This window comes from Fervidobacterium nodosum Rt17-B1 (assembly GCF_000017545.1).
Classification (GTDB): Bacteria; Thermotogota; Thermotogae; order Thermotogales; family Fervidobacteriaceae; genus Fervidobacterium; species Fervidobacterium nodosum.
In genome coordinates, this window is sequence record NC_009718.1 from 403,701 (window position 1) to 461,371 (window position 57,671).

The window sequence follows — 57,671 nt, forward strand, 5'->3', positions numbered from 1 at the left end:
CGGTAACTGAATGGAATGAGAAGCAACTTTGGCAAGGTGTAGTTGATACTGACCTTTCAAAGAAAGGTATTGAGCAGGCGAGAAAAATAGGTCATTTTTTTAAAATGAACGATATTAAAATAGACATTATTTATTCTAGTCCCATGAAAAGAGCCATTCAAACTGCCCAAGAGATAGCGTTGAAGATAGGTTACGATACTGAGAATATACTTGTTGATGAAAGGCTGAGAGAGTGCGAAATCGTTCTTTGGAACGGGAAAAATATAAAAGATGTTTTGAAAATTCATTATAAAGAATTTATCGAATGGCAAAATAATTTAGATTCTAAAATAGATAACGTGGAATCTCTTAAAAGTGTGCAGAAAAGAATGTATGAATTTTTGGAAGAAAAAAAGATTCAATTTCATGATAAAAATGTTATAATTGTTTCGCACGCAATTGCCTTAAGAATGTTAATAAGTAAGGTTTTAAACGTTTTTCCTCCGCACCATTTGAATTTTTCTTTAGATAATGCTTCTATATCTGGTTTAGAAGTTATGCCAAACAAAATTAGATTAAAGTTTTTAAATATAGTTCTATGATTATTTTTGTGATTAGTATAAATTTACAATCACGGAGGTGTTTACCCTGAAGGCATTACTCATAATCGTTGGTTTTTTGCTTCTTGTGTACATAGGAATTAAAATACTTCCATTGAAAATGAGATATTCTAATATTTTCTTTGTCCTTTCATTGGTTTTTCATTTGCTTGCATCTTTTTCCTTATCTTACGCTTTTTTAACTACTTCAATAGTTTTTATTGTAATATTCTTTTTAGTTATGCTCTACATGTTTGGATTGTAAGTTTTTATTGAGGCATTGATTTAAATTCTTTTAGGGAGTGACTAAAATTGCCTGGAAGTAGTGTTACCATATCTGGAGTTGAGAAGTTTTACGATGATTTTCACGTTTTAAAGAATATAAATCTTGAGATAAAGGAGAACGAATTCTTTTCCCTCCTTGGTCCATCAGGATGTGGTAAAACGACGCTTTTGAGAATAATCGCCGGTTTTGAGGATGTTGATAGTGGTGATGTACTTCTCGATGGTAAGAGTATAGTCGATATTCCACCAAATTTGAGACCTGTGAATACGATATTCCAAAGCTATGCATTATTTCCCCATTTGAATGTATACGAAAACATTGCCTTTTCTTTAAGATTAAAAAAACTTAGCGAAAATGAGATAAAGCAAAGAGTGGAATGGCTTTTAAACCTTGTAAGACTTGAAGAACATGCTAAAAAGAAACCATCTCAACTTTCCGGAGGCCAAAAGCAAAGAGTTTCGTTGGCTAGAGCTTTGGCTAACGAACCAAAAGTTTTGCTGTTAGATGAACCAGTTAGTGCACTTGATGCCAAATTAAGACAAGAACTACTTATCGAACTTGATAATCTGCACGACAAAGTTGGCATCACTTTTATATACGTAACTCATGATCAATCAGAAGCAATAAGTGTTTCAGATCATGTGGCTGTAATGAATAACGGTGTCATTGTTCAATACGGCACACCATATGAAATTTATGAAAGCCCAGCTGATCCATTTGTAGCGATGTTTATAGGTGAAAGTAATCTTATGAAAGGTATTGTAAAAAATATAATCTCAGAGAATTACGTGCTAATAGAATTTCCATCACTTGGTGAAATAATTTGCTATAGAGATAAACCGGTAAAAGAAGGAGATTCCGTACTCGTTACTTTAAGACCAGAAAAGATAAGGATAACCCACACTAAACCAACGTTGTCGGAAGATTCCTTTACGAATGTTATCCACGGAATTGTAGATGAAACGATATACATGGGATACCAAACAAAATACTTTGTTAAAACTGACAATGGCTTTATACTAAGAGTTTACAAACAACATGTAAGCTACCTTTTAGATGAAAAGATAATTCAATGGAAAGATGAAGTGTTTTTATATTGGAATCCGGATGACAGTTTCATAGTGGAGGTAGAAGAAGATTGAAAACAAGCAGGACTTTAAAAAAATTTCAGCAATATGGATATTTTTATTTTATGTGGCTTGTTTTGTTTTTTGTAATACCTGTCTTTGTAATACTCGCTTACAGTTTTTACACAAGGGATTTTCAAGGTGGTATTGTTCATAGATTCTCACTTCAAGGTTATAAAGATATATTGAATGTTAATTATTTAACAGTATTCTTTAGAACTGTTGGGATTTCTCTTATATCTTCTGCTGTTTCGATTATCTTAGCAGTACCAGTTGCTTATTACATAGCTTACAGCAAATTGAAAAATTTTCTATTACTTTTGGTTATAATACCATTTTGGACAAATTCACTTATAAGGATATACGCATGGATATTTATATTAGGAAATAACGGATTGATTAACCAAACCCTTTTAAAAATTGGCTTTATTTCAACGCCTATAAAATTCATGTACAATAATTTCGCAGTAATACTTGTTCTTGTTTACACTTATCTTCCTTTTGCTATACTTCCACTTTATTCTTCAATAGAAAGGCTCGATAAACAGATTTTTGAGGCAGCTATGGATCTTGGCTGTACAAAAAGACAAGTGTTTTTCAAAGTTTTATTGCCTAATATAAAGCAAGGTACAGTATCTGCTTTTGTCTTTGTTTTTATACCTTCACTTGGGACTTACGCTGTACCAGAATTGGTTGGAGGCAAAGATTCCAGAATGATTGGTAATGAAATAGCAAGGCAATTAACAACTGCCAAAAATTGGCCAGCCGCTGCTGCGATATCCTCTATACTTTTAGTAATAACTATAATTGCTGTGCTTTTCTTCATGTATGGAGGCGAAAAACGTGAAACCAGGTAATTTTGCTAGGTTAGTTCTTATTTTAATATTGCTTTTCTTCTATATTCCGATATTTATATTAGTTATTTTCTCATTCAACTCTTCCAAATCTCCAGAATGGACTGGATTTAGTTTAAAATGGTACTACCAATTATTCACATCTTCTAGACATATTTGGAGGACTTTTTTCAATTCGCTAATAGTAGGAATTTCAGCGAGTTTAATTTCTTCCATCATCGGTACGCTTGGAGCTATATCGATGTATCTCGGTTCGAAAAAATTCAAAAAAATTCTTTGGACAACCACTTATATACCATTTGTCATACCTGATATTATAATTGGTGTCTCACTTTTAGTATTTTTCAGCGCAATAAAGCTTCAGCTTAGTTTATTCACAATATTTTTAGCTCACGTGACGTTTTCGATTCCTTACACTATGATGATTATTTTGACAAGATTAGAAGATTTTGATAAAAGCGTTATAGAAGCTGCCTACGATCTTGGTGCAACAAGTTTTGTCGCGCTCAGAAAAGTTATAATACCCATAGCACTACCTGGTATTGTAGCTGCATTCTTTATGGCTTTTACTTTATCTATAGATGATTTCGTCATAACATTCTTTGTCGCCGGGCCAGGTTCAACGACATTACCATTACAAATCTTTTCCATGGTTAGATTTGGTATTTCCCCTGTTATAAATGCTATATCTACGTTACTTCTTGTTGGAACAATTTTTATAAGTATATTCTTAAGAAAATATGTAAGGTATATCATATAATTGATACGCAATAAGAACTTTTCATCAAATCTTAAAACAAACAAAGGAGGCAGGATGTATGGTTAATGAAGATGTCAAGCTTTACGTTGAAAGAGTAAAAAAAGCAGCTGATTACATTAAAAACAAGATTTCAGAATTGCCAGAAGTTTGTATTGTTCTTGGTTCAGGCTTACATGTTATCGCTGAAAGTGTTGAAAACCCTGTTAGAGTCTCTTACAAAGACATACCAGAATCTCCTATTTCAACAGCCCCTGGTCATAAAGGAGAGTTAATTTTTGGAAAGTTGAATGGTAAAAACGTAGTTCTAATGAATGGAAGATTCCATTATTACGAAGGTTATCATATGAGAGATGTAACGTTCGGGGTTCGAGTCATGCAACAATTGGGAGTTAAATACCTTTTCCTTACAAACGCTGCGGGTGGTTTGAATCCAGACTTTGAAGTTGGAAGACCTATGATTATTTCTGACCATATAAATATGATGGGAGATAATCCTCTTATTGGTCCAAATATCGAAGAATGGGGACCAAGATTCCCAGATATGTCAAACGCTTACGATAAATCACTCAGAGAAATTGCAAAGCAAGTTGCGAAAGAACTTGATATACCTGTTTATGAGGGAGTTTACGTTGCAGTTGCTGGACCTAACTTTGAAACTCCAGCAGAATTAAGAATGCTTAGATGGATGGGCGCAGATGCAGTTGGAATGTCAACAGTTCCTGAAGTTATCGCAGCAGCCCACTCTGGCACAAAAGTTTTAGCAATTTCGGCAATTACAGATAGAGCTGTGCCTGATGATTTAAAACCATTAACAGCTGAAGAAGTTCTTGAAGTAGCTAATAGAACCGGGAAAATGATAGCAAAGATACTTTCGGAAGTTGTTAAACGAATATAAGTAAAAGTAAGAACAAAAAGGGTGACGGAAAATGTCAATTAGAACTCGTCTTATTGTTTTGTCAATATTGTGGATACGTATACAAATGATTTGAAAGAATTAGATGAACTTTATGTGAGCTCTCAGGATAAATTTAAAAAACTCAATGAGGCAAAGAACGAATTTTCGACAAATTATTACACAATAATAGAAAAAATCCAAAATATTGGTTCTTTGAGTGCTCAATTAGGCGGTCAGATTAGCCAAAACACAGAAGCATTTAGAAGTATAGAAAGTATTATGAATGAAATATCTCAATCTGTGGTAAAATCTTCCCAAGAACTTATAAAGTTCAATAATGAATTTGAAAGTTTGACAAAATTATTTAGCGATTTGTCTAGTAGCTCTATTAAACTCAAGGAAATTTCATTGAAAATGCAGCAAATTGCGCAATGGTTTAAGTAATTTTTATGGATTTAATGATGGTCCTGGGAAAATAATCTTAACCTAGGACCATCTTTTTTATCGTGGAAAATTATGATATAATCTAAGATAAGAATTGTTTAATGAATATTTTGAGAGGTGATAATTTGAACAGAGATACTATAGTTGCACTTTCAACACCACCAGGAATCGGAGCTATAGCAATAATTAGAATAAGTGGCAATAAAAGTCTGGAATTAACTGAAAAAACAATAAAAAATAAAAAAATAAACATAAAAACATTGGAAGAAAGAAGAATTAATCATGGATATTTTTACGATGAAAATGGTGAAATTATAGATGAGATAATGTTCGTTTATTTTAAATCTCCAAGAAGTTACACAGGAGAAGACATGGTAGAGATATATTGTCACGGTGGAATACTTGTGACAAATAAAATTATAGATACACTATTAAAACTTGGCGCAAGACTTGCAGAAAACGGTGAATTTACTAGAAGAGCATTTCTTAATGGTAAAATTGATTTAATCAAAGCAGAATCTATACTCCAAATAATTGAAGCAAAGAGCGAAAAGAGTCTTAAACTCGCTCTTGATAATCTGAAAGGTAAACTTTCAAATGAAATTGAGTATTTACGCTCCAGCTTAATAAACGTTTTGTCAAAGATTGAAGTTTCAATTGATTATGGTGATGACATAGACGTTCCCAAAGAAGAGATACTTAACGATCTTATAAATGTTCAATCTTTTTTGAAAGAAAAGATTAAGCATGCCGATAAAGGTTTACATATTTCAACTGGTGTAACTATGGCAATAGTCGGAAAACCTAACGTCGGTAAAAGTACTTTATTAAACAGATTGTTAGTTGAAGATCGTGCCATAGTAACGGACATACCAGGTACAACACGTGATGTTATAAAAGGTGAATTGAAGATAAAAGGCGTCCATTTTATCATATCAGATACCGCTGGTATAAGAATGACCGAAGATAAAGTGGAGAAAATAGGTATTGAAAAAGCTCTAAATGAAGCAAAAAAATCAGATGTCATTTTGTTTTTGCTGGACGCGACAACAGGTTTTACTAATGAAGATGAATATATATACAATTTAATCAAAGATTGTAATTTCATACCTGTTTGGAATAAAATTGATATAGCTGAGAAAGTAGACAAAGACATAGTATTCTTGAGAAATAGTGTAGTGATAAGTGCTGAAACTGGTAGAGGAATGAGAGAGCTTGAAGAAAAGATACTTGAATCTGTTAAAGTTTTAGTAGAAGATGGCGAATTATCTCATGTCACATCGAAAAGGCAATTAGAATATCTTAAACGCGTCGAATACAATATTATAAAAGCCATAAATTCTCTGAAAAAAAATATGCCACTAGATATAATATCAATTGATATAAGAAATGGTTTAGAACAATTAGATGAACTAATGGGTAGAAATTTTACAGAGGACTTGCTGGACAATATCTTTTCAAATTTTTGTGTTGGAAAGTAATAAAAAAAGCGGGCTTTTTCTGCCCGCATAAAGCCGTGGGGGGTGTATCTCAAGGGGGATAGGGGGTTCTCTGGAATAATTTTATCACTTTTTTGTTAAATTATTAGCTCTTTAATTTATAATATCCAAATACAATTGTGTTAAGTTATTTTTAATGTAGTAAAAATTAGGTTTTTGTACATATTTTTAGTTTTTTCCCATCTTTCTATACATTTAGACAACGTATACATAAAAATCGTTCAAAAATTTTTTAGGTTTTTTAAGAGGTGATTTGATGAAGGCAGATATAGCTGTTGCATTGTTGATAGTTTCAATTATATTTTTAATGATTATTCCAATTCCAAATTTTTTACTTGATTTCTTTCAGCTTCTCAATATTTCAATATCTCTTGTGTTGCTTTTTTCTACAATGTACATTAAAAATACACTTGAACTTGCCTCTTTTCCAACGTTACTTTTAATAATAACAATTTTTAGACTAGCATTGAACGTCGCATCGACAAGGGCAATACTTCTTCAGGGACCAAAATTCGGTGGAAAAGTAATTCTCACATTTGGAAACTTTGTTGTCGGTGGTAATTATGTTGTAGGTATAGTAGTATTCTTGATTCTTGTAATTATCCAATTTATAGTCATAACAAGAGGTTCAGAACGTATTGCGGAAGTTGCAGCACGTTTTACATTAGATGCAATGCCTGGTAAACAGATGAGTGTTGACGCAGATTTGAATGCAGGACTTATTACAGAAGAAGAGGCACGAAGAAGAAGAGAACAAATAAGAAGGGAAGCAGACTTTTACGGTGCAATGGATGGTGCTTCAAAATTTGTTCGTGGAGATGCTATAGCAAGTATAATAATAACAATTGTCAACAGCCTTGGTGGTATAATAATAGGTATACTTATGCACAAAATGGGAATAGGAGATGCTGCTCAAAAGTTTTTACTTTACACCGTAGGTGATGGGCTTGTAAGTCAGTTGCCAGCTCTTATGGTCTCTACAGCAACTGGAATAATTGTTTCCAGAAGTGCAGCAGAAGACAACCTTGGAATGGAACTAATTAAAGAATTAGCAGGTGAAAAGAAGGTTATAATACTTACTGGAAGCGTTATAATGTTCCTTGGAGTAGTAACTCCGCTCCCAACATTAACAAGTTTACTAATCGGAGGTCTTTTTTTAGCCGTTGGTTTATTAATCAGAGGAAAAGAGTTAGAGCAGCCACAGATAGTTGGCGCTGGTACTGCTCCTGGTATGGTTCAGGGGCCTGCTCCTTCGGTACCAGCGGGACCTATTCTTTCAACACCAGAAGAAGTATCCGAAGTGATACAGTCAGATACTGTTGAAATAAATATTGGATACGGATTATTACCACTTGCTGATTTATCTCAAGGCGGCGATATGTTAGAAAGGCTTACAATGATACGAAGACAATTAGCTCAGGAACTTGGACTTGTTCTTTCACCTATAAGAGTCAGAGATAGCGTTATTTTAAAGCCTAATGAATATGCAATCTTTATAAGAGGAGCGGAAGTTTCAAGATACGAATTGGTGCCAAATCGTCTTCTTGCAATAAACCCGGGTTTTGTTACCGAAAGGATTGCTGGTATAGAGGTTAAAGAACCTGCATTTGGTTTGCAAGCTTTTTGGATAGACGAGAGTAAAAAAGATGAGGCAATACAAAAAGGCTTTACAGTAGTTGACGCTCCAACGGTTTTTGCAACACACGTAACAGAAATACTTAGAAAATACGCTCCTGAACTCCTTGGGAATAGAGAATTCCAATTACTTGTTGATGGATTAAGAAACAAGTTCGATAAACTTGTTGATGATGTTTTCAATGTTATAAAACCGTCAGCTGTGAAAAGAGTGCTTCAAGAATTGCTTAGAGAAGGGGTTTCCATAAGAAATTTACCTTACATATTTGAATTAATACTTGATAATGCTGACAAAGCAAGAGATGTTGAAACATTGGTTGAGTATGTTAGAAGGGGTTTAAAAAGGCAAATTGCTTCAAAGCTTCTTGCTATGGATAAACAAATTCACGCGATAGCTTTAGACAGTGAGTTAGAACAAACTCTAACAGAATCAATTTCGGAGAGTGAAGAAGGAAAATACATAAGCATAAACCCTCAGATTATGAGAGAGTTAATTGAAAAGATATCAATAGAGTTGGAGGCACTTATGAGAAAGGGGTATATTCCAATACTTGTTGTATCTGGTACAATTAGACCTTACATTTCTAGAATGGTTGTTCGGTTTATTCCTGGAGTAACAATCATTTCTTTCGAAGAAATTCCGGAAGATATTAACCTTTCAATTGAAGGTGTGGTGAGGTTATGATTGTAAAAAAATACGTGGTTACTGATATTAAAGAGGCGTTTGAAAAAATCAGAGTTGAACTTGGAAAAGATGCTGTGATACTCAGTACAAGGAAAATTAAAAAAGGTGGTTTTTTAGGAATAGGTGCAAAAACCTATATAGAAGTTACTGCAGCAACCTCAGATAAAAAAGAACAACAATCTGAGGAAAAAGGTCAAATTTACAAGCTCCAGGAAATACTATCAAAGAGTAAGACAAATAACCCTCAAAATGTTGAAGAAATAAGTGAAATTAAGAAAATGATGGTAGAGTTAAAATCAATGATTTCATCGCAGAGAACAAACGAACCTCAATGGGTTGAAAGTTTCAGGAAAGCACTTAAAAAACAAGATATCGATGATGAAATCTCAGATAAGCTTATCGAGTACTCAAAGATGAAATATCAAGAATTAGACTTTTCTAATGAAAATACAAGATTGATATTATCTGAAATGTTTTTACCTTTCATAAACACGTCTGTTCCTGACTTAAAAGGAAGAGTGTTATTCGCTGGTCCAACAGGTGTTGGTAAAACAACAACGCTTGCCAAGCTTGCTGCAAAATTGAAGCTTTCTGAAAAGAAAAGAGTAGCGGTTATAACATTAGATACTTACAGGATAGCAGCTGTTGATCAACTCAAGACTTATGCAATGCTTTTAGATGTTCCCATAAGAGTGGCATATACACCTAAAGAGGCAAAACTTGAAGTTGAAGCTCTTTCTGATTATGATGTTATTTTAATTGATACTGCTGGTAGGAGTCAAAAAAATGACCTACATATGTCAGAAATAAAGGCAATGTCTGAGATTGTAAGCCCCGATTTCACGTTTTTAGTAATTGGAATGCAGTATAGAAGTGAGGATGTTAAAGAAGTGCTTACAAAATTTTCGATGATTTCCCCAACGCATGTTATCCTTTCAAAAATGGACGAAACATCGGCATTAGGTCACTTTGTAAATGTTCCGAATTTTTTGAAAGCGCCTATTGCTTTTATTACGAATGGACAGAGGGTACCTGATGACATATTGGAAGCTAATAACAGAGAGCTTGCTGTCTTGCTTTCCCGAGAGGTGTTGAAATATGCAAAATCAAGCTAGCAGTTTGAAAAGTGGTCAAATTGTAGCTGTCATAAGCGGAAAAGGTGGTGTAGGAAAGACAATTTTAGCCACGAACCTTTCCGCAGTTTTTTTAGAATATGGTAAAAAAACTCTTCTTCTTGATGCTGATGTTGGATTTACAAACGCTGACATACTTTTAGGTAGTCATCCGAAGTACACATTGAAAGATTTTGTAAATCATAAATGTTCAATTGATGATTTAGTTACTCCAACAAAATATGGAATAGATTTTGTGTCATTAGGTGGGGATGTTGGGGATATAATAACAGCAAATGAGATAGTATTAAGAGACTTTGCTATAAATTTTCTTAAATTACTAGATAGCTATGATATTGTCATCATGGACATGCCACCGGGTTTTTCAGAATTTTACATGCCATTTTTATCACTTGTCCAAGATTTTGTAGTTTTAACAACTATCGAACCTACATCAGTTGTTAATACTTATACAATCATAAAGCTTTTAACTGTAAAAGGAGTTACAGGTGAAAATATACATGTTGTAGCAAACATGGTTCAGGATGTGAAAGATGCAACAAAACTTTTAGAAAGATTTATAGAAGTTACAGAAAAATTTATCAACAGTAAAATATCTTCGGTAACTATTGTAAAAGATCATCCGCTTGTTTTGAAGAGTGTATACGATAGAGAACTATTTGTAAAAAAGTACAGAAATATTCAACCAACTTTTTCTGTGATAAGAATAGCGTCGAATATATTAAAACTTTCACAAAATACTAGACAGCGCGAAAATTTATTTGATAAATTTATCAAATTGTTCAGAGGTGCTTGATATGACTATTGAAGAGTACGTGAACAATAATCTATCTGGTGCTGTGTTAAAAGGGTTCACCAAAGATGAGGAAGTGGCTTTAAGATTAAAAAAGTTGAATGGTCGACAATTTTACGTTTCGTTTATAAAATTCACGAATATACCAGAAGTTTTGCGTGTGGATATTCCGGTTGAGGGATATGTAATCACGTTTGTTGGAAAATTGTTAAATGTTGAGGAAAATACGTATGTGTATATTGCACTAGAAAAAGCTGGAATTTTGCAAAGAAGGACTAAACCAAGGTATGCATCCTTTGAAAAGTGTTCAATATACAATAATTTTAAAGGCGTAATAATAGATATATCTGAAAATGGATGCCAAATACTATCCGATTACAAACCAAATCTAAATGAGACTATTGAAATTATTATAAGCGACCACTCTGAGAATGGCAAAGTAATGTGGTTTGTCGAAGAAGAGGAAAATTATAGGTATGGTATTTGGATACCTGAACCTTCACTAAAGTGGAACGAATTATATCTAAGATACTTTAACATTGGGGAGCTGTTGTAATGCCTTACATTGAACTTGTTGAAGCTACAAAGGTATTAAAAATAGGTTTGCCTGCTAACGTAATAATTACTCTTGTAAAAGAGCTGGAAGGAACATATAAAAGTAATATAATAGATATAGACATGGATAGAAAAATATTATTCCTTTCAATACCTTCTTTCAAAGGAAGGTTTGTTCCTATTCCAAAAGGAGTTAGGATAACTGTAAATGTGTTTGAGAGGTCTTCGGTTTATGAATTTCAGACAGTCTCATTAGGTGTAATTAAAAAAGATAATATATATGCACTCCCTGTTCCTTTTCCTGATGTTGTTAGAAAAACTGAAAAGAGAAAATTCGTCAGAATCCCTCTTTACTTAGATGGACGTTTTTATCTCTCAACAGAGCCCGAAGCGGAATCTTTTGTTTTCACAACGAGAAATGTGAGTGCTGGTGGATTACTGATGGTTACTAAAAAACATTTGAATGTAAATGACATAATTTTTATAGACATGAAATTTAATGATGAGCTTATTCTGAAAAGACAGAAATCAAAAATTGTTAGAGAAGATTCAAAAGTAGAAGATGGTTACGTCTTCGGGGTACAATTTTTAGATCTTCCGCAGAATTTAGAAAAGGCCCTTGTTAGATTTATATTCCAGCAAGAATTAAAATTAAAGAATGTTCAAGGTGCTGCTAAAGGCAGATGAAAATAAGAATTCACGAATATATAGACGCTATTGAGAGGAGGAAATGATATATGTTAGAAAAACTTACCGAAACCCAGCTTGATGCGATAAAAGAGGTTGGAAATATTGGTACTGGAAATGCAGCAACAGCTCTCTCAATGATGTTAGATAAAAAGGTTGATATATCGGTACCTCAGGTAAAAATTGTTCCAATTTCAAAAATACCATTTTTGTTTGATAATCCAGAAGAAATAGTTTGCTCTATAAAAATGAAGCTTATGGAGGATATGACTGGAGAAATAGTTCTAATTTTCGAACCGAAAACTGTGAAAATCATTGCTCAAGTCCTTACTGGAATGGAAATAAATGATGTAACTGAACTTGATGAATTTACAAGCTCCATGCTCAAAGAAATAGGTAACATAATGTGCGGTTCATATGTTACGGCATTAGCTGGGTTTACAAATTTATTTATAAATCCAGAACCACCTGAACTTGTTGTTGATATGATAAGCGCTATCGTTTCTGAAATATCTCTTCCACTTGCTTTGGCAGGAGAAGAAAATATTCTGCTTATAGAAACATTAGTAAAAATAGAGGGAATTGAAAAAGAATTAACAGGTTACTTGTTACTCGTTCCTTCTGTAGAATCACTTGAAAAGTTATTGAAGGCATTGGGGATGTGAGATTAATGAAAAAAAAGGTTATAATCGGTATCGGAGAATGGGCAGTAGAAAAGAATCCCTCCATCTTGGTAACACTCGGACTTGGATCTTGTGTAGGAGTTTGCGTTAGGGACCCGATTGCAAAGGTTGGAGCAATGGTACATGTCATGTTACCAGATAGTGGAGGTAAACCGACAAATACTCCAGGTAAATTCGCCGATACAGGTGTGGATATAATAGTTGAGGAATTACTGAAAATGGGAGCCCAGAGAAATAGATTAGAGGCAAAGATAGCGGGTGGAGCTTCCATGTTCCAATCTGCAATGGATATTGGTGCAAGAAACGTTGAGGCAGTAAAAAAATCTTTACAAAGAAATGGGATAAAGCTCATTGCTGAAGACACTGGTGGTAACAAAGCAAGAAGTATCGAATATGATATAGAAACAGGAAAACTTTTGGTTAGAAAAGTTAAAACAGGCGATGCTGTGGAGGTTTCTGAAATCTGATGTTGAATAAGGAAATGGTTATACAAGAGTACATTCCAATGGTAACAAAAATTGCTCGTGATTTAAAGATTAATTTACCGTACAACGTTGAGATAGATGATCTTATTCAAGAAGGTGTTATAGCACTTTTACAAGCAGCTGAAAAGTATGATCCAAGGTATGGCGCAACTTTTAAAACATTTGCTTACACAAGAGTGAAAGGTGCTATGATTGACTACCTTAGAAAGCTTGATTACTTGCCAAAGAATGTAAGACAGGATATCAAAAAATTTGATAGAGAACTTTTGAACTTTTATGAGCAAAATAAAAGATTACCAACTTACGATGAAATGTCAGAAATTCTTGGAATAGATGTAGAAGAAGTTGAGGAGATTTACAGGGAACTTGCTTTAAAGCAAAGTCTGAATCTTGACCAATATCTCTTTGAATCAGATGAAAACTCATATGGAAGTATCGATATAAAAAGCGAAGAAAACGTTAAAGAAAATGCTTGGAAGTCCATACTTCATGAACAATTAGTTGAGGCGATAAATAAATTAGATGAAAAAGAAAAGATAATATTAAGTATGAGATTTGAACACGAACTATCTTTAAAGGAAATTGCGGAAGTTCTTGGAGTTACCGAATCTCGTGTATCCCAAATTCTTGGTGTCATACTTAGTAAGCTCCGCAAAATGCTTAGAGGTGATGAGGATGGCTGAACCAATCAGTGGAGTTCAGAATCAAACAATAATTCTAAAAGCGGGACATGAAAGTTCTCATATCACAAGTTTGCAACAATACATGGCACAATCAGCTATAGCCAATAGTGCTCAAAATGTCCAAAGAAGGACTCAGCAGGAATTAAACGCGCCAAAAAATGTTGGAAGTACCGAGCAAAAACGCACTCAAAGTTCCACCGAAGGAAAAAGCCAAGGTGAATATCAACCGCGGCAAAATAAAAAAGAATCTGAAAGTTTTCACAAAGTAACAAAAGATAACTCACATATCTTGGATGTGAGAGTATGATTGGATATTTATTAGTTGAGAAGATAGAGAATAAACACATTGGAGGTATCTTAGTCATAAACGATCTTGGTATCCCAGTCGAATTTAAGTACTCTGAGCCTATAACTCCCACCAAATTACAGGAAATCATATACGGAAATTCCTTAGAGTATTTCCTCCATGTAGAGATAATTGCAAAAGGACTTGTACAAAAATTAGAAAATAGGCCAGAACTAATTCTTGTCAACGATCCTAATTTGATATTTGACAAAAGTATTGTTATGCTAACGATTCTCCCGCAAATTGTTCCTGAGAAGAAGGAAAATAACGAAGCTATAATTAACGTTAATAATTCAAGTATTAGAATAACGTTTCAAGAAAACTCAAAAATCGATGAAAACATCATTCAAAAAATAGCAGATACTGCGACTAAGATAGATATAATAGAGCCTTTCGATAGAATTGAAAGGGCGCTTGAATACGTATGCGAATCGCCAGAGAAATAATTGAAACTTTGAAGATGGAGCTTGGAATTATTAAATATAAATTTATTGATTTAAATTTAGATTCTAAGCAGATCTCTTTAGATATAAATATTGTTCCTTCCTTTAGCGGATTTTCGTTTACTATGCCTGATATAAAAGAAATTGCTCTCTCAAAAAATAATTTGAAAATAGATTCGCTTTTCCAAAATGTTGATGCAATGATAAAAAATTTTTCTGTGAGTGATTTTAAGAAAAGTATCGAAACTCTTTACTTTCCAAACAAGGAAACTTTTGAAAGCAAAGGCATAGAAAGAATAGTTGTAAAGTTTTCTGATGTTATAGAGAAAATTAACTTTCAAAAAAAAGAAGTTAACATAGACTTGTTGGAGAAAAAATTAAGCATATCTAGTATAGAAACAAATATTATCTTGCAAATTAAAATCAAAAATACAAAACTCTTGTTGAAAAAATATATATCTTTCAAATCAAATTTCTTGGGAAATTTATCTTTTTGTTTTTATTTACCTTGTGAATATGTGGAGAAAGAAAAAATACTCAACGCTGTTAAAGCTTTGAGAGAGAAATATGATATATCTAAATTGAAATTCTATGCATATTACAAAGATATCCCTCTTGGAATAGCAAAAAATATAAGAATAGCTAATTCAAAAAAACTCTTTGTTTTGTACGATATAGAAAAAATAAGGAAAAGCAAAGGTGAATTAAAAAACATAATTGTTTTTAGATACGAAGACAAATATCTCTATTATTCTGTATAAATACTTTTGGATAAAAATAATTCAACAAAATCATACTTTGAGTTTTTTAATTACATTGCTAACATATTAGTAGTACAATCACTCCTTAAAAAATTCATTTTTTGAGTTATATTTATATATTCTATGTCAAAGAAAATAATTTTAACCTTTATTTAACATCATTATGGTAGTTATAATTTAGCATTCGTGTGAAAATATGGATAGTTATTATCTATTTTTATTTCCAGCAAAAGTTAAATATGAGCTATTTTCTTAATGATGCTGTTAACTAGTAGTGATGATGGAAGCTAAAGCTGTAATCATCTCATTTTCGTTCTCATATAACTTGCATAGGTTCCTTACTACACAAAAACCATTTACATAGTACCGTATGTTGCTAAATTTCTTGAAGCTCCTTTTCGCCCTAACAAACATCTTAAATAACGAAAATTTCGATTCACATTCGTTGTTTTTACCTAGTCTTACTTCTCTGTGCTCAACATTATCAAAATTTAGTTTCACTGCTATCTCGTACGCTTTTAGTCCATCAGTTATTAACTCTATTTGGACTTCATCACCATGAACTTTAAATACATTCTCAAACTCAAAAAGCGAAATAACAGAAGATAACTTGATAATCCATTTGTAAATAGCGACATGAGAGACATTGATATTCAAGCAAGCTTTAATAGCACGAAGAGAAAGGTTGTATTTGAAGTACAAGATGAAAGCTTTGAGAATGATATAGATAGGGAAACGGAAGAATTTGAAAGGATGAAAGTTGAAAGGCACAGGCTGGGGAAGAGAAAGTGGAACAGAAGTTTTGAAGTTGCACTTTCTGCATCTGAAACGAACGAAATAACGGCGGATTTTGTAAATTTCCATGACATGGTTACAATGAACACAACGAGGGTAAGGGAAAGAAAAAAGTTTGTGTTTTTTGGTGAAAGAAAGTTTAAAATAACGCTTGCAATCTTTGCAAAAGAAGATTTGGTTTTTGAACTTATCATGACCGTTTTTGATGAAGTTAGAAGAGCCACAATGAGGGCATTTGAGTTGGACATTAACCATATCGGGATACCTCCTTATTGAGAGTATATTGGGGGGTGTCCCCTATTTAAGAAGATAATATGGTTTTTGAAATTTATCAATACCTTTGGTTAACAAAATCTTCTTAATTTTGGGAGGTGTGGTAGGTGAAATTGCTAACTTTTAAAGGTGGTGTACATCCACCTGAAAAGAAATATACAGAGCATGAAGAGATTCGAAAAGCACCACTTCCAGAAAAAGTTGTTGTCTTTATGGCTCAACATGCTGGCACTCCTGCAAAGCCTATAGTCGAAGTTGGTCAAGAGGTTAAGACAGGCCAAGTCATTGGTGAACCTCAAGGTGCTATTTCCGCATATGTTCATTCTCCCGTAACCGGAAAAGTGGTAAGCATAGCAAAAGTAAATAGTAACGTACATGGAATGGCTGTTGATGCCGTAACAATTGAACGAACTAGTGATGATGATTGGGAATTACTGCCAAAATTAGACTATCGATCTGCAACGAAAGAGGAATTACTAGATAATATCAAAAAAGCAGGTATTGTTGGACTCGGTGGAGCTATGTTCCCAACTCACGTTAAACTTAATCCACCAAAACCTGTTGACACACTTATTATTAATGGTGCCGAGTGTGAGCCATACTTAACAATTGACCACAGGGTTATGCTGGAAATGTCAGATGAAATTTTAATAGGTATTGAAATAGCAAAGAAAATTTTAGGGGTCAAAGAGGTTTACATTGGTATAGAAAATAACAAAAAAGATGCAATAGAATTATTGGAAAAAAAGTGGAATGGAAATGTCAAAGTTGCGGCATTAAAAACAAAGTATCCTCAAGGTGCTGAAAAACAGCTCATAAAAGCTATAACAGGAAGGGAAGTACCAAGTGGTGGTCTTCCTTCAGATGTTGGAGTAGTTGTTCAAAATGTTAGTACGATGTTAGCTATAAAAGAAGCAGTCGTTGATGGAAAACCTTTAATAGAAAGAGGGCTTACGCTAACTGGAGAGGGAGTAAAAGAAAAAGGCAATTGGTGGGTTAGAATAGGTACGCCAATTTCATGGATTATAGAAAAACTAGGTAACGGTTTTGTAGAAGGTTTACAGGAAGTTAAAGTACTTATGGGTGGACCTATGATGGGAATTCCAGTTTCGTCACTTGATACTCCTATATTAAAAGGAAATAATGGTTTAACGATCATAACAGAACAAAAAAGAGAATCAACAAACTGTATTAGGTGTTCTTACTGTGTACATGTCTGTCCAATGAATTTGCAACCGTACTTACTTGACTTACTATCAAGAAAGAAGAAATACGATGAAGCTGCTGCTATCGGGTTACTTGATTGTATTGAATGTGGTTCTTGTACTTACATCTGTCCAGCGAATGTTGAGCATGTTAAGTCAATAAAACTTGCTAAAAAAGTTTACCGCACATTGAGAGGTGGTAAAAAATGAAGCTTCTTACAACAAGCGCACCACATGTGAGAAATGAAGATTCAACAAGGAAGATAATGATAGATGTTTTGATAGCACTAGTACCTGCTGTTATTGGTGCAACTTACTTTTTCGGATTGTACGCGTTAGTACTATCTGTAATTGGTATGGTAAGTGCTGAACTGATTGAACTTTTTATAATGCGTGTTCTTAGGAAAGATAAATCTTTTGCTCCAAATGGGAGTGCTGCTGTCACTGGATTACTACTTGCTTTGAACGTTAGTGCCGCGACACCATGGTGGGTTTTACTTATTGGTGTAGTGTTTGCTATAGCAATCGTTAAGCATGCATTTGGTGGCTTAGGGCAAAATATATTCAACCCAGCTTTAGCTGCAAGAGTTTTCTTACTTATATCTTTCCCAACAGCAATGACTACATGGTATAAACCTATAACATCATTTACTGGATGGTATTCCGCAGATGTTCAAACGACTGCAACACCACTTGCTATTTTAAAATTACAAGGTTTCAGTAAAGTTATGGAATCAACATCCTATATAGATCTTATATTTGGAAATATAGGTGGTTGTATAGGTGAAACAAGTGCCATACTCCTACTCATTGGTTTTATTTACCTTGTACTTAGGGGAAGGATTAAAGTTGTTATTCCTGCTACTTATATTCTCACTGTTTTAGTGATGGCTTCTATTTTCTATGCAATTAACCCTGAAAAATTCGGTTCTCCAGTATTTCATCTCTTTGCTGGTGGTCTAATGCTTGGTGCTTTGTTCATGGCAACAGACATGGTTACAAGTCCTATGACGCTAAAAGGTCAAGCGATATTTGGTTTAGGATGCGGTTTACTTACAATGATAATTAGATACTTTGGTGGATATCCTGAGGGCGTATCTTTGTCCATACTTCTTATGAATGCTTTGGTACCTATGATTGATAGATACACCCAACCCAAAATCTTTGGGAGGCGAAAATCATGAAAAAAGAAACCTTAAAACTTAGCTTAACTCTCATGTTTTACACTTTAATAGCAGGAATAGCTCTTGCATTAGTTTACCAAATAACAGAACAAAGAATTGCAGAAGCCGAACTTGCGAATGTTATAAAATCTATGGAATTTTTGCTTACTGATGAAAATAACAATCAAATTGTTGATAGCGATACTATAAAAAAATTAGTTATTGAAAAACGTCAAGAAAGTGGTAAAGAACTTTACTCTGACGGTGTAGGAACAGTTATTTCACCAGTTTACGAATTTGAGTCAAACAATGTAAAATACTATGTTTTAACTGGAAACGCTGTAGGGTACGGTGGAAAAGTTTTAACAATGGCAGCTTTTAAATATGAAAATGGGGAACTTTCACTTTACAAAATAAAAGTCCTTGATTATTCGCAAGAGACACCAGGGCTTGGCGCAAAAATAGCAGATGGAAATATACAAGCAAGGTTTTATCCTATTCCTGAAGAAGGTTTGAAGAATGGTTTGAAAGTAGATAAAGACGCAGGTAAACAAACTATAGATCCTGAAACTGCAAAAACGGAAGGCGTTGCAAAAGTTTCCGATGTGATGACTGGTGCAACAATAACACCTCGAGCTGTTGCAAATTCTATAAATGCTATGTATAAATTCTTAAAAGAGAAATACACACAAGGAGGTGGCAATTAATGGCCTCTAAGATTTCTGAATTTACAAAGGGTATAATAAAAGATAATCCAACATATGTTCAGGTACTTGGTATGTGCCCTACTCTTGCCACAACAACAAGTGCGAAAAACGGATTTGGAATGGGACTTGCCGCAACAGCTGTTCTTGTTATGTCAAACGTTGTTATATCTTCAATAAGAAAAACTGTTCCAGAAAAAATAAGAATCCCTATATTTATAACAGTTATTGCAACATTCGTTACGATTGTTGATTTACTCATGCACGCATTTACTTACGATCTATGGAAAACACTTGGTCTCTTTATTCCACTCATAGTTGTCAACTGTATAATCATGGGTAGAGCCGAAGCTTATGCCTCGAAACATGGAGTTTTAGATTCTCTGCTAGATGGACTTGGAATGGGTGTTGGATTCACACTAAGTTTAACTCTTCTTGGAAGCATAAGAGAATTACTTGGTAATGGTTCCATATTTGATATAACAATTTGGGGTAAAGCATTTAATATGTTTGTCATGATTCTCCCACCAGGTGCTTACTTAACACTTGGGTTGCTTGCGGCACTTTTTGCAGCGATATCAATTAAAAAAGAAGAAAGAGCTAAAAAATCAGCACAACAAGCAGGTCAAGCACAGAAAGTTGGTGAGGCAAAATGAAATTATTCCTTATACTTTTATCAGCAATGCTTATAAATAACTATGTCTTTGTTAGGTTTCTTGGAATTTGTCCATTTTTAGGTGTTTCTAAAAGAGTTTCAACAGCTCTTGGTATGGGTATTGCGGTTATATTCGTTCTCGTTATGTCATCAGCGATTTCTTGGGCTTTAGATTTAGTTTTAATATCAATGCATTTGGAATTTTTACGTACAATTGTTTTCATACTTGTTATAGCTACGTTTGTTCAATTTGTTGAAGCGTTCTTAAAGAAAAATAATCCTACACTTTACGAAGCACTTGGAATATACTTGCCACTTATAACAACAAACTGTATCATTCTCGGTATTGCAATCGTTAACAGCCTTTCGAAATACAACCTCCTCGAGGCGGTTTTTAATGCTTTGGGAGCCGGACTTGGATTTTTGTTGGCATTGATAATCTTTGCAACTATAAGGGAACGTTTGGAACTTTACGACATTCCAAAACCTTTCCAAAATCTTCCTATATCCATGATTATAGCTTCCTTACTTTCACTTGCATTTATGGGCTTCCAAGGAATGATAAAATAGTTCTTTATAAAAAATTAGGTAAACTTAAACTAATTTTTGGCAGTCAGCATTAAGCTGGCTGCTTTCTTTTTAAATTCATATTCAAATATTTAGGAATATATGGTAAAATATCTTGATAAAGCTCTTAATATTAAAGTAAAACAGAATTTGGAGGTGTAGGTATGAAAGAGTGGAGGAAAAATTTATTTGGGAGAGAATGGCTATTTCAGCACGGTAAAGTAGCAAAACAATCTGCAGGCTCAATATGGGCGAGGTTTGGTGATAGTGTTGTTCTTGCAACGGTTAATGTTTCAGATAATGTTGTTGAAGGAATAGACTTTGTTCCTTTAACAGTCGAGTTTATGGAAAAATTTTACGCTGCTGGAAAAATACCTGGAGGCTTTGTAAAAAGAGAAGGCAAACCATCAGAAAGTGGAATACTTTCATCGAGACTTATTGATAGGCCTATTAGACCTCTTTTCCCAAAAAATTTAAGGAATGAAGTTCAAGTTATAGTAACTGTCCTTTCCGTTGACCCCAATTGTCCAACTGATGTGCTTGGAATTACCGCCGCTTCGCTTGCTTTGAATATTTCAAGAGTCCCTTTTGATGGTATCGTAGCCGGTGTTCAAATAGGATACGTTGACGGTCAATTTATCGTTTTTCCAACTGCAGAACAATTGGAAAGAAGTAAGATAGATATAGTAGTTGCTGGTACAAAAGATGCTATAACGATGGTCGAAGGTGAAGCAAAGGAAGTTACTGAAGAAGAAATGCTTCAAGCACTTATGACAGCGCATGAAGCAATTAAACAAATTGTTGCTTTCCAGGAAGAGGTAATTAAAGAATTTAATGTTGAAAAAATGCCTCTCCCAGAACCAAAGTACAATGTTGAATTAGTCGAAAAATTCGTAGAATATATAGATATGACGGAACTTGAAAAGAGAATATTCGCTAGAGGTAAACAAGAAAGAGCGGAAATGGCTGATGAGTATTACGAAAGTATTGTTCAAAAATTCTTTGAAGATAACAATATACCTGAAGAAGAACAAGAAGAATACGCAATACCTCTGAAGGAAAAATACGATGAAATATCAAAAAAATTGATGCGAAAGATAATTATAGAAAGAGGGCTAAGGGCTGACGGAAGAGGTCCAAAAGATATAAGACCAATTACTTGTGAAGTCGGGCTTTTACCACGAACTCATGGTTCTTCGCTTTTCACACGTGGTGAAACTCAAAGCTTAGGAATAGTTACATTGGGATCACCTGCGGAAGAACAAATAATCGATACTTTAATTGAAGAAGGTACAAAGAGATTTATATTGCACTATAATTTCCCGCCGTTTTCAACTGGTGAAGTCAAACCGCTGAGAGGACCAAGTAGAAGGGAAATCGGTCATGGTCATCTTGCTGAAAGAGCGGTTAAGGCGATAATTCCACCAGAGGACGAATTTCCATATGTCATTCGTGTTGTTTCAGAAATTCTTGAATCAAACGGTTCTTCCTCAATGGCAACGGTCTGTTCAGCCTCGCTCGCGCTTATGGATGCTGGTGTACCTACTAAAAAACATGTTGCAGGTGTTGCGATGGGACTAATCTTAGAAGAAGGCAAAGGAGTTATATTAACAGATATAATAGGTCTTGAAGACCACTGGGGAGATATGGATTTCAAAGTTGCAGGTACGAAAGATGGTATTACCGCATTCCAAATGGACTGTAAAGTTTCTGGGGTTAGTGAAGAACTTTTAAGACAAGCATTGTACCAAGCTAAAGAAGCCAGAATGTTTATACTAGATAAACTTTATGAAACTATTTCTGAACCCAGGAAAGAACTTTCTCCTTATGCACCAAGAATTAGTTGGTTCTTCATAGATCCAACAAGATCTGGAGAACTCATTGGACCTGGTGGAAAAACTATAAAATCGATAATTAAAATGTTCGATGTTGAAATTTCGTTAGATGATTCCACTGGTAAAGTAACTGTTAGTGGTGTTGATGCCGAAAAAGTACAGGAAGCCGTTGAATATATTCAAAATATGTTTAGAGACATATCAATTGGCGATTTGTACACAGGAAAAGTTACGAGAGTTGAAAACTACGGTATATTTGTTGAAATCATGCCCGGAAAAATAGGTTTAGTTCATTCAAGCAAACTTGGGAATGTAAAACCCACATCGTTTAAAGTTGGAGATAAAATAAAAGTTGAAGTTATAAACATCGACGATGCGGGAAGGTTGCAATTTAGGAGGTTGGAAGAGTAATATGATAAAAAGATTAGCAGAAAACATATTTTACTACGAAATACCAGGGGTTCGCTCAGTGACAATTGCATTTATCATTGGAACTGGTCCGGTCTATGAACCGGACAATTTACTCGGTATATCTCACTTTATAGAGCACACAGTGTTCAGAAAAACAAAAAAGAGAAGCCTAAAAAAAATAAAGCTTCCAATCGAGCAAGTTGGCGGAATATTAAATGCATGGACAGACAAAGAATCAACTGTTTACTATGCGAAAGTGCCTTCTACATTCTTTAAAACAGCTTTCCAAATACTTAAAGAGCTTGTTTTTGAACCAGATTTTATAGAGAAAAACGTTGAATTGGAAAGAAAAATTATACTCCAAGAATACTATTCCGATCAGGAAATTCCTGAACAAAGGCTTTTCAACAAATTTTTTGAAAATTTAATAGAAGGGCCACACTCTAAATCTATAATTGGCACGGAAGAGACAATAAAAAATATCACGTTAAACGATATTATAAATTTTCACAATGAAATGTACACACCTTATAATGTAAAATTAATATTAGCTGGATACATTGAACCACAAGACTTAAAAATGGTAGAAGAGCTGAGTTTAGAAGACGGTTTTAAAACAGCAAAACATAAGTCAAAACTAAAAACAGGAATTGTTTGTGACAAATTTAATGAGACACAACAGATGCACTTTTTATTTTCTCATGAAGGAATCCCTTTAACAGATGAAGAATATGCTTATCCCGCGATGGTTTTAAACACTTTACTTAGTAGTGGCATGAGTTCTTTATTATTTGAGTACATCCGTGAGAAGAAAGGGCTTGTTTACGACATATCCACAACAAACATCCAATCAAAAGAATGGGGGGTATTTTCAATATACGCTGCAACATCTGTTGAAAATTCAGAAAAGTTATTTAAAGAGCTCTTTTCTCTGCTTAAAAACTTTAATTTGACGAAGAAGCTATTTGAATATGGTAAAAAAAGGCTATTAGGCTCTTTAGAACTTCTAACCGAAAGTACATCAGCTCTCACTTCACTCTATATCCAATACTTGGTAAACGATTTGGAGGTCAAAACAATTGACAAAATAATTGAAAGAATTAAACAGGTTACAGAAAAAGATGTAGAAAATGCATATGAGAAATTAATAAAAGGACAGTGGTCATTAACATATGTTACACCAGAAAAGGAACTTGATATTGCAACCGAAGAGTTGATAATCTAAACACGGAGGTGTTAAAATGCTTACAAATTTTGACGAGTTAACTCCGAGACAAATAGTAGAAGAGCTCAATAAATATATTATTGGTCAAGATAAAGCGAAAAAAGCTGTTGCAATAGCTATTAGAAATAGAATAAGAAGGCAAAGACTCTCTGAAGAATGGAGGAAGGAAGTTGTACCCAAGAATATTCTTCTGATAGGTCCAACGGGAGTTGGAAAAACGGAAATTGCAAGAAGGCTTGCGCAAATTTCCGGTTCACCATTTTTGAAGGTTGAAGCTACAAAATTTACAGAAGTTGGTTACGTTGGGAAAAACGTTGACTCTATGATTAGAGACCTTGTGGAAATTGCCGTTAATATGGTTAAGCAAGAAAAGATAAAGGAAGTTGAACCGAAGGTTAAGAACCTTGTTGAAGAAAGAATTTTAGACGCGTTAGTTCCAGTGAAAAAGCAAAGTGTGCCATTTGCAAATATTTTTGGTTTTCAACCAGCACAGGAACAATCAGATGACCAAGATGTACGTAGAAAAAGAGCAGAACTAAGGGAAAAGCTTGCAAAAGGAGAAATTGAAGATTTAGAGATAGAAATAGATGTGGAAATAAATCAGCCAGGTATAGGCTTTATAGGAATGCCAGACATGGAAGATATGGGTATAGATTTTTCCCAATTTCTTGGTAATCTACTTCCCAAGCAAAAAAAGAAAAGAAGAATGAAAATTTCTGAAGCAAGAAGGGTACTAACACCAATTGAATCAGAAAAAATAATCGATATGGATGAAGTTATTCAAAAAGCTTTAGTTCTTGCTCAAGAACGTGGAATAATTTTTATTGATGAGCTTGATAAAATCGCTGGAGGAAGTCAAGCGCACGGACCAGATGTCTCAAGGCAAGGTGTTCAAAGAGATCTGCTACCAATAGTAGAAGGTACAACAGTATCGACAAAGTATGGACCAGTTAAAACCGACTATATACTTTTTATAGGTGCTGGAGCATTTCACATGACAAAACCAACAGATTTAATTCCTGAACTTCAAGGAAGATTTCCAATAAGAGTTGAACTTGAACCACTTAGACAAGAAGACTTTGTAAGGATATTAACAGAACCGGAAAACGCGCTATTGAAACAATACAAGGCTTTACTTTACACTGAAGGGATTGAATTAGAATTTACACAAGATGCAATAGATGAAATTTCAAAGATCGCATATTATTTGAACGAAAAGATGGAAAATATTGGAGCAAGAAGATTGTATACGGTTGTTGAAAAATTACTCGAAGACATAATGTTCCAGGCACCAGAAGTTGATACAAACAAAATTATTATAGACAAAAATTATGTGACTATGAAACTTGGAGAAATAGTTAAAGACGAAAATCTTTCTGCATATATACTATAATTTAAATTTTTAAAATATCATTGGGGGTGAAAAAGTGACCAGTGCCAATGTTAAAAAGATCAAAGAAGGATTTTTAGCTTACCTGTTTTTACTTCCTGCAATGATAGTTCTGTCTATATTTACATTCTGGCCCGTTGGTTTTTCTTTTGTACTTAGCTTTTTTAAGTGGGATTTCAGGAATATGAAAAATCCTTATTTTTATGGTCTTGGAAATTACAAAGAAATCCTAAAATTTGATTATCCTGTAAAATTTCCATTTTACATGGGTCTTATTTACAGCCTTATGTATATAGCCATCTCATTAATACTCGTCTTCGCAATCTTTGGAGTAATTAATGTATTTAAAAAGAAAAAAATAGAAATTGGAACTGTATTGTCAATCATCTCTTTATTTGTTTATTTTATAGTGAGGAACAACGTTATTTTAACTTTAGCTATAATATTAGATTTAATTTTTTGGGGAGTAATTATAGCGAACTTTAAGACAAAAATTATTGATAAACAAATCATGAAAGATCATGCCTGGCTTGCTTCTGTAATAGGTGTCGTTTTTTACATAATAACAGAGTTCAAATTTTCAGCATTTTTTAAAGGACAAAGTTACGGAATTATTGATTATTTACTTGATGCTTCCAATAAAAATCTGTTTTTCAAAGCTCTTGTTAACACGACTTATTATGTTATTCTTACCGTTCCTATAGGACTAACTCTGGCTCTTTTGATAGCCTTACTGTTAAATAATGAAATTAAATTTAAGGCATTCTTCAGAACAGCATTTTTTATTCCTTTTGTCACATCATCTGTTGCTGTTGGACTCATTTGGAAGTGGATTTACAACGATGACGTTGGCCTTTTGAATTATCTTTTAACAACATTGGGAATGCAACCTGTGAAATGGTTGAAGGATGCAAAATGGACGATTCCAACGGTAAGTATAGTTTCAATATGGAAGAGTGTGGGATATAACGCAATGATTTTCTTAGCAGGTTTGCAAAACATAGATACTTTTTATTACGAAGCAGCTGAAGTTGATGGAGCGAATAGTGTGCAGAAATTTTTCAAAATTACTTGGCCACTTTTATCACCAACTACGTTTTTCTTGCTTATAGTCTCTGTTATCGGTGCATTTAAGGTTTTCCAGGAAGTTTTTATATTATACGATGGCCTACCAGGTCCTTACGGAAACAGTGGAATGACGATGGTTTACTACGTGTTTGACTTATTTTATAGACAACAAAGAATGGGAATTGCCAGCGCAGCAGCTTATCTTTTGTTCATGGTTATACTTGTTTTCACGTTCATCCAATACCGCGTTGGCGATAAAGTTGTAGAATACGTAAGTTAAGGGGGGCTACAAATGAAAGAGTTGAGAAAATTGTTCATTTACATACTACTTATCTTTGGTACAGTTGTGATGATAGCCCCATTTGCTTGGATGCTTGTAACATCTTTTAAATTACCATCCGAAGTAAATTCATGGCCACCAAGGTGGTCAACGAAATCTTTCTCCACACAACGTGATGTTAAAGTCGTTCCATCAACAGGGACAACATCATCTGTAAAAGGTCTCAGTTTAAGAGAAGCTTTAACATTTGTTGCTAAAAAGACTCAAGGACTTGTACTCGTCGTCAATGATGATCCATTTTACAGAGGTACATTAACAATTCCTTTCAAAGGTAGTACATACACTTTAAGTCTTAATCAAGAAGAATACAAACAATTTTTACAATCTTTAAAAATACCTTCTGATTTTTCAATCGATGATGAAATTGAAAACAATCCTGAAGGCTTTTTTGAAAAAGTGCTTCTCAACTACATCTACGGCGCGACACCTGTTTTTAAAAGAACGGATTTTATAGAGAGGCTTTCTGGCAACGTAGAAACATTGCTAAATGGTATAGATACAATGCTTACTTTTGGTATTGATAGAATCCAAGATGAAAACGAAAAAGAAAAATTTGCCAACTTCTTGGAAAAGAAAATGAAAGAATTACAAGAATTAAGTACAAAAATACAAAAGTACAAAGCTGGAAATGAGGTTATTTTGACAATTGATGAATTAAAAGAAATTAGAAATATCATATCCAATTATAACTTAGTTTACGAAAATTCAAACGAATTATCTGAAAACTACAATAACGCTCTTCAGAATTCTCTATTGAATTACTTAGACAATATAAATTTCTTCTTAAGCACATACGATTATTTTGTGAAAATCCAAGACAAAAAAGTTGATGAAAATATCGTTGCTCAACCAATGACAGAAGAAGAACGAAAAGCTTTACTCCTTGAAAAAATAAAAGACTTAGAAGATTTTGAGGATATTAAATCTTTCGTAGATAAACATGGTATGAATAATCTTATAGATGAATTTGCCAAATCAATAGACTTAGAAATAGAAAGAAAATACGGTGTAAATAGTGTTGATTTAGCTAATATAAAATCTCTTGTTAATTCTATAGTAAATATTGCTACAGAAAGACAGATAAATATAAAAGAAGAGTTAAAAAATTCATTTGAAGACTTTTTAAACAAAGTCTCAAGTGTTGTAGGATTCGATTTGACCTTTAGTTCTGCGAAAGCCAAGTTAGATGCATTTTCTGAAGAACTAAACAACGCGGATAATTTATTAAAAGAAGTAGCATTGAATATCATAAAACTCCAAAATCTCAGAATGGCTTATGAAGGTTCTATCAATGCTTGGAAAATTATTAGAGCTCCTGAATTTGTTGAATCTGTGCTCGTAAAAGATGGAAAAAGCATTGAAATTGTGATGAAGAATGTTTCGCCAGTGTATTTTATGGATGACAATATAAAAAATATACACCTTAAATTTTCATTCTCGGACGTAGTCAAAAACGTTTTCCAAAATTACGTATTGGCTTGGAAATCCGCTCCATTTGGAAGATACTACATAAACACAATTTTCATAGCAACTGTAACTACGATTCTTGAAGTTATAATTTCTGCAATGGCGGCGTATGCATTTTCTTGGATGAACTTTCCAGGGAAGAATATATTATTTAGTATATTCCTTGCAACGATGATGGTACCAGGAGAAGTTTTACTTGTTCCAAACTTTATAACAGTTACAAAATTCGGATGGATTGATACATATTACGCGCTTATTATTCCGTGGATCGTGAGTGTTTTCTCCATATTCCTTATGAGACAACATTTTCTGAGCTTACCAAGTGAATTGTTTGACGCTGCCAAAATCGATGGATGCTCACATTGGAGATACCTATGGCAAATTGTTGTTCCATTAAGCAAGCCTGTGGTTGTAACAAGCGCACTTTTAAAGTTTGTTGGAAGTTGGAATTCGTTCCTATGGGTATTGATAGTAACTAACAGTCCAAAATATAGGACACTTACTGTCGGATTGCAAACATTCAGCTCAGAAGTAGGTACGCTCTATAACATGCTAATGGCTGCAGCAACATTTAGTATACTCCCAGTAGTTATAATATTCTTGTTTACACAAAAATACTTTGTCAGAGGTATTGCAAGAACAGGACTCAAATGATTTTGATTTTTGTAATGCAAATAGAATTTAAAGCGAAAAAGCCTACTACGAAGCGTAGTAGGCTTTTTCAATACAACCTAACTATTGATACTTCACTAAAAACAAGAATAGTGATAGTATTATAATAGGTAGAATATTTGAGGCAATAAGGAGTTGGGCAAATTGACAGATAAGTACGAAAAAACAATGAAATTATCCATCTTCGAAGGCGCACTTTATACATTTTCATTTAATGCAACTCAGGGCTTTGTATATTCTACGTTAGCTATGGAATACGGATTTAGTCCCGTTGTCTTATCTGTAATTGCTGTCTTGCCATCAACAGCGCAAATAATTCAATTATTCACACCTATGATATACAAGTTGATACCATCTAAAAGAAAGGCTATATTTTGGACATCATTAATCGCAAGATCAAGTTTTATAATAATTCCAATTTCAATGTTACTTGAAATAAAAAGTTACAAAATAATAGTATTGCCTTTCATAGTATTCAATATACTAAATAGCATAGTTGGAAATCTGTGGACTTCTGCAATGAAAAATATCGTACCGGAAGAAAAGAGAAACAGGTATTTTGGTTTCAGAAACACTGTAGCAACTTTCGCAGGTCTAACCGCTTGGGTTTTGTTTTCCATAATACTCCAGTTTTTAGATCGAAAAGTTGGACTATTAATTATATATTCACTATCGGCGGGAATATTCATTTATACATCTTATCTTCTCTACTTACATTCTATTCCAGAGACTAAAGTAGTTGATTTTGGTATTTCGGCAGTATTTTCGACATTAAAAAATAAAAAATTTGCTCAATTCCTTGGATTTGTTTTTGTGTGGAACTTTGCTATCCAATTTGCAGGACCATTTTTCAGTTATTTCGAAGTTTCACAGTTAAAAGTACCTTATTCTTACCTTGGATTTTTGAATGTTATAAACTCTGTACTAGCAATGTTTCTTTACACATTTTATGGAAAAATATCAACAAACGTTGGAGAGAAAAATATGATACGTTACGGCATAACCTTGGCACTTGGTATACCACTGATATATTCTTTCATGACACCTTCAAATTATAAATACCTACTTATTATAGATGTTATTATTGCTGCGCTTGGTTGGAGCGCTATTAACTTATCTTACTTTACACTTTTATTGAAAATAAGTGATGAACCAAGTGAAAACTTCATATCATTACATGCCTTTGTAGCTGGACTTGCTTCACTTATAGCATCTTATTCCGGTGGTAAAGTACTCAGCGCTATAAAAGATATCGAATTTGGTTTTCTAACAGGTTACAATATATTGTTTATGATAGCTTTTATTTTAAGAATAATTGCTTTGATATACTTTATTAAACTCAATCTGGGTGAAGATAAAAGAAATCTTAGATTCACACAAATCGCATATATGATAGTGACAAGAAGATTTTGAAGAATTAATAACTTTAGTTTTCGAGGAGGGAGTTAATTGTTTATAACAATTGGGGTTTTTGATGGTGTCCATCGAGGTCACGTAAAGATACTATCAAAATTAAAAGAATGTGCAGAAAGAGAAAACAGTGATTCTAAAATATACACCATACTTTACCCAATGGAGTACTATACTGGTAATTTCGATGGGCTTATCACTTCCGTAGAAGATAGGATCGAATTGCTTTCAATTTACGGTGAACCTGAAATTCTTGAATTACCAAAAATACAGCATTTATCACCTGAAGGATTTTTCGAAAAAATTTCCCAAGGTGTCAAAGGAATTGTGGTTGGTCATGACTTTAAATTTGGTAAAAATGGAAGTGGTGATATAAGACTTTTGGAAAAATTATGTAAAGACAAAGGAATTTGTTTAGAAGTAGTTGAGCCTGTAAAAGTTGATAATATAAGAGTCAGTAGTAGTTATATAAGGGAACTTTTAAAAAAAGGAGATGTATTAAAAGCAAAAGATTTTCTAGGGAGAAACTATTCTATTCATGGGGTAGTGTATAAAGATAAACAAATAGGCAGAAAATTAGGATTCCCAACCGCAAATGTAAAGCGCTCTGAGCACTTTTTAATTGACCCTCTTGCAGGTGTTTACCTTGTTAAAGTTTACGTTCCTGAACAATTCTACGGATTAATCAATGTTGGATATAGACCAACTGTTGAAAAAACAAAAAAAATAAAATATGAAGTTTACATTTTAGATTTTTCAGCTGATCTTTATGGTAAAGAAATCCGAGTAGAATTTTTGGAATTTTTAAGACCAGAATTAAAATTTTCAAATATCAGTGAACTCGTAGCACAGATGCACGAAGATGTAAAAATAGCAAGGAGGATAATCGAAAGGTATGAAAATAAATAATAAAAACACAAAAAAAATTGATTGTAAAGATATAGACACTCTTGCAAAAATTATTATCGAAAGATTTCCGAGAGATCATTGCGAAAAAGATGCTTACAAAGTGCTGATAACAACAATCCTAAGCCAAAGAAGTAGAGACGAAAACACAGAAGTTGCATCAAAACAACTTTTTGAAAAATATCCAAATGTTGAATCAATAGCAAATGCTAAGCCTGAAGAACTATACGAATTGATAAAGCCAGCCGGTTTGTACAGAGAAAAAGCAGAAAGAATTATAATTGTTTCAAAAATTCTACTTGAAAAGTACGACGGTGTTGTACCGAATAAACTAGAGGAATTATTAGAATTACCCGGTGTTGGCAGAAAAACTGCGAATATAGTTTTACACGTAAGTTTTGATCAGGCAGCCTTAGCCGTGGATACACATGTGCATAGAATATCGAACAGACTTGGATGGGTAAAAACAAAAACACCTGAGCAAACAGAGGAAGAGCTAAAAAAAATAATGTCCCCACAATTGTGGGGACCGATAAATGGTTCCATGGTAGAATTCGGGAAAAACATTTGCAAACCTATATCACCAAGATGTGAGCAATGTTTTCTAACTGAGTGTTGTGACTTTTTTAAGAACAAATATAATTCAAAGACCTGAAACTTATTTCTTCTGAGCAAATGCTTGGGCTAAAAAACCTCCTTGAGCTGATAGTTTTGCTAAAGCACTCTCAAGTGAAGAATACTTTGCCCATAGCATTTGTTCTTTCTTTTGCAAATATTCCATCATCGTAACCATTCGTTTAGAAAGTATCCTCTTTTCCCTTTCTAACCTTCCCTGGACGCCGGCAACAGTATCTATATCGCCATTGAACTTTGTAAGTTGATAAGAGTAATCTTTTATCCTAATTGCTAATCCTTTATCACCGTCAAGCTTACCGAAGAAACTCCAAACAGCATCCGTGCCATTCTTATCAATAAATTCTCTCAATTTATCTTTATCCAAATTTATTTTACCTTTCATTGTGTTTGTGAAACTTTTTCCTTCATCACCCGATGTGATTCCAAGATCTGCTAAAGTTTTACTATCTACACTTTGAGTTAAGAAAGATCTGAATTTATCGAATATCCTCCTTAGAAACGAATCATTTTTAAGTAAGCCTTGTAGTTTTTCGTCTTCGGTCATGTTGTCTTCACTCTTACCAGTTACTTTGTTTTCAGTAAGTTTTGTATATAAAAAGTCCGTTAATTCATTCCATTTGTCAACGAATTCTTGAACTCGGTCAACTATTTTCTCTTTATCTGTAGAAACTGTCACCGTTGTACTACCAGTTGCAGAAAGGTTAAATGTAATACCATTGTATGTTATACTATTATTTTTCGATTCTACGGAATTAGTATAACCATTAATTGTTATATCCAACTTAGCAGTCTGGCCAAGGACGAACGTACCTGTCGAAAAACCAAGTGTACTAAGTAAAGATGCATCACCTGATACATCTATTAAATTATCCCCTGTTGTTTTGCTTGTTAAAACTATCTTACCGTTTTTATCATCGTAGACAGCGTTTATATCCGATACTGAGTTGTTTATCTTTTTAATTACATTTGCGATTGTATCTGTTTTTTGTAGTAAAATTGTCTTTCCATTGATAACCAAATTAGTATCTGAAACGATTCCAAGGTTTTCAAGTGTCTTGTACGAAGAGTAAGCGCCTATGTTTCCAGAACTTTCAAGTACGTAACTACCACTAACTTGTTTTAATGATGCATCGTTCAGCCTGAAAAGAAAAGTAAAGTTACCACTAACATTTGAAATCTGGAATGCTTTATCAGATTGTATATTCAACTTTCCATTCGAACTATCGAATGTTATTGTTGCAGTTGCACCAAGTGATGAAAAAGCTGATTGGAGAGAGTCCACAACATCTTGAATAGTGTTTGTTGTATCTATATTAACAGTTGTCTCATTTGTACCAACTTTTATTTTCACTGTGGAATTTGATGGTATATACCTTGTGTCTATATCACTCATTAAACTTGTTAAACTATATTGCTTAGCAAAAGATTCACCAGTAAAAGTACTGTTTGTGGCTAAAGAAAGAACATTAATGCTATAAACACCATCAGAAGCAACTGCGCTTGCTTGAGCGGTGAGAATATTTGAGGCACTTGTGGCAGTCTTTGGCATCAAATTGGATTGTAGAGAGAAATTTCCGATATAATTGTAAAAACCTCTTATTTTCTCAGAGACCTTCTGATATGCTTTTTGAAGGTTTGTATACTGAAGATATTTATCATTCAATCTATTCAAAGGTATCGCTTCAACTTCCAGAAGCTTTTCTATAATCGACTGTGTATCAAGTCCACTAACCGCACCGCCTATTTGCATGCGCGATGAAGATTGATAGCGGTAATTTATGTTATTGGCAATATTTGAAAGGTCCATAGCCTCACACCCTTTCGTCCATCAAAACCCCCAAAATCTCTTGAATATTTTTTGCAAGCTTCACAGCAAGCTCAGGAGGTATCTGGCGTATGATTTCTCCTGTATCGGGATCTTTTATCTTGATAACCACCATGTTCGTGTCTTTGTCGATTTTAAATTCTGCTTCTCCTCTAAATATTTTCTTCAACTTCTCAAAATTTTCCTTGAAGAGATCAATTTCTTCTTGTTTATTAGCAATTTCTTTTTGAGTTGTTCTTACGTTTATTGGTAAATTTTCAACACTTTCTCGGTTTGTTTTTTCTGCTTCATTTTTTAAAAATGGTATCCCCGTAATATCATTTAATATAGCTCCTCCTATGCTTTTTATTTTATCCATAAAAATCCCTCCATAGAATAGAATATCCCTTATTTATTATCGTCTCCTTTTTGGGATTCTTTAATTGAGTCTAACAATTGCCCTATTCTAACTGTTGCTTCGATTCCTTTATCTTCCTTGAATCTCAATTCAGGTGCCGTATACATCCTTATATTTTTTGCAACATAGGTCCTGAAGTACCCCTTTTTCTGTTCGAAATAGTTAACTACATCTTTTCTTTTCGCTTCATCTCCTAAAACGCTCACATACACATCTGCGTATCTTTTATCTTTAGACACTTCCACTCTCGAAATGGTTATCAAAGATTTCATCGGATCTATATTTGGATCTTTCATTTCCATTAAGGCTTCCGATAATACTTTTCTAATCTCAGATTCAAGCATCTTAAGTTTGTACTCCTGTTTCATCTTCAACACCTCCGAAGATTAAATCTTTAGATTTATTAAATACTATTTCCAACTCATGATACATAGTTTCTAATCGAGACGGTTTAATTCCTAAAACTTTGAAAACAACTTGATCTAAATACGGCTTACCATAAGATAAAGAATTTCCTGGCAGAAATATATTTGAAAAAACATTGGCAAGGTGTACAATACAAGACATTTCTATGTAAGGTGAGTCAGGATTTAAAGAAGGCTTTTCATGCAAAATGGCTATTGATACATATTCTTCCGGAAATTTCCAATGACGTAAAAGTTCTCCACCAATCTCCATATGTGTATCCACACCAATTTCATATTCTATTAAAAACATAGGCTTAGAAAGGTCCCTACTTACTTTGGAAAGTTCAAAAATATACATTGGAAATAATAAGTCTACAGCAAGTTTTCCAACATCGTGCATTAATCCAGCAAGGAAAACTTCTTCACGGTTCATATACCCGATACTTTTAGCGATTTGTTCTGAAAATATAGCGGTTGCCATAAAGTGTGACCAAAGCTTATCATGATCTACAAATGTGGTTTTCGAATGCAAAGCAGAGTATGTAAAAACGCTTAAAGCAAGATTTCTCACAGTCTTAAAGCCAATTATAACTATTGCCTCACTAAGCTTTGTTATTTTTCTTGGTAACGCGTAGTATGCTGAATTCACTAATTTAAGTATCTTTGTTGAAAGCCCAACATCCATAGAAATAACTTTTTCAAGTTCTTTTGCGCTTACATTTGGATTAGAGGCCGTTGATATTATTTGTTGTACTATTACGTCAGGAGTTGGAATTTCTGTAACAGTAGATATCATTTCTTTTATCATCATCAACCATCCCAACAGGTTATTTTAATTTTTTGGAAGTGTCACGATAAATTTTGTATATTTACCAACTTCAGATTCAACCAATATATTTCCTTCATGAAGTTCGACAATTTCTTTAACAATAGCTAAACCAAGACCTGTACCAGGAACTGCGTACGTTAGTTCATTATCAACTCTATAAAACCTTTCAAATATTTTATCAAATGCGCTTTCCGGAATTCCAATTCCATTATCTTCAACAATAATCTTTACTATTTCTCCTTCATCTAACACGTCTATCCTAACAAACCTTTTTTCTTTTGCTTGATCAGAAAATTTTATAGCATTGCTTAAAAGATTGACTATTACCTGCTCAATACGCTTTCTATCACATTTAATCTCTAAGTTAGAGCAGTTATACTCGACTGTTACATCTTTTTCCTTTGCCATATTTTCTAAAGTTTCTATTGAGTGTTCAATTATTTCACATATATTGACGCTTTCTTTTAAAATTTTCATCGTATGAGATTCAAGTTGAGAAAAATCAAGTAAGTCACTAAGCAATTCTTCTAAACGGATTGATTGGCTGTAAACCACATCGAGGAATTCATGTATTTCTTCTTGGCTCATAGGCATATTCAACATCGTTTCAACATATGCTTTTATTGCTGCAAGCGGGGTTCTCAATTCGTGGGAGATATTGGCAATAAAATTAGTCTTTATTTTGTCTAATTCTTTTAATTTTTGGACTTCTTTTTCCGAAGTTATGTTTCTTATGTTAACAAGTACCTTTTTTTCTCCAAGAAGATTTACTTGTTTCACAGAAATACTGAAAAATGATTTGTGAGTTTCGACTTCGAAAAATTCCTCATTATTTTCTATACGATCAATTATTTCCCGTAAAAGTTCGGTATTATCTTTTAAATTATCTTTAGCTTTACTATTTGTAAACTCAATCTCTTTAAGTTCATTTAAAACAACAATACCATCGTTTGAAAGGTTAATGATGCTCTCAAAGTACTCCCTTGCCTTGTCAACGAAATCTATGAGTCTAAGGTTCTCAAGTGTAATTCCTGAAAGGTAAGAAAGAAGTTGAATATAATCAACAACTTCTGCAGTTGGCTCTTCGGTTGTTTCAATCACTATTGTCGAAAGTAGTTTGTTTGCTTTGAATACAGGAATTAATCCAATGTATCCATTTTCTAATGGTAAAAATGTAGGATAGAGTCTTTGCTCAATCCATGGCAGATAATCTGAAAAAATTTCTTTTTCAATATGTTGACCTTCTGGTTCTGAAAAAACAAGATTATTTTGATTAAAAACATTGAGAACACTAAAACTGACGATTTTTTTTAAGATTTCTGATACTGCAGTATACAACGATTTTTCGTCTCTTACTTTGGATATTTCCAACATATACTTGGAAAGAAGTTGTTGAATTTCCATTTCCTCACCTCTTTTAAACGTACCTAGTAAATTTTACATCTTTTCTGGTGTGCTCACTCCGAGTAATCTTAACCCCTCAGAGAGTATAATCTTAACCGCAAATACCAAATTCAGCCTTGCATTTGTCATTTCGGGATTATCTTGATCTACAATTTTGTATTCTGAATAGTATTTGTGGAACGCTGAAGCTAAGGTTTCAAGGTAATCTGTCAAATAGTGAGGCGAAAGTTTGTCTCTTACCCTTTCAAGTATATCATCAAAAGATGAAATTAATTTTATAATTCTCATTTCGCTTTCATTTTCAAGTAATTCTATATTATCAAATAAACTAAATTTTAGGCCTTTAACTGTTGCATTTTCAAACAGACTCGCGATTCTCGCGTGCGCATACTGAACATAGTAAACTGGATTTTCGTTTGTTTGAGATTTTGCAAGCTCAAGGTCAAAATTCAAATGTGTGTTAACATCTACCATTGCAAAGAAATACCTTGTAGCATCTCTACCAACTTCATCGATGAGCTCATCTACAGTCACGAATTCCCCAGCTCTTGTACTCATCTTAACAACTTCATTTCCGCGTTTGAGTGTCACAAATTGATGCAAAACAAAAACAAGAAAATCATCTGGGATATTCAAAGCCTTCATCGCAGCTTCCATACGTGGAAGATGTCCATGATGGTCACTCCCAAAAATATCTATCGCTAAGTCGTAACCTCTTTTGAATTTTTTATAGTGGTAAGCTATATCAGTTAAAAAGTAAGTATAACTCCCATCGCTTTTGATGAGAACTTTATCGTTGTCATTTGCAAAATCTGAAACTCTAAACCAGATAGCCCCTTCATTTTCGTAAATTAAACCCTTACTTTCTAGTATATCTAGTACTTCTTTTACTGTGCCATCGTCTATGAGACTCTTCTCACTATAAACATTATCGAACTTTGCATTGATTTTCTCAAGGGTTGTTTCAAACATCTTTGTTATATCTTCCAAAGCATATTTTCTAAATATTTCCTCAACTTCCTCATCCCAAATGCCGTCAAATTTTTCACCATAATCTTTTAAAACTTTTTTGGCAATGTCAATTACATAATTGCCTCTGTAACCGTCTTCCGGTATGGGTTCATCTTTACCTAAAAGCTGTTGATATCTTGCCCATACGGACTTTGCAAGTAACTTTATTTGTCTTCCAGCGTCGTTGAGATACATTTCTTTGGTTACATCATATCCTATATAACTTAAGATATTTCCAAGTACGTCACCGATGACAATCTGTCTTCCATGACCTACTGTTAAAGGCCCAGTTGGATTTGCGCTACCGTATTCTAAAATAATTTTCCCTTTGTTTTTGAACTTCCATATCTCTCTTGGATTTCTTAAAAAACCATCTAAAAAGTCTCTATAAAACGACTTTGAAACTTTAAAATTTATAAAACCGGGACCGGCTATTGTAATTTCATCAAACATAGGATGACCATTTAGTTTTTCGACAAAATACTTTGCAACGTCTCTGGGAGCTTTTTTGAAATACTTCGCCCCGACGAGAGCTATGTTGGTAGAAAAATCACCAAACTGTTCTTCTGGAATTTCAACAACAAAATCGTACTCAAATCCCGTTTCCATTAAAAAACTTTTCAAGATGCTTTCTATTTCTTTTTTTATCATTTGTTCTAAACCTCCAATCTTTCTTTCAATTATTAGTATTCTTAATCATGTCGATAAATATCATCAGTTTACACATTGAAGTAATTTTAATAATTTTGCGTTTCAAATATAACATTCCACACTTCATCTAGCCCTTCCTTAGTCAACGAGGAACATGGAATGATTCTCTCTATACCATAACTTTTTAATATATTTTCAAAGTACTTGATTTGTTTTAATCTCTCAGAACTATTCAATTTATCTATTTTTGTAAGCAAAACAACAGGCTTAACTCCAAGTATCTGAGTCCATTCAAGTAACTGTTCATCTGATTCCATCAGCTCATGTCGCGAGTCTATAAGCGAAAACATTACTTTCATATTCCAAGAACGTTCGGAAAAATATCTCTCTATAACTTTTCTCCAAAGTTCTCTGTCTTTTTTCGATGTTTTTGCATAACCGTAGCCAGGTAAATCTACAAAATAAAATCTGTTATCAATCAAAAAGTAATTTATTGTGCTTGTCTTACCCGGATTTTTACTTACAAACGCTACTTTTTTACCTACAAGTGCGTTAAGCAAACTCGATTTTCCGACATTTGACCTTCCAACAAAGGCATATTCACCGTTAAGAGGATGAGGAAATTTATCATTTAGTGTTGCTATTACCTTTACGAGTTCTACCTTTTCTACTTTCTTTGGAATTATCTTCATTAAGTGCCACCTCCAATACTTCTTCTATCGTTTCGACAAATGTAAATTTCATCTTTGTTCTAACCACTTCAGGAACTTTTTCAATATCAACTTCATTTTTCTTTGGGAGTATAACATGGTATATACCTTTTCTATATGCTGCCATAACTTTTTCTTTTATTCCGCCTACAGGTAGCACTCTTCCCCTAAGTGTTATTTCTCCAGTCATAGCTATATCATTTCTCACAGGTATATTTTTAACAACAGATACTAAAGCCGTTGTTATAGTTACACCAGCGCTAGGACCGTCTTTTGGTACAGCTCCTTCAGGTACGTGTACATGGATATCGTTCTTAGTGAACTTTTCAGCATATTCGTCGCCAACTATTTTGCGTGCAAGACTCAATGCAATACGCACGGATTCTTTCATCACATCGCCAAGTTGACCGGTTATTATAAGTCCGCCGTTACCGGGTATCAACGTGGATTCTATATAAAGTGTAGTACCTCCATTTGGTGTCCAAGCGAGCCCTGTTGTAACACCAATCATTGGTTTTTCCAATTTGTCTTCATCTTTAATTTTGCTTGGTCCTAAGTATTCAGTAACTTTTTCTGGGCTAATCACAATTTTTTTACCTGTTTTTATAGCATCTAACGTAGCTTTTCTAACAACACTCCTTATCTCCCTTTCGAGTTCTCTCACACCAGGTTCCAAAGTGTACTCGTTTATTATTTTCTTGATAGCTGTATCTTTAAATGAGAAAATTTCATCGGCTTTTTCAACGAATTCAGATTCAATTTTAGGAATTATGTAATTTTTCGCTATATAGAATTTCTCAACATCTGTATAACTCGATATTTCTATAACTTCCATTCTATCGCGCAACGCTGGTGGTATCGTATAGAGTACATTCGCCGTCGTAACGAATAAAACCTCGGAAAGGTCGTAAGGTAGTTCAATGTAATGGTCAACGAACTCTTTATTTTGTTCTGGATCTAGAACTTCCAAAAGCGCAGATGCCGGATCTCCTTGGAAGCTTATGCCCATCTTATCTATCTCGTCTAATAGTATCACTGGATTTTTAACACCGAGTTTTCTTATGAGTTGCATAATTCTACCAGGCATAGCTCCAACATAAGTACGTCTGTGTCCTCTTATCTCAGCTTCATCTCTCAGTCCGCCCAATGACATTCGGCCAAATTTTCTATTCATTGCTCTAGCAATAGATTTCGCAAGTGATGTTTTACCAACACCAGGAGGACCAACAAAACAAATAATTGGAGCTTTGGCTTTTTGAGACACTTTTCTAGTTGCAAGATACTCTAAAATTCTCCTTTTTGGTTCATCTAAACCGTAATGGTCTTCGTTTAATACTTTTTCCGCAAAATTTATATCATCGGTATCATCGGTTTTTTCGTGCCAAGGTAAGTTCAATATCCAATCTAAGTAAGTTCTTACAACAGTCGCTTCTGGCGCGTATGGTGACATTTTTTCAAGCCTGTTAATTTCAGCTCTCGCTTTTTCTTTAACAAATTCAGGATAATTATTATTTTCAATCTTCTCCTTTAATTCTTTTATCTCAATATCTTCTTCTCCACCAAGTTCATCTCGGATTACTCTCAACTTTTCTCTAAGATAATATTCACGTTGTGACTTTTCGATTCTTTCTTTTACTTTTTGATCAAGCTGCTGTTCAATCTCAAGTAATTCAGTTTCTCTTGCAAGTATGTCTAAAATCCTCTCAAGCCTATTAGCTGGGTGCACTATCTCAAGTAATTGCTGTTTTTCTTCTATATTTCCAGGGCATAAGGAAGCTGCTATATCAGCGAAGACATCTGGGTTATCAACATCTTCAAGTAACATTAGCGTTTCTGGAGGAATCTTTCTTGAATATTGCACGTACTTGTGGAGTTCTTCTTTTACCATTCTCATTAAAGCAATCAGTCTCTTTGATTTACCATAACGCGTGCGTAGAATCTCTATTTCGAATTTAAAGAATTTTTCTCCAACATTCTTTATCCATTTCGCACGTGCAATACCTTCCACAAGCACTTTAAATGTTTCATCTGGTAACTTTCCAACTTGTATTATTCTAACTATTGTACCTACTTTATACAAATCCTTTTCTGTGGGAGTTTCAACGGCAGGATCTTTTTGGTTAACGACAAAAACAATTTGATTAGTCTTTTCCATGGCTTCCTCTAAAGCCATTAAGGAAATTTCACGTCCAACGTAAAATGGTACAACTGTATTTGGAAAAATAACCATATTACTTCTCATTGCTATTGCTGGCAAAACGTTAGGGATAGAGATTTTTTCTTCCCTTGCTTTTTTTGCTTCTTTTTCAAGCCTTGAATATTTCCCTTTATTATCATTCTTATTTGGCAATTATAAACACCTCCTCAATCTTTGCAATATCTCTTGCGAGACACATAAACTAACTTTTCTGTGATTTTCATCAATATGTTCAAATCTTATATTGATAGTCTCTTCATTAAAGAATTGATTTAATGTCTCGCCCCATTCAATTATAAAAATACCATCATCTTCTTCAAGTTCAGCCTCTAATATATAAAAAGCTTCATCGATACTATTTAATCTGTATGCATCAATATGATAAACGGTTTTATGACAACTATACACATTCATCAGAGTAAAAGTTGGACTAGTAACCATTATTGGATTACAGCCCAATCCATGAACAATTCCTCGCACAAAAGTAGTTTTCCCACTTCCGATTTCACCGGAAAGAATTAATATATCACCATTTTCCAAACAACTTGCAAATCTTTTACCTAAATTTATAAGTTCTTCTTCGTTTAAGATTCCCAGTTCAACGCACGATTTACCGCTTGTTTCCACTTATTGAATTCCTCCTCACGATTTTCTTTTGGTGTGAATATTCTGTCTATTTTCCTGATTTCTTTTAATTTATTTTTGTCAACCCAACCCATAGCTATCGCTGCAAGTGTTGCTGCACCAAGCGCGGTTGTTTCTCTATTTACAGGTCTTTCAACAACTGTATTAACCGTATTGGACAAAATTTGCATTATAAGATTATTCTTAGAAACTCCTCCGTCGACTTTTAAAGTTTTTATGTATATCTCACTTTCTTTTTCCATTAAAGCAACGAGTTGACCTACCGAGAATGCAATACCTTCAAATGCGGCGTATATTATATGTCTTTTGTCTGTTCCAGGTGTTAATCCAATAATCAATCCCCTTGCGTAAGGATCCCAATAAGGTGCACCCAAACCGGTGAATGCTGGAACAAAATAAATACCACCGTTATTTCCCACTTGGAGTGCAAGTTCCGTTAACTCTGCACTATCTTTGGCAAAACCAAGGTTCCTAATAAGATAATTTACCAAAGTTCCAGTTATGAAAACACTACCCTCTAATGCATAAACAATTTCATTACCTATTTTCCATCCAACTGTGCTAAGCAAATTATGTTGTGAATTTATTATCTGATCTCCAGTATTCATCAAAATGAAACTTCCTGTACCTAAAGTACATTTTACATCACCTTTTTCAAAAGCTGTTTGCCCAAATAGTGCGGATTGTTGATCTCCAACAAGTGATGAAACTGGTATACCATCTTTTGTATCACCAATGTATTGAGCTGTATCAACTAACTTAGGAAGAAACTCCCTTTTAACTCCAAAAAGTTCTAAAAGTTCATTATCCCAATCCAACGTATGTATATTAAAAAGCATTGTTCTCGAAGCATTTGAATAGTCTGTAACATGTTGACCAGTAAGTTTCCAAGCTAAATAAGAATCAATTGTACCGAATCTCAGTGTCCCTTTCGTTGCAGCTCTTTTAACCTCTTCAACATTATTCAAAAGCCATTCAATCTTTGTAGCTGAAAAGTATGGATCAACAACTAAACCTGTTTTATCTTTTATTACTTTCCCAAAATCCTTTCTTAATTCACTTGAACGTTCAGCTGTTCTTCTACATTGCCAAACAATAGCGTTGTATAAAGTTCTTTTTTCTTCTTCATCCCACGCAACAATTGTTTCCCTTTGATTTGTTATACCTATTGCTTTTATTTTTTCACCTTTCGATTCGGCAACTCTCTTACATTCTTCAAGAACTTCAACAACCGTTTGCCATATTTCTTCAGGATTATGTTCGACCCAACCTTCTTTTGGATAAATTTGTTTAAATTCTCTTCTTGCTTCGTGAAGCATGTTAAAATTTTCGTCAAAAAGAATAGCTCTTGTGCTGGTTGTTCCTTGATCTAAACCTATGTACATCGTATCTCCCCCTCTAAATGTTTGGGTAATTAAACAATTAAATATACAAATTATTTGAAAAATCTTCCAATTATATTTATTATGACAGTAATTACAATACTCAAAATTATCATAGTTGTTATTGGAAAAATAAAGACAAAATTTTTCTTCTTTATAACTATGTCACCTGGTAACCATTTTATATCACTCATCTTCGATATCAGATATATCATCAAGCCCGTTATAATAATCATTACTCCTACCATGATCAATAATTTTCCAATTTCCTGCATTTTCTCCCTCCTTAAAGTAAGAAAATGGCAGCGCAACCATTTCACCATCGTCAGTTTGAAGAGTAACCTTTGATAAAAACACATTAACAGTTATAACTTTTGCAATTTTTCCGTCGTAATATATCGTCGAACCTTCGTCAGGAATATTTTCCAACATCTCTATGTAAAAATCGTGTTCGTACATTAAACAGCACAGAAGTCTTCCACACGGACCTGTGATTTTTGACGTATTTATCATCATCTGCTGCCTTTTGGCATGTTTTAAAGTAATACTATCAAATTCTCTGAGAAAATAAGAACAGCAACTTCTAAGACCACACAAACCTAAACCCTTGATAAATTTCATTTCGTCCCTAACTCCAACTTGCCTTAGTTCAATACGTGTTTTAAACTCTTTTGCAATATCTTTAACAAGCTCCCTAAAATCCACGCGTGTTTTAGAACTAAAATATATAACTAGCTTGCTTCTATCGAATATATACTTTGATTGCAGTATTTTCATTGGAAGGTTATGCTTTTTCACAAGATCTACAGTTATTTCCCTTGCTTTCTTTGCAATTTCTTCGTTCTCGCGAATTATATCTAAATCTTCGTCTGTAGCTTTTCTGATAATCTGTTTTATTTCATAATCAACATCGTCAATACTTATATCTTTTGGTCCGCTGAGTATTTTTCCATAATCCGTTCCAAATTCACTTAAAACTATTGCATAATCACCATACTTGAATTCTTCACCATTATCACCGTAATATACTATTTTTCCCATTGGCATTAACTCTACACCGTAAACTGTAGCTTGAAAGCTCATATCTTTCCTCCTCCATTATTTTCTTGTGAATCAAAGAGTGCCATAAATAAAACATAATACGTGAGTTGATAGTTGAAATTAGCGATTTTACTACTCTGGATTTCATCACATATCTTTATATATTTTAATTTTTCTTCATCACTTAACTTACTTTTAAAAATAAACCAGGAAACGACTTTACTAAAAAGTTTCAAGAAAGTTATATTGTTAATCTTCGATATTTTAGCCACAAATTTAACGTACTCATCCAAATTTGCATTTTGATACTTTTCTATGAGAGATTTTAGTGTAAATATCCTATCTATATCACTAACACCTTCATCAAATAAATCTTCTTCATTTACTATAGAATATTTTTTTTCTTTAATTTGCTCAAAAAAATCGTAATTCCAGAAAACTATGTGTCTTTCAAAATCATCGAGTTCTTGACATTCAGTTGGAAAAGGTATATTTATTCTCTGGACTCTGCTTTTAATAGTCGGCAAAATTGAACTCCATCTTGAAGTTACAAGAATTATTTTTGCGTATTGTGGAGGTTCTTCGAGCGTTTTTAAGAATGCATTAGCAGCTTCCTGCGTCATTTTATCAGCTTCGTATACAACAACGATTTTTGCTTTATCATTCGATCGAAAATCTAAAAAATCTATAACTTGTCTTATTTCATCTATACCTATGTTATTTTCAGGTTTGACAATGAATGTATTATCAATTCCACCATCTATACTTTTTTCAATAATTTGCATACCGTAAGAAACATTGTGCACAACTATACAGTAACTTTTCCCTTCTTCTAATAAAGGCAATGATGGTAGCATTCTTTTTTATTCCCCCAATTCTTTCAAAAGCCCAGTATTTTCTTCTTTCTTAAAAAATTATATCACAAAAGTACACAAAATCACAGTATGCTAAATTTACAAGATAATGTATAATAAAATATGAAAAATATTGAATAAGTAAGAAAGGGTGTGTTAATGTGGAAACTAGGCGCATAAAAAATGTAGTTTTTGACTTGGGAAGAGTTCTCATCGATTGGCAACCATACGAATATATGATTAAAAAATTTGGCAAAGAGACTGCCGAGTTCTTAGAAAGAGTGATATTTAACTCCAAAGAGTGGAACTTAATGGATAAAGGTATAATAAATGAACATGAGTTGTGGAATTTGTTTATATACAAGCACCCAGAATACAAAATACCTATCGAACATCTGAAAGAAAACGTGACTAATTTACTCATAGAAATAAAAGATAACACAAAATTATTAGAACCTTTAAAAGCAATGGGCTACAAACTATACGTACTTTCTAATTTCAGCGAAATGAACTTTGCTTACGTCTCCAGAAAGTACGATTTCTTCCAAAAGTTCGATGGAATGGTTATATCAAGCCATGTAAAGCAAATAAAACCAGATAAAGAAATTTTTGAGATACTTATAGAAAGGTACAACATAATTCCACAAGAATCGTTATTTGTAGACGATAGATTGGAGAATATTCAAACAGCTGAAATCTTAGGTTTTGAATTTATACATTTGACAGACCACACAAAACTTAGAGAAGAACTCGAAAGAAAATTGAATATCAAATTTGATGAAAACAATTTAACAGGAGAACAATATGAGACGACTGCAAAGTGCTCGAAGTAATCAATTTAAGAAAAAAACCGATACAATATATGTAAAAATATCCGATAAAGAAGTTAAATGTACAATTGTAAGGCATTCGAATAGAAAAAGCATCAAAGTGCTTGTAAATAAAGGCACTGTGAAGATATTTGTTCCCAGCCAAACAAGTGATAAACAGATAAAGTCTCTCTTAACACAACACGGCGCAAAAATATATGATATATTGGAAAAAGAAGTAAGGCAAAAAGAAGAGCTAATAGAGAAAATATCCTTAGGAGAGTATTATATTGCCTATTTAGGCAAGAAAATTCCAGTTACATCCACTGAGTCTCTTGAAGTACCAATTCGATTTGAGGAACACGAAATAAAGATTAACAAAAGATACATCGACTATGCCGATGTGCTTTTGAATAGATTACTGAGAAAAAAAGCAGAAGAATATATCCCTGAAAGAACGAAATACATTGCGTATAAAAATGGTTTTAAATTTGCTAGAGTTAAGATAAAAGACACAAAAACAAGATGGGGAAGTTGCTCTTCAAAAGGTACGATATCTCTAAATTGGCGCCTCATAATGGCACCAGTTGAAGTTATAGATTATGTTATAATCCATGAATTAGCACACACTGTAGAGATGAACCATAGTAAAAAATTTTGGGAAGTTGTCGGAAGACACTTCCCAAATTGGAAATTATGCAGAGATTGGCTAAGAAAAAACGGACATAACTTGAGCATCCCATAATTCCATCATGTTATTTACTTTTGCTTATAGGAAGTTAAATATTTCTCCCTCAAAACTTTTGCGTGCTCTTGAGGTATTTCAATCACTTTTCCTATTTTTAATGCTTCAATGTAAATCTGGGCAGTTTTTTCTGCAACTTGCGTTGCAATAAATGCTTCATGTAAGTTTTCACCTACACATACCAATCCGTGGTTTCTCAAAAAGACACAATTATTTTGCCCAAGGGCGATGAAAGCATTTTTTGCCAACTCCCAACTTCCGGGTAAAGCGTACTCGGATACTCTTAACCTTTCCCCAAGAATCATAACTGCGTCTTCAACAATAGGTGGAATTTCACTAACTGTTAGTGAAATAACTGTGGAATACACTGGATGAGTGTGGATTATAGCGTTTATATCTTTCCTATTATTGTATATTTCAATGTGAAGTGGCAACTCAGAAGATGGTTTCAAACTTCCGTAAAGCTTATTTCCTTGCTTATCGACAACAATTATATCTTCTGGTTTGAGCAAATCATAAGGATAGCCAGATGGAGTTATGTATATAAAATCACCCAAGTAAACACTAATATTTCCCCAAGTCCCTTTAGTAAATCCAGCTTCGCTAACTATTCTCGCGTATTTTACTACTTCAGTTGCGACATCTGTATTAAACACCATTTGAGCCTAAACACCTCCAAAATTTATTGAAATTTATTAAAACTTACTCTAATCTGAAAACTCCATCGCTCGTCTCAACAGTCAAAAGCTTTGGAATAATTCCAAACTTAGTTGTGTATTTCTGCGACACTTTCTCGAATATTCTCTCAAAATTTTCATTTGCAAGAACAATGACACTTCCACCAAATCCCGCTCCAACAATTCGTGCACCGTAAATATCTGCGTACTCTTCAAATTGTTCAATCATAAAGTCTATCTCTTCACAAGATACTTCATAATTATCTTTCAAACTGTAGTGTGATTCATAAAGGTAGCGACCAACAAGTTGTAAATTCTCCGTTTCGAGAGCTGAAAGTGTTTTAAGTACTCTCTCATTCTCTGTTATGACATGCAAAGCGCGTTTTTTAAGTACAGGTTCGATTAATCTTTCCACATCTTCCATTGTTACCTCTCTGAAACTCTTTTTTCCCATCGCTTCAAGCGCAAGCTCGCATTGCTTTCTTCGTTTGTTGTACTCTGAAGAACCTAACTCGTGTTTTATACCTGAATCTACAAGGTAAATCCTAGCACTGTCAAGATGGAACGGTATGTATTTGTATTCCCTCGTCATAGTGTCTATAAACAACGCGTGATTTTCTTTAGACAACGCTACAGCGTATTGATCCATAATCCCACATCTAACGCCAACGAACTCAACTTCGCATTCATGCGCAATTTTTGCAAGTTCTTCTCTATTTATATCGTAATTCATCATCGATAAAATCGCGTAACCGACCCCAACTTCAAGTGCAGCCGAACTTGAAAGCCCCGCTCCCATCGGCAAGTCCGAATCAATCTTCATATTAAAAAGCTTCACATCGTAACCATGTTCCTTAAGTTTAACAATCATACCTATAACATAGTCTGCCCAAGAATTCGTTTTTTCTAATGTATTAAATTCTATTCCTTTTTTTATTTGTTCGGAAAACACTCTGAATTTTTTTGATGGCTCAATCTCTATTTTCACATATCGTTTGATAGCAAACGGTAGTATAAAACCATCATTGTAATCTGTATGTTCCCCAATTAAATTTGCTCTCCCAGGTGAATAGACAACTATCTTCCCATTCATACTTCAACCTCCACATTCTTTAATTCTCTTGCCGCTTCTTCAGGCAATTTTGGATTTATAAACGCCCACGTTCCTGTTTCAACACTTGCCATCCACTTTATTTTGTCTTTATCTCTCTTTACTGGATTGAATTCTATATGGAAATGAAACGCATGATCGTATCTTATATCGTTAACAGGAGCTTGGAAAAGCATCATCATATACGGAAAAGCCTGTTGGAACAACAAATCATATTTCATTGTAACAACTTTTAAGGTTTTTGCCAAGAGGTATCTTTCAAAATTTGTTAACTGTACAATTGAGCTAACGTGCCTTTTTGGATACACATGAACTTCGTAAGGCCAACGAGCATAGAAAGGAACAAACGCAATAAATGCATCATTTTCATATATTATCCTCTCTTTCAATTTTAACTCTTCCTCAATCACATCACAAACACCACATCTACCATGTTCATCGTAATATTCAGAAAGTGCGTTCAATTTTGTTTCTATTCTCTTTGGAATAAATGGGAAAGCGTACAATTGACCGTGAGGATGTGGGAGTGTCGCTCCAACTTCTCTTCCCCTGTTTTCGAAGATATATACATACTTAATGGACGGATGTTGAGCCAAATCTAAATACCTATCAACCCACATTCCAACAAGCTTCTCTATCTGGTGGACTGGCATAAGACTCATCGAACTTTCATGTTCGATAGTATAAACAACGACCTCACATTGACCATTAGATTTTTCTTTTCTGAAAAGCTCACTCAAGGAGTTTACTTCTGGAGCATTCAATTTCATCGATGGAAATCTATTGTCAAAGGAAGCTAAGTCGTACGGTTCAGAAAATTCGTCCCCTCCTGGGCATAATGGACAGAAATTTACCGGATTAGTTGGCCTTTGTTGTGTAAACGCAGAAACCATTACCCACTCCCCTGTAAGTACATTCCAACGTCTTTCCATCATTTTACATCACCCTTTGCTTTACCAGTATTATCTTCCGTATAGTAATTAAACGTCCTTCCATCTTCTCTCTTCTCAACACTTTTAAATAACTTAACTCTTGGGATATCGAATTCTATTTTGTACTTAGCATTTCCAAGATCTTCTATTGTAAGCTTATCACAACCATTCAAACCACAGCTAGTGATTTTGTATACACCTTCCATTAAACCCTCGACCCTGTACTTCCTTCTACCATATTTTTTGTACTCTAAAATAACATTCCAAAGCTCTTTGTCTATATTAAGTGAGAGATTATCACTTTGAATAATCATATTATCAAGTAAAAGAGAAACGTACGTATAAAGTTGTCTGTGATTATCCGAAAGCTGTGTTTCTTCCTTTCTAAGCATCAAACAGTCTGGATCGTTCCACCACCAAACGTTGTTCATAAAGGATCTTGTAATGACATTTCTAAGCGCGAAATAAGCATTTGGGTAACCAATATCAGGTCCGTTTAAATCCCAGTAAGGTGCTGTATCCGCACTTATCCTCATACCATCAACATATCCAATGCTTGGTAATAAAGGTGCACCACAACCAAGGACAAAAGAATCGCCTGTAGCTTTTCTTATCGTTTCCATACCAATCCTGTAAGCTTCCACTGGAGTGACATTCAAGTAACGTTTGCCTTGTATAGCTCCAGCAAAGAGAAAATCGATTTTAAAATAATCAAACCCTTTACTTTTCAAATCGATAAAAAGATTCAAAAGCCACTTTTGCGCTTCTGGATGAGTTGTGTCCAGAGCGTAAATTTTTTTATTCCAATTTTCATAGGCGACTATCGGATTTCCATTGTTATCTTTAACAATCCATTCAGGATGGTTTTTAAATAAATCCGAAGTCTCGGCTACACTAAAAGGTGCCAACCATACTCCAGGAGTATAACCGTACTCTTTAATCTTACTTGCAACTTCTTCGAGTGAAGGAAATCTTTCATTTACTTCCCAATCACCTATATCTCTTTCCCACGCATCATCTATTTGAAAGACTTCGTAACCGTACCCATATGATTTCTCAAGATCTGAAATCATCTTATTGTAGTCAAAATCCAAGAAATATTGGTACCAGCTTGACCATCCTATTGGATTATATCTTTTGTAATTAGCGTTGTTTTCTTTTGCCACCAAATCCGCATAGTAAGGTAATGCGATATCTGGATTTTCGTACAACACTACAAACGATTCAACCTTTGTCCAACCGTCAAAACTTTTACCGAAGAACCTTAACTTAACACTTATACTATCTTTTGCCAATTCAAAGAATGGATGCCCCACCTTAGATTGAAGTGCACCTATCACAAAATTGTCAGAAGCTATAAAATAATCACTTACAAGTGAATTAAAGTATTTCTCTGGCATAATGGAAGCACTGAACCCAAATTTTTGAATTAGTTCTTTTGGAAAGTCAATTGAGAAATCTTCGCTTACAACTCTTGCCGGTCCCCAAGATTGCCAATTGTTTAAAAAGATTCTTTCAGGTTTTGGAAAAGTAAAAATTTCTACTTCATCTACAATCCCATTAACTTCCACATTTACTTTGTAACCAAGATGAATTTTTTCAAGTTCAACAATACATTCAAAGTTTTCATATTTTCTGTAACCAGTTACCTTGCGCAAATCTTTGAGAGATGAAATATAAATATTCATTGTTTTATCACTCCCCTATTTTATCAATTGTTGATTCCCTAACAATCAATTCCACATCTAATACATTTTTAACATTTTTTCCTGTCTTCTTAGTAAGTATCCCGTGTAGCATTTCAAATGCTAATTTGCCTTCCAAAATTTTGTCTATTTTAACTGTTGTAAGTGAGGGGGAGATAAACTTAGAAAAATATATGTCATCGTACCCAACAACAGCAATATCTTGTGGAACCTTTATCCCTTCCTCCTTCAGAGCACCAATTGCACCTATCGCAAAGACATCATTAAAACAGAAAATACTGTCAAATTTTATACCTTTTTTCAATAGTTCTTTTACCTTGTTGTATGCATTCTCATATCCTTCTTCAATCTCATGGACAAGAGATTTATCATATTCCAATCCAAATTCTTTAAGTGCCTTTCTATAACCATTTAACCTCATTTTTGCGACAGATTTATAAGTAAACCCATTCAAAAACAATATTCTCCTTCTTCCAATTTCAATAAGATGCTTAGTTGCGAGATAACCACCTTTTTCATCGTCTGTGTATATTTCCGGGACGTTTAGCTCATCGAAGTGAACACCAAGCACGACAAAAGGTATCCCTTTTTCTGATAGAAGCTTTATATCGTCGCACTTTTCTTGTGTAGGCGAAATTATCATCCCATCTACTCTCCTGCCAATCATAGTTTTTATAGCTTCGTTTTCTAATTCATAACTTCTTTCTGTGTTCATGAAAATCACGTTAAATTTTTTCTTCTTGGCGGCCATTTCTATACCTTTTAAGACTTCGGAATAAAATGGATTTGAGCTATCTTCTAATATAACGCCGATAACGCGTGTCAAACCGTAACGCAGCGAAACGGCGGTTGCGTCCCTTATATAACCTAAACGATCCGCAACTTCCAGTACCTTCTTTTTAGTTTCAACATTTATATCTGGCTTATCATTTAAAGCTCGTGAAACTGTATTTATTGACACCCCGGCTTCACGTGCTATATCACGAATAGTTACAAATTTTTTCAATTTTTTCACCTCGTTCTTCCGTATTTTTTCGCTTTTATTTTATTACTTTCAGTTCAAAGGCATTTAACTCGATAATTTGACTTCCTATAAATATATTATTTCTCTCATTTTTAAGATTTAATATGTATATTCCATCCTTTGCTTCGGAATATTCCACATCGCTACCTATGAACTTTGGCTCAAGAGTTCTTGAAAGTATATTCAACCATCCAGCTTCATTTAACACGCTCGCCAAATAGTACCTATTTGACTTTTTAACAAACAGCGGCATTCCATTGTCAAAAGTCCCCAAAATCTTTCCATCGTAAACTCTCAACTCATCCATCCAATAATCTACTTCAAAATCCGCATTCAAAATATTTGCTTTAGACTTATCAATAGCACCGAAATCCATTACTTCAACGCCAAACTCATCAATTAACATGTGTGGAGCTCTTTCGACTATCCAATTATTCTCATCTTTCAATCCCGACATACAAGTCATATAGACATTTCCTTTGAACAACTTTATTTTTTCAACAAACTCATTACCGATTTTGAAAGCATAAGGAACAATGAGAGTATGGTATTCCGACAGATCATCATCTGCAAAAACGAAATCAACGTTATATCCCAGCTTTCTTACCGCTTTGAAAATTTCAATTATATTATCCCAATATCTGAACTTTCTGTTTACATGATTTATTCTGTGAATCCATTCATTTTCGTAATCAAAGTATATTGCCACCTCTTTTTTTGACTCAACAACATTTGGTGTCTCACTCTTTACTTTACTGTACATTTCCAATCTCTTTGTAGGTCTTCCAGCATAGTCTAACAATCCACCGTGATACTGTTCTGCTGCAAATCTAATTTGATCGAATCTAAAGGGCATAACTCCAAGTGCTCCGTTTATATATCCCTGCTTTGTCCACATATTGAGGTACTCACCTGGGTAATTTTCATTCACATCACGCCAATTAACTCTTCCGGGTTGTTGTTCGATAACAAGAAATGGTGATTTCTTCAACGAGCGCATCAAAACATGATTTGCAGATTGCCTTAAAGGGTCGTATTCTTTTGTTGCAATGTAATTATCCCAAGAAACAAAATCAAGGTATTTAGCCATTTTCCTGTAATCGATGTCCATAAAATCAACCATAAAATTATGTGTAATTGGTTTATCTGAGTATCTTCGAATAATTTCAATTTGCATATTCATGTAATCTATGGAACTATCAGACATAAACCTGTAAATATCAAGCATCTGATGAGGATTCTCGAAAGTTGGAGTATTAATTGGAAATCCTATCTCATTCCAATCACTGTAAGTTTGACTCCAAAACACCGTACCCCATGCTTTATTCAAATTATCCAGTGTACCGTATTTTTCCTTAAGCCATTCAATAAACATCTTTCTATCATCTTCTGTAAAGGAATAAGTAGTACCGTGACAACCGAATTCATTATCAATTTGCCAAGCATCTACTATCGAACCATATCTTTTTGCATACTCTTCTACGATGCGTGCAGAGTATTCTCTGTAAACTTTCGAATTCGTCGAATAGTGCCTTCTACTTCCGAATTCTCTAACTTTTCCATTATAATCCTTTGGGAGAATCTCAGGAAATTTTCTGATAAGCCAAGCTGGTGGTGTTGCTGTTGGAGTCCCTAAAATAATATTTATTCCATTATCTTTGAGAAGCTTTATTATCTTATCAAAAAGTTCAAAATGAAATTCTCCTTCTTTCAGTTCAAAAACAGCCCAGGCAAATTCACCTATTCTTACCCAATCAATACCATATTCTTTCATTATCTCTATATGCCTATTCCAAAAACTCTCATCCCAATGCTCTGGATAATAATCAGCTCCGTAAATTTGCATAAAATACTCCTCCCTAAAAGTCTTTTTTTGGTAACGTTACCGGTACAATTCACATCAATTAAAACAAAATATCCATACATTTCAAAATCTGATATGGTATAAATAAAAGCTTAAATTCATGAATAAATGCAGAATTTTTATTTAATCTCTTTAAATCTTTTTATTTTACTATTGCATAAATTCATAATAGTGTTAAAATAGTTCGTATGGCGAAGTATATGAATCCGTATAGGTCTCTCAAGAACAAAAACTATAGAAAGTTCTGGATAGCTCAGAGTATATCATTAATAGGTTCTTGGATTGATACCACTTTAAGAGGGTGGGTAGCTGTTAGTTTGTTTTCAGAAGACAAAGCAGCTGGCTTTATAGGACTTATTGCTTTTCTTAAAGGTTTCCCCTCTATTTTCTTCTCCCCTATTGCTGGTGTGCTTATAGATTGGTTTGGTGCAAAAAGCATATTGTTCTATACACAACTTTTAGATGCGGTAAATGCTTTTATTATGGCTTATCTTGTTTGGAAAGGTTTACTAAGTCCTGTGTTTTTGCTTGTTTTAAGTTTCGCTATGGGTGTTACAAGTGGTTTTTACCTTCCTTCGCGCAATACATTTATTTCTTCTATAGTAGATAGATCATTACTTCCAAATGCATTGGCACTACACTCAATGATATTTAACGTTGCGAGGATGGTTGGGCCAACTATAGCTGGTTTCATTGTGAAATATTATGGACTACAATTGGGATTTGTTATAAATGCCATATCATTTGTTCCACTTCTCGTTGTACTGTTGATAATTCCTGAAGAAAAAATTGGTTATTCCAAAAACAATTCTTTTGGCAAATTCTTCAAAGATCTTTTCGAGGGTGTGAAATACCTTGTAAAAGATCGCACGCTTAGTTTAACGTTAACAGGATTAAGTGTTTACTCTTTATTTGGTATGCCTTTTGGTATGCTTATGCAAGCTTTTGTAAAAAGTGTTGTTAAGTCTGACATTGTTGGCTACGGGTTGATAATGGGCTTTATGGGACTCGGTGCTTTTATTGGAGCTAACATCGTAGGCGCTGTACCACCGGAAAGATTAATAAAGCTTCGAGAAGAACTTCTGCTGTTGATTATAGGAGTAAACATATTAATAGCGTCTTTTTATCCTACTTTTACACCTTATGCAGCATTAATAATTGGCGCGTGCCAATCTTCGTTTTTCAACATCACAAACAGCAGGACACAACTTTTATCACCAAATCACATGAAAGGCAGAGTTATGTCTTTGTATTCATTTATAAATACAGGTGGTTCCCCAACAGGTACATTTCTTCTTGGGCTTATAGGTAATAAAATTGGTGTAAGAAATTCATACGTTTTTTCCGGTATAATAGTTACAATTTATGCGATAAGTAGGATAACTTTCCTAGTCAACCACCCAAAAACTGTAAACACTCCTACTGAGAAGTAATTGATACCAATTATTTGTACCTTCCTCTTTCTATCTCACTTAACTATAAGTTGTGTTATTTTTGTTTTTTATACTATATATGGTATAATCTCAGAACGGAAATTCCTGAGAAATGCCTGAGAAACCTAATGCATAATATTTCAATAATTTTTTTGGGGAGGTTATATTATGTATTCCACATTAACCAGCGTTATTGAGCATTGGAAGGATGTTGAACTTTCAAAGAACGCTTACAAAATTTTGTCGGAAAGATACTTTTTAAAAACTCCGAGTGGTGAATTTTTAGAAAAGAGCTGGGATGATATTTGCAGACGTGTTGCGAGAGTTATCGCAACCGCAGAACTTGTTAATAATCCAGAATTGAAGGAAAAATCGCCTTTTGAACAACTTGACGAAGTAAAATTTTGGGAATCTACATTCTTTGACTTCTTAAAATCAAGGATATTCATTCCAAATAGCCCTACACTTTTTAATGCGGGAATGGGAGTTAGACACGAATTGCTTTGGAAATCCATTGATGATATGACATTGGAAGATTACTGGGAAATATACAATTCCAGGAATCATTTACACATGCTTTCAGCTTGTTTTGTTGTTCCTGTAGAAGACAGTATAGAAGGTATATTCGAAGCAGTCAAAGAATACGCATTAATTACAAAAGCAGGCGGAGGAATTGGTAGTAACTTTTCAAGACTTAGACCCAAAGGGAGCTTTGTGGCTGGAACTCATGGCCAAGCGAGTGGTCCAGTATCTTTCATGCATGTTTTCAATTCTGCTGTTGGAGTTGTAGAACAGGGATACAGACGCAGAGGGGCCTTGATGGGGATACTTAACATAGACCATCCCGATATAGAAGAATTCATAACTGCTAAAGAAGGAAACGACGGAGAAAAGGTTCTTAAATTCTTCAATATATCTGTTGGAATAACTATGGATAGGCAAGAATTGCTTAAATTATACATGGAAGATGGTGAAATTGAACTTAAACATCCTAAATGCAATGGTTCAAAGAGAGTTAAAGTTAGAGAATTGATAAATAAAATAGCAAAGAATGCTTGGAAAACAGGAGATCCAGGACTTGCTTTCTTAAGCGAAATGAATAAATACTACGCAATGTACCCAGAGATGACAATTGAAAGCACAAATCCATGCGGTGAAATTGGTCTTGCACCTTACGAAGCTTGCAATCTCGGTTCAATTGATGTAGCTAAGTTCTATATGAATGGCGAATTCTATTGGGAAGCTTTCGCACAAGCAACAAGACTTGCTGTAAGATTCCTTGATGACGTTATAGATGTTAATGTATTCCCACTTGAGAAAATAAGAAAAGCCGTCACAGACAGTAGAAGAATTGGGCTTGGCATAATGGGGTTTGCAGATCTTCTTTACATGATGGATATTCCATACAACAGCCACGAAGGTAGACAATTTGCTGCTGATATGACAGCTTACATGGCAATACATGGTCACGATGAATCAAATAAACTAGCTCAGTTAAAAGGTAGTTTCCCACTTTTTGAAAAAAGCAGATATTACAGAGAAGATGAATTTGCCCCATTTGCTATGGGAATGAGTAAATACGATAATGAATTAAAAGAAGTGTTTAAAGAATCTAAGAAAGGGAAGAGGAATGTTGCAGTATTGACTATTGCCCCAACCGGCTCAATTTCAAATATAGCTGATACAAGCAGCGGACTAGAACCCAATTTCTTGCTTGCTTATGTGAGGTATATGAACAAACATGATGGTACAAAAGAAGCATTGTTCTATGTGAATAAAGTCTTGGAATCTAAACTTAATAAAGAAATTCTTGAGAGAGTAAAAGATAAATTAGTTGAAAGAGGCTCATTGCAAGATATTCCAGAAATTCCAGAAGAGATAAAGAGAGTATTTGTAACTGCAATGGATATTTCGCCAATGGATCATTTACTTATGCAAGATGCATTCCAAAGATATGTTGACA

56 protein-coding genes (3 of these 56 running past the window's edge) are annotated in these 57,671 nt (G+C 34.0%); 36 read left to right on the forward strand and 20 right to left on the reverse strand.

The genetic code is table 11. From position 1 onward, the window contains the following. Positions 1–10: the 3' portion of a tRNA dihydrouridine synthase gene (locus FNOD_RS01905; protein ID WP_011993553.1), read on the forward strand. 959 nt of this gene lie to the left of the window's left edge; only the last 10 of its 969 coding nucleotides appear in the window; the start codon falls outside the window, past its left edge; its stop codon occupies positions 8–10. Beyond that, positions 1–581, forward strand: the 3' portion of a protein-coding gene (locus tag FNOD_RS01910) for a histidine phosphatase family protein (protein ID WP_011993554.1). Its footprint begins 22 nt before the window's first position; 581 of the gene's 603 nt are visible here — the last part of the coding sequence; its start codon lies beyond the left edge, outside the window; its stop codon occupies positions 579–581. The genes FNOD_RS01905 and FNOD_RS01910 overlap by 32 nt, the downstream gene beginning before the upstream one ends. 309 nt (positions 582–890) lie before the next feature. Further along, positions 891–2,006, forward strand: a complete 1,116-nt coding sequence (locus FNOD_RS01915; RefSeq protein WP_011993555.1) for an ABC transporter ATP-binding protein — start codon at positions 891–893, stop codon at positions 2,004–2,006. Continuing rightward, entirely contained in the window at positions 2,003–2,848 is an 846-nt protein-coding gene (locus FNOD_RS01920; RefSeq protein WP_011993556.1) for an ABC transporter permease, read from the forward strand. The genes FNOD_RS01915 and FNOD_RS01920 overlap by 4 nt, the downstream gene beginning before the upstream one ends. Further along, positions 2,835–3,605: an ABC transporter permease gene (locus FNOD_RS01925; protein ID WP_041256793.1), complete on the forward strand. Its 771-nt coding sequence runs from the start codon at positions 2,835–2,837 to the stop codon at positions 3,603–3,605. The genes FNOD_RS01920 and FNOD_RS01925 overlap by 14 nt, the downstream gene beginning before the upstream one ends. A 58-nt stretch (positions 3,606–3,663) precedes the next feature. Next, positions 3,664–4,500: a purine-nucleoside phosphorylase gene (locus FNOD_RS01930; RefSeq protein ID WP_011993558.1), complete on the forward strand. Its 837-nt coding sequence runs from the start codon at positions 3,664–3,666 to the stop codon at positions 4,498–4,500. A gap of 69 nt (positions 4,501–4,569) precedes the next feature. Next, positions 4,570–4,944: a hypothetical protein gene (locus FNOD_RS01935; RefSeq protein WP_011993559.1), complete on the forward strand. Its 375-nt coding sequence runs from the start codon at positions 4,570–4,572 to the stop codon at positions 4,942–4,944. Between the two features lie 101 nt (positions 4,945–5,045). After that, entirely contained in the window at positions 5,046–6,425 is a 1,380-nt protein-coding gene (mnmE, locus tag FNOD_RS01940; protein WP_011993560.1) for a tRNA uridine-5-carboxymethylaminomethyl(34) synthesis GTPase MnmE, read from the forward strand. A gap of 274 nt (positions 6,426–6,699) precedes the next feature. Next, a complete protein-coding gene (flhA, locus tag FNOD_RS01945; RefSeq protein ID WP_011993561.1) occupies positions 6,700–8,763 on the forward strand; it encodes a flagellar biosynthesis protein FlhA in 2,064 nt (687 codons plus the stop codon). Then, on the forward strand, positions 8,760–9,878 hold the full coding sequence (flhF, locus tag FNOD_RS01950) for a flagellar biosynthesis GTPase FlhF (protein WP_011993562.1): 1,119 nt from the start codon (positions 8,760–8,762) through the stop codon (positions 9,876–9,878). The genes flhA and flhF overlap by 4 nt, the downstream gene beginning before the upstream one ends. Continuing rightward, positions 9,862–10,692, forward strand: a complete 831-nt coding sequence (locus FNOD_RS01955) for a P-loop NTPase (protein ID WP_011993563.1) — start codon at positions 9,862–9,864, stop codon at positions 10,690–10,692. Before flhF ends, FNOD_RS01955 begins: the two co-directional genes overlap by 17 nt. Before the next feature lies 1 nt (position 10,693). Continuing rightward, on the forward strand, positions 10,694–11,245 hold the full coding sequence (locus FNOD_RS01960) for a PilZ domain-containing protein (protein ID WP_011993564.1): 552 nt from the start codon (positions 10,694–10,696) through the stop codon (positions 11,243–11,245). Beyond that, positions 11,245–11,931 carry a flagellar brake protein gene (locus FNOD_RS01965; protein WP_011993565.1) on the forward strand — a complete coding sequence of 229 codons (687 nt, stop codon included), beginning with the start codon at positions 11,245–11,247 and terminating at the stop codon, positions 11,929–11,931. Before FNOD_RS01960 ends, FNOD_RS01965 begins: the two co-directional genes overlap by 1 nt. Before the next feature lie 50 nt (positions 11,932–11,981). Continuing rightward, complete coding sequence (gene cheC, locus FNOD_RS01970; RefSeq protein WP_011993566.1) at positions 11,982–12,596, forward strand: CheY-P phosphatase CheC; 615 nt, start codon at positions 11,982–11,984, stop codon at positions 12,594–12,596. 5 nt (positions 12,597–12,601) lie between these two features. Next, positions 12,602–13,081: a chemoreceptor glutamine deamidase/glutamate methylesterase CheD gene (gene cheD, locus FNOD_RS01975; RefSeq protein ID WP_011993567.1), complete on the forward strand. Its 480-nt coding sequence runs from the start codon at positions 12,602–12,604 to the stop codon at positions 13,079–13,081. Beyond that, entirely contained in the window at positions 13,081–13,782 is a 702-nt protein-coding gene (locus FNOD_RS01980; protein WP_011993568.1) for a sigma-70 family RNA polymerase sigma factor, read from the forward strand. Before cheD ends, FNOD_RS01980 begins: the two co-directional genes overlap by 1 nt. Further along, positions 13,775–14,089, forward strand: coding sequence for a hypothetical protein (locus FNOD_RS01985; RefSeq protein ID WP_041256798.1), 315 nt, complete (start codon positions 13,775–13,777; stop codon positions 14,087–14,089). The genes FNOD_RS01980 and FNOD_RS01985 overlap by 8 nt, the downstream gene beginning before the upstream one ends. After that, complete coding sequence (locus FNOD_RS01990; protein ID WP_011993569.1) at positions 14,086–14,574, forward strand: hypothetical protein; 489 nt, start codon at positions 14,086–14,088, stop codon at positions 14,572–14,574. Before FNOD_RS01985 ends, FNOD_RS01990 begins: the two co-directional genes overlap by 4 nt. After that, complete coding sequence (locus FNOD_RS01995; RefSeq protein WP_011993570.1) at positions 14,553–15,332, forward strand: hypothetical protein; 780 nt, start codon at positions 14,553–14,555, stop codon at positions 15,330–15,332. The genes FNOD_RS01990 and FNOD_RS01995 overlap by 22 nt, the downstream gene beginning before the upstream one ends. A 264-nt stretch (positions 15,333–15,596) precedes the next feature. Here the strand turns inward: FNOD_RS01995 and FNOD_RS09965 are convergent, their stop codons facing one another. Next, positions 15,597–16,382, reverse strand: coding sequence for a DDE-type integrase/transposase/recombinase (locus FNOD_RS09965; protein WP_011993571.1), 786 nt, complete (start codon positions 16,380–16,382; stop codon positions 15,597–15,599). 125 nt (positions 16,383–16,507) lie between these two features. On the opposite strand from FNOD_RS09965, the gene rsxC reads away from it, so the two are divergent. The 13 genes from rsxC to nth all read left to right on the forward strand — a co-directional run bounded on the left by rsxC (position 16,508) and on the right by nth (position 32,073). Beyond that, positions 16,508–17,815: an electron transport complex subunit RsxC gene (gene rsxC, locus FNOD_RS02005; RefSeq protein WP_011993572.1), complete on the forward strand. Its 1,308-nt coding sequence runs from the start codon at positions 16,508–16,510 to the stop codon at positions 17,813–17,815. Next, entirely contained in the window at positions 17,812–18,789 is a 978-nt protein-coding gene (locus FNOD_RS02010; protein ID WP_011993573.1) for an RnfABCDGE type electron transport complex subunit D, read from the forward strand. Before rsxC ends, FNOD_RS02010 begins: the two co-directional genes overlap by 4 nt. Beyond that, positions 18,786–19,475 carry an RnfABCDGE type electron transport complex subunit G gene (locus FNOD_RS02015; RefSeq protein ID WP_011993574.1) on the forward strand — a complete coding sequence of 230 codons (690 nt, stop codon included), beginning with the start codon at positions 18,786–18,788 and terminating at the stop codon, positions 19,473–19,475. Before FNOD_RS02010 ends, FNOD_RS02015 begins: the two co-directional genes overlap by 4 nt. Next, entirely contained in the window at positions 19,475–20,128 is a 654-nt protein-coding gene (gene rsxE / locus FNOD_RS02020) for an electron transport complex subunit RsxE (protein WP_011993575.1), read from the forward strand. The genes FNOD_RS02015 and rsxE overlap by 1 nt, the downstream gene beginning before the upstream one ends. Then, positions 20,125–20,697, forward strand: coding sequence for an electron transport complex protein RnfA (locus FNOD_RS02025; RefSeq protein WP_011993576.1), 573 nt, complete (start codon positions 20,125–20,127; stop codon positions 20,695–20,697). Before rsxE ends, FNOD_RS02025 begins: the two co-directional genes overlap by 4 nt. A 161-nt stretch (positions 20,698–20,858) precedes the next feature. Continuing rightward, complete coding sequence (locus FNOD_RS02030; protein ID WP_011993577.1) at positions 20,859–22,940, forward strand: polyribonucleotide nucleotidyltransferase; 2,082 nt, start codon at positions 20,859–20,861, stop codon at positions 22,938–22,940. A gap of 1 nt (position 22,941) precedes the next feature. Continuing rightward, positions 22,942–24,165: a M16 family metallopeptidase gene (locus FNOD_RS02035; protein WP_011993578.1), complete on the forward strand. Its 1,224-nt coding sequence runs from the start codon at positions 22,942–22,944 to the stop codon at positions 24,163–24,165. Positions 24,166–24,181: 16 nt separating this feature from the next. Next, a complete protein-coding gene (hslU, locus tag FNOD_RS02040) occupies positions 24,182–25,558 on the forward strand; it encodes an ATP-dependent protease ATPase subunit HslU (RefSeq protein WP_011993579.1) in 1,377 nt (458 codons plus the stop codon). 100 nt (positions 25,559–25,658) lie between these two features. After that, positions 25,659–26,903: a carbohydrate ABC transporter permease gene (locus tag FNOD_RS02045; RefSeq protein ID WP_049751075.1), complete on the forward strand. Its 1,245-nt coding sequence runs from the start codon at positions 25,659–25,661 to the stop codon at positions 26,901–26,903. Positions 26,904–26,915: 12 nt separating this feature from the next. Beyond that, entirely contained in the window at positions 26,916–29,084 is a 2,169-nt protein-coding gene (locus FNOD_RS02050; protein WP_011993581.1) for a carbohydrate ABC transporter permease, read from the forward strand. Positions 29,085–29,246: 162 nt separating this feature from the next. Next, positions 29,247–30,515, forward strand: a complete 1,269-nt coding sequence (locus tag FNOD_RS02055) for an MFS transporter (RefSeq protein ID WP_011993582.1) — start codon at positions 29,247–29,249, stop codon at positions 30,513–30,515. 36 nt (positions 30,516–30,551) lie between these two features. Continuing rightward, positions 30,552–31,421, forward strand: a complete 870-nt coding sequence (locus FNOD_RS02060; RefSeq protein ID WP_011993583.1) for a bifunctional riboflavin kinase/FAD synthetase — start codon at positions 30,552–30,554, stop codon at positions 31,419–31,421. Further along, positions 31,408–32,073, forward strand: coding sequence for an endonuclease III (gene nth / locus FNOD_RS02065; RefSeq protein WP_011993584.1), 666 nt, complete (start codon positions 31,408–31,410; stop codon positions 32,071–32,073). The genes FNOD_RS02060 and nth overlap by 14 nt, the downstream gene beginning before the upstream one ends. A 3-nt stretch (positions 32,074–32,076) precedes the next feature. Here the strand turns inward: nth and fliD are convergent, their stop codons facing one another. From fliD to FNOD_RS02130, 13 genes are all read right to left on the reverse strand, one after another. After that, positions 32,077–33,861, reverse strand: coding sequence for a flagellar filament capping protein FliD (fliD, locus tag FNOD_RS02070; RefSeq protein WP_011993585.1), 1,785 nt, complete (start codon positions 33,859–33,861; stop codon positions 32,077–32,079). A 4-nt stretch (positions 33,862–33,865) separates the two neighbouring features. Continuing rightward, entirely contained in the window at positions 33,866–34,237 is a 372-nt protein-coding gene (locus FNOD_RS02075) for a flagellar protein FlaG (RefSeq protein ID WP_011993586.1), read from the reverse strand. 29 nt (positions 34,238–34,266) lie between these two features. Further along, on the reverse strand, positions 34,267–34,644 hold the full coding sequence (gene rbfA, locus FNOD_RS02080) for a 30S ribosome-binding factor RbfA (RefSeq protein WP_011993587.1): 378 nt from the start codon (positions 34,642–34,644) through the stop codon (positions 34,267–34,269). After that, positions 34,622–35,491 carry an HDOD domain-containing protein gene (locus tag FNOD_RS02085; RefSeq protein WP_041256803.1) on the reverse strand — a complete coding sequence of 290 codons (870 nt, stop codon included), beginning with the start codon at positions 35,489–35,491 and terminating at the stop codon, positions 34,622–34,624. The genes rbfA and FNOD_RS02085 overlap by 23 nt, the downstream gene beginning before the upstream one ends. A 24-nt stretch (positions 35,492–35,515) precedes the next feature. Then, positions 35,516–36,916 carry a sensor histidine kinase gene (locus FNOD_RS02090; RefSeq protein ID WP_011993589.1) on the reverse strand — a complete coding sequence of 467 codons (1,401 nt, stop codon included), beginning with the start codon at positions 36,914–36,916 and terminating at the stop codon, positions 35,516–35,518. Positions 36,917–36,949: 33 nt separating this feature from the next. Beyond that, the gene (gene argS / locus FNOD_RS02095) at positions 36,950–38,578 is read right to left on the reverse strand and encodes an arginine--tRNA ligase (protein WP_011993590.1); all 1,629 of its coding nucleotides are present in this window, start codon (positions 38,576–38,578) and stop codon (positions 36,950–36,952) included. A gap of 86 nt (positions 38,579–38,664) precedes the next feature. Next, complete coding sequence (gene yihA, locus FNOD_RS02100; RefSeq protein ID WP_011993591.1) at positions 38,665–39,270, reverse strand: ribosome biogenesis GTP-binding protein YihA/YsxC; 606 nt, start codon at positions 39,268–39,270, stop codon at positions 38,665–38,667. Beyond that, positions 39,206–41,638: an endopeptidase La gene (gene lon, locus FNOD_RS02105; RefSeq protein WP_011993592.1), complete on the reverse strand. Its 2,433-nt coding sequence runs from the start codon at positions 41,636–41,638 to the stop codon at positions 39,206–39,208. The genes yihA and lon overlap by 65 nt, the downstream gene beginning before the upstream one ends. Then, positions 41,639–42,112, reverse strand: coding sequence for a tRNA (adenosine(37)-N6)-threonylcarbamoyltransferase complex ATPase subunit type 1 TsaE (tsaE, locus tag FNOD_RS02110; RefSeq protein WP_011993593.1), 474 nt, complete (start codon positions 42,110–42,112; stop codon positions 41,639–41,641). Continuing rightward, the gene (gene glpK, locus FNOD_RS02115) at positions 42,070–43,515 is read right to left on the reverse strand and encodes a glycerol kinase GlpK (protein ID WP_011993594.1); all 1,446 of its coding nucleotides are present in this window, start codon (positions 43,513–43,515) and stop codon (positions 42,070–42,072) included. Before glpK ends, tsaE begins: the two co-directional genes overlap by 43 nt. 50 nt (positions 43,516–43,565) lie before the next feature. Continuing rightward, positions 43,566–43,787, reverse strand: coding sequence for a DUF2905 domain-containing protein (locus FNOD_RS02120; RefSeq protein ID WP_041256805.1), 222 nt, complete (start codon positions 43,785–43,787; stop codon positions 43,566–43,568). Continuing rightward, complete coding sequence (locus FNOD_RS02125) at positions 43,699–44,595, reverse strand: PSP1 domain-containing protein (RefSeq protein ID WP_011993595.1); 897 nt, start codon at positions 44,593–44,595, stop codon at positions 43,699–43,701. Before FNOD_RS02125 ends, FNOD_RS02120 begins: the two co-directional genes overlap by 89 nt. After that, on the reverse strand, positions 44,592–45,410 hold the full coding sequence (locus FNOD_RS02130) for a hypothetical protein (protein WP_011993596.1): 819 nt from the start codon (positions 45,408–45,410) through the stop codon (positions 44,592–44,594). The genes FNOD_RS02125 and FNOD_RS02130 overlap by 4 nt, the downstream gene beginning before the upstream one ends. A 158-nt stretch (positions 45,411–45,568) precedes the next feature. Here FNOD_RS02130 and FNOD_RS02135 point away from each other — a divergent pair, with 158 nt between their 5' ends. Both FNOD_RS02135 and FNOD_RS02140 read left to right on the forward strand, forming a co-directional pair. Next, on the forward strand, positions 45,569–46,240 hold the full coding sequence (locus FNOD_RS02135; protein ID WP_011993597.1) for an HAD family hydrolase: 672 nt from the start codon (positions 45,569–45,571) through the stop codon (positions 46,238–46,240). Further along, a complete protein-coding gene (locus FNOD_RS02140) occupies positions 46,212–46,961 on the forward strand; it encodes a M48 family metallopeptidase (RefSeq protein ID WP_011993598.1) in 750 nt (249 codons plus the stop codon). The genes FNOD_RS02135 and FNOD_RS02140 overlap by 29 nt, the downstream gene beginning before the upstream one ends. Positions 46,962–46,975: 14 nt before the next feature. Here the strand turns inward: FNOD_RS02140 and FNOD_RS02145 are convergent, their stop codons facing one another. Genes FNOD_RS02145 through FNOD_RS02170 form a run of 6 tightly spaced genes read right to left on the reverse strand, consistent with a single transcriptional unit; the run spans position 46,976 to position 54,257 of the window. Continuing rightward, on the reverse strand, positions 46,976–47,620 hold the full coding sequence (locus tag FNOD_RS02145; protein ID WP_011993599.1) for a class II aldolase/adducin family protein: 645 nt from the start codon (positions 47,618–47,620) through the stop codon (positions 46,976–46,978). A 43-nt stretch (positions 47,621–47,663) separates the two neighbouring features. After that, the gene (locus tag FNOD_RS02150; RefSeq protein WP_041257068.1) at positions 47,664–48,719 is read right to left on the reverse strand and encodes a galactokinase; all 1,056 of its coding nucleotides are present in this window, start codon (positions 48,717–48,719) and stop codon (positions 47,664–47,666) included. An 8-nt stretch (positions 48,720–48,727) separates the two neighbouring features. Next, positions 48,728–49,684: a galactose-1-phosphate uridylyltransferase gene (gene galT, locus FNOD_RS02155; RefSeq protein WP_011993601.1), complete on the reverse strand. Its 957-nt coding sequence runs from the start codon at positions 49,682–49,684 to the stop codon at positions 48,728–48,730. Continuing rightward, positions 49,681–51,369 carry a glycoside hydrolase family 36 protein gene (locus FNOD_RS02160; protein ID WP_011993602.1) on the reverse strand — a complete coding sequence of 563 codons (1,689 nt, stop codon included), beginning with the start codon at positions 51,367–51,369 and terminating at the stop codon, positions 49,681–49,683. The genes galT and FNOD_RS02160 overlap by 4 nt, the downstream gene beginning before the upstream one ends. A gap of 7 nt (positions 51,370–51,376) precedes the next feature. Continuing rightward, positions 51,377–52,393 (reverse strand): LacI family DNA-binding transcriptional regulator, encoded by a 1,017-nt coding sequence (locus FNOD_RS02165; protein ID WP_011993603.1) that lies wholly within the window; start codon positions 52,391–52,393, stop codon positions 51,377–51,379. Positions 52,394–52,427: 34 nt separating this feature from the next. After that, positions 52,428–54,257, reverse strand: coding sequence for a beta-galactosidase (locus tag FNOD_RS02170; protein WP_011993604.1), 1,830 nt, complete (start codon positions 54,255–54,257; stop codon positions 52,428–52,430). 206 nt (positions 54,258–54,463) lie between these two features. On the opposite strand from FNOD_RS02170, the gene FNOD_RS02175 reads away from it, so the two are divergent. Next, positions 54,464–55,708 (forward strand): MFS transporter, encoded by a 1,245-nt coding sequence (locus tag FNOD_RS02175; RefSeq protein WP_011993605.1) that lies wholly within the window; start codon positions 54,464–54,466, stop codon positions 55,706–55,708. A 168-nt stretch (positions 55,709–55,876) separates the two neighbouring features. Further along, on the forward strand, positions 55,877–57,671 hold the 5' portion of the coding sequence (locus tag FNOD_RS02180; protein WP_011993606.1) for an adenosylcobalamin-dependent ribonucleoside-diphosphate reductase. The gene runs 731 nt beyond the window's last position; only the first 1,795 of its 2,526 coding nucleotides appear in the window; it begins with the start codon at positions 55,877–55,879; its stop codon lies beyond the right edge, outside the window.

Coding starts and splice junctions, on each gene's coding strand:
- FNOD_RS01930 (WP_011993558.1), top strand. CDS start 3,664: ATGGTTAATGAAGATGTCAAGCTTTACGTTGAAAGAGTAAAAAAAGCA.
- mnmE (WP_011993560.1), top strand. CDS start 5,046: ATGAATATTTTGAGAGGTGATAATTTGAACAGAGATACTATAGTTGCA.
- flhA (WP_011993561.1), top strand. CDS start 6,700: ATGAAGGCAGATATAGCTGTTGCATTGTTGATAGTTTCAATTATATTT.
- flhF (WP_011993562.1), top strand. CDS start 8,760: ATGATTGTAAAAAAATACGTGGTTACTGATATTAAAGAGGCGTTTGAA.
- FNOD_RS01955 (WP_011993563.1), top strand. CDS start 9,862: ATGCAAAATCAAGCTAGCAGTTTGAAAAGTGGTCAAATTGTAGCTGTC.
- FNOD_RS01960 (WP_011993564.1), top strand. CDS start 10,694: ATGACTATTGAAGAGTACGTGAACAATAATCTATCTGGTGCTGTGTTA.
- FNOD_RS01965 (WP_011993565.1), top strand. CDS start 11,245: ATGCCTTACATTGAACTTGTTGAAGCTACAAAGGTATTAAAAATAGGT.
- cheC (WP_011993566.1), top strand. CDS start 11,982: ATGTTAGAAAAACTTACCGAAACCCAGCTTGATGCGATAAAAGAGGTT.
- cheD (WP_011993567.1), top strand. CDS start 12,602: ATGAAAAAAAAGGTTATAATCGGTATCGGAGAATGGGCAGTAGAAAAG.
- FNOD_RS01980 (WP_011993568.1), top strand. CDS start 13,081: ATGTTGAATAAGGAAATGGTTATACAAGAGTACATTCCAATGGTAACA.
- FNOD_RS01985 (WP_041256798.1), top strand. CDS start 13,775: ATGGCTGAACCAATCAGTGGAGTTCAGAATCAAACAATAATTCTAAAA.
- FNOD_RS01990 (WP_011993569.1), top strand. CDS start 14,086: ATGATTGGATATTTATTAGTTGAGAAGATAGAGAATAAACACATTGGA.
- FNOD_RS01995 (WP_011993570.1), top strand. CDS start 14,553: ATGCGAATCGCCAGAGAAATAATTGAAACTTTGAAGATGGAGCTTGGA.
- FNOD_RS09965 (WP_011993571.1), bottom strand. CDS start 16,382: ATGGTTAATGTCCAACTCAAATGCCCTCATTGTGGCTCTTCTAACTTC.
- FNOD_RS02010 (WP_011993573.1), top strand. CDS start 17,812: ATGAAGCTTCTTACAACAAGCGCACCACATGTGAGAAATGAAGATTCA.
- FNOD_RS02015 (WP_011993574.1), top strand. CDS start 18,786: ATGAAAAAAGAAACCTTAAAACTTAGCTTAACTCTCATGTTTTACACT.
- rsxE (WP_011993575.1), top strand. CDS start 19,475: ATGGCCTCTAAGATTTCTGAATTTACAAAGGGTATAATAAAAGATAAT.
- FNOD_RS02025 (WP_011993576.1), top strand. CDS start 20,125: ATGAAATTATTCCTTATACTTTTATCAGCAATGCTTATAAATAACTAT.
- FNOD_RS02030 (WP_011993577.1), top strand. CDS start 20,859: ATGAAAGAGTGGAGGAAAAATTTATTTGGGAGAGAATGGCTATTTCAG.
- FNOD_RS02035 (WP_011993578.1), top strand. CDS start 22,942: ATGATAAAAAGATTAGCAGAAAACATATTTTACTACGAAATACCAGGG.
- hslU (WP_011993579.1), top strand. CDS start 24,182: ATGCTTACAAATTTTGACGAGTTAACTCCGAGACAAATAGTAGAAGAG.
- FNOD_RS02045 (WP_049751075.1), top strand. CDS start 25,659: ATGATAGTTCTGTCTATATTTACATTCTGGCCCGTTGGTTTTTCTTTT.
- FNOD_RS02050 (WP_011993581.1), top strand. CDS start 26,916: ATGAAAGAGTTGAGAAAATTGTTCATTTACATACTACTTATCTTTGGT.
- nth (WP_011993584.1), top strand. CDS start 31,408: ATGAAAATAAATAATAAAAACACAAAAAAAATTGATTGTAAAGATATA.
- fliD (WP_011993585.1), bottom strand. CDS start 33,861: ATGGACCTTTCAAATATTGCCAATAACATAAATTACCGCTATCAATCT.
- FNOD_RS02075 (WP_011993586.1), bottom strand. CDS start 34,237: ATGGATAAAATAAAAAGCATAGGAGGAGCTATATTAAATGATATTACG.
- rbfA (WP_011993587.1), bottom strand. CDS start 34,644: ATGAAACAGGAGTACAAACTTAAGATGCTTGAATCTGAGATTAGAAAA.
- FNOD_RS02085 (WP_041256803.1), bottom strand. CDS start 35,491: ATGATAAAAGAAATGATATCTACTGTTACAGAAATTCCAACTCCTGAC.
- FNOD_RS02090 (WP_011993589.1), bottom strand. CDS start 36,916: ATGGAAATTCAACAACTTCTTTCCAAGTATATGTTGGAAATATCCAAA.
- argS (WP_011993590.1), bottom strand. CDS start 38,578: ATGATAAAAAAAGAAATAGAAAGCATCTTGAAAAGTTTTTTAATGGAA.
- yihA (WP_011993591.1), bottom strand. CDS start 39,270: ATGAAGATAATTCCAAAGAAAGTAGAAAAGGTAGAACTCGTAAAGGTA.
- glpK (WP_011993594.1), bottom strand. CDS start 43,515: ATGTACATAGGTTTAGATCAAGGAACAACCAGCACAAGAGCTATTCTT.
- FNOD_RS02120 (WP_041256805.1), bottom strand. CDS start 43,787: ATGCAGGAAATTGGAAAATTATTGATCATGGTAGGAGTAATGATTATT.
- FNOD_RS02125 (WP_011993595.1), bottom strand. CDS start 44,595: ATGAGCTTTCAAGCTACAGTTTACGGTGTAGAGTTAATGCCAATGGGA.
- FNOD_RS02130 (WP_011993596.1), bottom strand. CDS start 45,410: ATGCTACCATCATTGCCTTTATTAGAAGAAGGGAAAAGTTACTGTATA.
- FNOD_RS02140 (WP_011993598.1), top strand. CDS start 46,212: ATGAGACGACTGCAAAGTGCTCGAAGTAATCAATTTAAGAAAAAAACC.
- FNOD_RS02145 (WP_011993599.1), bottom strand. CDS start 47,620: ATGGTGTTTAATACAGATGTCGCAACTGAAGTAGTAAAATACGCGAGA.
- galT (WP_011993601.1), bottom strand. CDS start 49,684: ATGATGGAAAGACGTTGGAATGTACTTACAGGGGAGTGGGTAATGGTT.
- FNOD_RS02160 (WP_011993602.1), bottom strand. CDS start 51,369: ATGAATATTTATATTTCATCTCTCAAAGATTTGCGCAAGGTAACTGGT.
- FNOD_RS02170 (WP_011993604.1), bottom strand. CDS start 54,257: ATGCAAATTTACGGAGCTGATTATTATCCAGAGCATTGGGATGAGAGT.
- FNOD_RS02175 (WP_011993605.1), top strand. CDS start 54,464: ATGGCGAAGTATATGAATCCGTATAGGTCTCTCAAGAACAAAAACTAT.